General features: G+C 39.6%; 57 protein-coding genes and 1 pseudogene (1 of these 58 running past the window's edge). 46 read left to right on the top strand and 12 right to left on the bottom strand.

The features are described 5' to 3' along the window. From GHI45_RS08155 to GHI45_RS08135, 5 genes are all read left to right on the top strand, one after another. Positions 1–99 carry the end of an NAD kinase gene (locus GHI45_RS08155; RefSeq protein ID WP_147780249.1) on the top strand. Its footprint begins 714 nt before the window's first position, so 99 of the gene's 813 nt are visible here — the last part of the coding sequence; its start codon lies beyond the left edge, outside the window; the stop codon is at positions 97–99. A gap of 2 nt (positions 100–101) precedes the next feature. After that, positions 102–1,058 carry an RluA family pseudouridine synthase gene (locus GHI45_RS08150; protein WP_147780248.1) on the top strand — a complete coding sequence of 319 codons (957 nt, stop codon included), beginning with the start codon at positions 102–104 and terminating at the stop codon, positions 1,056–1,058. 202 nt (positions 1,059–1,260) lie between these two features. Further along, the gene (gene licT, locus GHI45_RS08145) at positions 1,261–2,103 is read left to right on the top strand and encodes a BglG family transcription antiterminator LicT (protein WP_187230103.1); all 843 of its coding nucleotides are present in this window, start codon (positions 1,261–1,263) and stop codon (positions 2,101–2,103) included. Positions 2,104–2,360: 257 nt separating this feature from the next. Next, a complete protein-coding gene (locus GHI45_RS08140) occupies positions 2,361–4,292 on the top strand; it encodes a beta-glucoside-specific PTS transporter subunit IIABC (RefSeq protein ID WP_147780246.1) in 1,932 nt (643 codons plus the stop codon). 296 nt (positions 4,293–4,588) lie between these two features. Next, complete coding sequence (locus GHI45_RS08135; protein WP_147780245.1) at positions 4,589–6,028, top strand: glycoside hydrolase family 1 protein; 1,440 nt, start codon at positions 4,589–4,591, stop codon at positions 6,026–6,028. Between the two features lie 41 nt (positions 6,029–6,069). Here GHI45_RS08135 and GHI45_RS08130 read toward each other — a convergent pair whose 3' ends face one another. Further along, positions 6,070–6,906 carry a peptidylprolyl isomerase gene (locus tag GHI45_RS08130; protein WP_147780244.1) on the bottom strand — a complete coding sequence of 279 codons (837 nt, stop codon included), beginning with the start codon at positions 6,904–6,906 and terminating at the stop codon, positions 6,070–6,072. Between the two features lie 387 nt (positions 6,907–7,293). Here GHI45_RS08130 and GHI45_RS08125 point away from each other — a divergent pair, with 387 nt between their 5' ends. From GHI45_RS08125 to GHI45_RS08060, 14 genes are all read left to right on the top strand, one after another. After that, complete coding sequence (locus GHI45_RS08125) at positions 7,294–7,932, top strand: amino acid ABC transporter permease (RefSeq protein WP_147780243.1); 639 nt, start codon at positions 7,294–7,296, stop codon at positions 7,930–7,932. Positions 7,933–7,941: 9 nt separating this feature from the next. After that, the gene (locus GHI45_RS08120) at positions 7,942–8,574 is read left to right on the top strand and encodes an amino acid ABC transporter ATP-binding protein (protein ID WP_147780242.1); all 633 of its coding nucleotides are present in this window, start codon (positions 7,942–7,944) and stop codon (positions 8,572–8,574) included. Between the two features lie 92 nt (positions 8,575–8,666). Continuing rightward, entirely contained in the window at positions 8,667–9,494 is an 828-nt protein-coding gene (locus GHI45_RS08115) for an amino acid ABC transporter substrate-binding protein (RefSeq protein ID WP_147780241.1), read from the top strand. Positions 9,495–9,618: 124 nt separating this feature from the next. After that, on the top strand, positions 9,619–10,380 hold the full coding sequence (locus tag GHI45_RS08110) for a hypothetical protein (protein WP_147780240.1): 762 nt from the start codon (positions 9,619–9,621) through the stop codon (positions 10,378–10,380). A gap of 107 nt (positions 10,381–10,487) precedes the next feature. Beyond that, entirely contained in the window at positions 10,488–11,927 is a 1,440-nt protein-coding gene (locus GHI45_RS08105) for an amino acid permease (RefSeq protein WP_147780239.1), read from the top strand. A 99-nt stretch (positions 11,928–12,026) separates the two neighbouring features. After that, the gene (locus GHI45_RS08100; RefSeq protein ID WP_147780238.1) at positions 12,027–12,728 is read left to right on the top strand and encodes an NADPH-dependent FMN reductase; all 702 of its coding nucleotides are present in this window, start codon (positions 12,027–12,029) and stop codon (positions 12,726–12,728) included. Then, the gene (locus GHI45_RS08095) at positions 12,728–13,693 is read left to right on the top strand and encodes an FAD:protein FMN transferase (protein ID WP_147780237.1); all 966 of its coding nucleotides are present in this window, start codon (positions 12,728–12,730) and stop codon (positions 13,691–13,693) included. Before GHI45_RS08100 ends, GHI45_RS08095 begins: the two co-directional genes overlap by 1 nt. Before the next feature lie 141 nt (positions 13,694–13,834). Continuing rightward, a complete protein-coding gene (locus tag GHI45_RS08090; protein ID WP_147780236.1) occupies positions 13,835–14,560 on the top strand; it encodes a nucleoside phosphorylase in 726 nt (241 codons plus the stop codon). Then, positions 14,557–16,011 (top strand): cytosine permease, encoded by a 1,455-nt coding sequence (locus tag GHI45_RS08085; protein ID WP_147780235.1) that lies wholly within the window; start codon positions 14,557–14,559, stop codon positions 16,009–16,011. The genes GHI45_RS08090 and GHI45_RS08085 overlap by 4 nt, the downstream gene beginning before the upstream one ends. Before the next feature lie 238 nt (positions 16,012–16,249). Further along, a complete protein-coding gene (gene rplK, locus GHI45_RS08080; RefSeq protein ID WP_096817526.1) occupies positions 16,250–16,675 on the top strand; it encodes a 50S ribosomal protein L11 in 426 nt (141 codons plus the stop codon). Positions 16,676–17,047: 372 nt separating this feature from the next. Next, a complete protein-coding gene (gene rplA / locus GHI45_RS08075; protein ID WP_147780234.1) occupies positions 17,048–17,737 on the top strand; it encodes a 50S ribosomal protein L1 in 690 nt (229 codons plus the stop codon). A 211-nt stretch (positions 17,738–17,948) separates the two neighbouring features. Next, positions 17,949–19,283, top strand: coding sequence for an aspartate aminotransferase family protein (locus GHI45_RS08070; protein WP_147780233.1), 1,335 nt, complete (start codon positions 17,949–17,951; stop codon positions 19,281–19,283). 22 nt (positions 19,284–19,305) lie between these two features. Then, positions 19,306–20,727 carry an APC family permease gene (locus GHI45_RS08065; RefSeq protein WP_147780232.1) on the top strand — a complete coding sequence of 474 codons (1,422 nt, stop codon included), beginning with the start codon at positions 19,306–19,308 and terminating at the stop codon, positions 20,725–20,727. A gap of 47 nt (positions 20,728–20,774) precedes the next feature. After that, complete coding sequence (locus GHI45_RS08060; RefSeq protein ID WP_147780231.1) at positions 20,775–21,125, top strand: hypothetical protein; 351 nt, start codon at positions 20,775–20,777, stop codon at positions 21,123–21,125. A 41-nt stretch (positions 21,126–21,166) separates the two neighbouring features. On the opposite strand, the gene GHI45_RS08055 is transcribed toward GHI45_RS08060, so the two are convergent. Together GHI45_RS08055 and GHI45_RS08050 are read right to left on the bottom strand one after the other, a co-directional pair. Further along, complete coding sequence (locus GHI45_RS08055; RefSeq protein ID WP_147780230.1) at positions 21,167–21,391, bottom strand: hypothetical protein; 225 nt, start codon at positions 21,389–21,391, stop codon at positions 21,167–21,169. A gap of 21 nt (positions 21,392–21,412) precedes the next feature. Further along, positions 21,413–21,814 carry an HIT family protein gene (locus GHI45_RS08050; RefSeq protein WP_147780264.1) on the bottom strand — a complete coding sequence of 134 codons (402 nt, stop codon included), beginning with the start codon at positions 21,812–21,814 and terminating at the stop codon, positions 21,413–21,415. Between the two features lie 145 nt (positions 21,815–21,959). Here GHI45_RS08050 and GHI45_RS08045 point away from each other — a divergent pair, with 145 nt between their 5' ends. Together GHI45_RS08045 and GHI45_RS08040 are read left to right on the top strand one after the other, a co-directional pair. Continuing rightward, complete coding sequence (locus GHI45_RS08045; RefSeq protein WP_147780229.1) at positions 21,960–22,715, top strand: ABC transporter ATP-binding protein; 756 nt, start codon at positions 21,960–21,962, stop codon at positions 22,713–22,715. Next, positions 22,708–23,724 carry an ABC transporter permease gene (locus tag GHI45_RS08040; protein ID WP_147780228.1) on the top strand — a complete coding sequence of 339 codons (1,017 nt, stop codon included), beginning with the start codon at positions 22,708–22,710 and terminating at the stop codon, positions 23,722–23,724. The genes GHI45_RS08045 and GHI45_RS08040 overlap by 8 nt, the downstream gene beginning before the upstream one ends. Before the next feature lie 22 nt (positions 23,725–23,746). On the opposite strand, the gene GHI45_RS08035 is transcribed toward GHI45_RS08040, so the two are convergent. Both GHI45_RS08035 and GHI45_RS08030 read right to left on the bottom strand, forming a co-directional pair. Beyond that, a complete protein-coding gene (locus GHI45_RS08035) occupies positions 23,747–24,226 on the bottom strand; it encodes a hypothetical protein (protein ID WP_147780227.1) in 480 nt (159 codons plus the stop codon). A gap of 108 nt (positions 24,227–24,334) precedes the next feature. After that, positions 24,335–24,970, bottom strand: coding sequence for a copper homeostasis protein CutC (locus GHI45_RS08030; protein WP_147780226.1), 636 nt, complete (start codon positions 24,968–24,970; stop codon positions 24,335–24,337). Between the two features lie 50 nt (positions 24,971–25,020). Between GHI45_RS08030 and GHI45_RS08025 the strand changes: the two genes are divergently transcribed. Beyond that, positions 25,021–25,842, top strand: coding sequence for a putative RNA methyltransferase (locus GHI45_RS08025; protein WP_147780225.1), 822 nt, complete (start codon positions 25,021–25,023; stop codon positions 25,840–25,842). Positions 25,843–25,867: 25 nt separating this feature from the next. On the opposite strand, the gene GHI45_RS08020 is transcribed toward GHI45_RS08025, so the two are convergent. Further along, entirely contained in the window at positions 25,868–26,149 is a 282-nt protein-coding gene (locus GHI45_RS08020; protein ID WP_147780224.1) for a DUF3270 family protein, read from the bottom strand. Between the two features lie 220 nt (positions 26,150–26,369). Here GHI45_RS08020 and GHI45_RS08015 point away from each other — a divergent pair, with 220 nt between their 5' ends. From GHI45_RS08015 to GHI45_RS08000, 4 genes are all read left to right on the top strand, one after another. Further along, complete coding sequence (locus tag GHI45_RS08015; protein ID WP_147780223.1) at positions 26,370–27,299, top strand: peptidase U32 family protein; 930 nt, start codon at positions 26,370–26,372, stop codon at positions 27,297–27,299. Between the two features lie 218 nt (positions 27,300–27,517). Next, on the top strand, positions 27,518–28,816 hold the full coding sequence (locus GHI45_RS08010) for a U32 family peptidase (RefSeq protein ID WP_147780222.1): 1,299 nt from the start codon (positions 27,518–27,520) through the stop codon (positions 28,814–28,816). A gap of 94 nt (positions 28,817–28,910) precedes the next feature. Then, a complete protein-coding gene (locus GHI45_RS08005) occupies positions 28,911–29,627 on the top strand; it encodes an adenylyltransferase/cytidyltransferase family protein (RefSeq protein WP_147780221.1) in 717 nt (238 codons plus the stop codon). A 117-nt stretch (positions 29,628–29,744) separates the two neighbouring features. After that, entirely contained in the window at positions 29,745–30,281 is a 537-nt protein-coding gene (locus tag GHI45_RS08000) for an HdeD family acid-resistance protein (protein WP_187230104.1), read from the top strand. A gap of 11 nt (positions 30,282–30,292) precedes the next feature. Here GHI45_RS08000 and GHI45_RS07995 read toward each other — a convergent pair whose 3' ends face one another. Next, positions 30,293–30,667 (bottom strand): MerR family transcriptional regulator, encoded by a 375-nt coding sequence (locus tag GHI45_RS07995; protein WP_147780219.1) that lies wholly within the window; start codon positions 30,665–30,667, stop codon positions 30,293–30,295. Between the two features lie 71 nt (positions 30,668–30,738). Here GHI45_RS07995 and GHI45_RS11430 point away from each other — a divergent pair. Further along, a pseudogene (locus tag GHI45_RS11430) lies at positions 30,739–30,840 on the top strand (carboxymuconolactone decarboxylase family protein); the annotation flags it as partial. Between the two features lie 26 nt (positions 30,841–30,866). Here the strand turns inward: GHI45_RS11430 and recF are convergent. Together recF and GHI45_RS07985 are read right to left on the bottom strand one after the other, a co-directional pair. Then, positions 30,867–31,943: a DNA replication/repair protein RecF gene (gene recF, locus GHI45_RS07990; RefSeq protein WP_147780218.1), complete on the bottom strand. Its 1,077-nt coding sequence runs from the start codon at positions 31,941–31,943 to the stop codon at positions 30,867–30,869. Between the two features lie 13 nt (positions 31,944–31,956). Next, positions 31,957–32,319, bottom strand: a complete 363-nt coding sequence (locus GHI45_RS07985; protein WP_147780217.1) for an RNA-binding S4 domain-containing protein — start codon at positions 32,317–32,319, stop codon at positions 31,957–31,959. 380 nt (positions 32,320–32,699) lie between these two features. On the opposite strand from GHI45_RS07985, the gene yfmF reads away from it, so the two are divergent. From yfmF to GHI45_RS07940, 9 genes are all read left to right on the top strand, one after another. Continuing rightward, on the top strand, positions 32,700–33,977 hold the full coding sequence (gene yfmF / locus GHI45_RS07980; RefSeq protein ID WP_147780216.1) for an EF-P 5-aminopentanol modification-associated protein YfmF: 1,278 nt from the start codon (positions 32,700–32,702) through the stop codon (positions 33,975–33,977). 7 nt (positions 33,978–33,984) lie between these two features. Beyond that, positions 33,985–35,268, top strand: coding sequence for an EF-P 5-aminopentanol modification-associated protein YfmH (yfmH, locus tag GHI45_RS07975; RefSeq protein ID WP_147780215.1), 1,284 nt, complete (start codon positions 33,985–33,987; stop codon positions 35,266–35,268). A gap of 77 nt (positions 35,269–35,345) precedes the next feature. Continuing rightward, positions 35,346–36,284: a RodZ family helix-turn-helix domain-containing protein gene (locus GHI45_RS07970; RefSeq protein WP_147780214.1), complete on the top strand. Its 939-nt coding sequence runs from the start codon at positions 35,346–35,348 to the stop codon at positions 36,282–36,284. A 73-nt stretch (positions 36,285–36,357) separates the two neighbouring features. Further along, positions 36,358–36,906, top strand: coding sequence for a CDP-diacylglycerol--glycerol-3-phosphate 3-phosphatidyltransferase (pgsA, locus tag GHI45_RS07965; RefSeq protein ID WP_147780213.1), 549 nt, complete (start codon positions 36,358–36,360; stop codon positions 36,904–36,906). A 366-nt stretch (positions 36,907–37,272) separates the two neighbouring features. Next, positions 37,273–38,565, top strand: a complete 1,293-nt coding sequence (gene hisS / locus GHI45_RS07960) for a histidine--tRNA ligase (protein ID WP_147780212.1) — start codon at positions 37,273–37,275, stop codon at positions 38,563–38,565. 20 nt (positions 38,566–38,585) lie between these two features. Beyond that, the gene (aspS, locus tag GHI45_RS07955) at positions 38,586–40,355 is read left to right on the top strand and encodes an aspartate--tRNA ligase (protein WP_147780211.1); all 1,770 of its coding nucleotides are present in this window, start codon (positions 38,586–38,588) and stop codon (positions 40,353–40,355) included. Then, positions 40,339–41,268 carry a YitT family protein gene (locus GHI45_RS07950; protein WP_187230105.1) on the top strand — a complete coding sequence of 310 codons (930 nt, stop codon included), beginning with the start codon at positions 40,339–40,341 and terminating at the stop codon, positions 41,266–41,268. Before aspS ends, GHI45_RS07950 begins: the two co-directional genes overlap by 17 nt. Positions 41,269–41,510: 242 nt before the next feature. Beyond that, complete coding sequence (locus tag GHI45_RS07945; RefSeq protein WP_147780210.1) at positions 41,511–42,383, top strand: YitT family protein; 873 nt, start codon at positions 41,511–41,513, stop codon at positions 42,381–42,383. Positions 42,384–42,488: 105 nt separating this feature from the next. Continuing rightward, entirely contained in the window at positions 42,489–42,749 is a 261-nt protein-coding gene (locus GHI45_RS07940; RefSeq protein ID WP_147780209.1) for a hypothetical protein, read from the top strand. 30 nt (positions 42,750–42,779) lie between these two features. Here GHI45_RS07940 and dusB read toward each other — a convergent pair whose 3' ends face one another. Beyond that, complete coding sequence (gene dusB / locus GHI45_RS07935; protein WP_147780208.1) at positions 42,780–43,787, bottom strand: tRNA dihydrouridine synthase DusB; 1,008 nt, start codon at positions 43,785–43,787, stop codon at positions 42,780–42,782. Between the two features lie 297 nt (positions 43,788–44,084). Then, on the bottom strand, positions 44,085–44,954 hold the full coding sequence (gene hslO / locus GHI45_RS07930) for an Hsp33 family molecular chaperone HslO (RefSeq protein WP_147780207.1): 870 nt from the start codon (positions 44,952–44,954) through the stop codon (positions 44,085–44,087). A 351-nt stretch (positions 44,955–45,305) separates the two neighbouring features. On the opposite strand from hslO, the gene GHI45_RS07925 reads away from it, so the two are divergent. The 9 genes from GHI45_RS07925 (at position 45,306) to GHI45_RS07885 (ending at position 55,891) form a co-directional block, all read left to right on the top strand. Further along, entirely contained in the window at positions 45,306–46,595 is a 1,290-nt protein-coding gene (locus tag GHI45_RS07925) for an adenylosuccinate synthase (RefSeq protein WP_147780262.1), read from the top strand. Between the two features lie 365 nt (positions 46,596–46,960). Continuing rightward, a complete protein-coding gene (gene pheS / locus GHI45_RS07920; RefSeq protein ID WP_147780206.1) occupies positions 46,961–47,998 on the top strand; it encodes a phenylalanine--tRNA ligase subunit alpha in 1,038 nt (345 codons plus the stop codon). Between the two features lie 134 nt (positions 47,999–48,132). Further along, positions 48,133–50,526: a phenylalanine--tRNA ligase subunit beta gene (gene pheT / locus GHI45_RS07915; RefSeq protein ID WP_147780205.1), complete on the top strand. Its 2,394-nt coding sequence runs from the start codon at positions 48,133–48,135 to the stop codon at positions 50,524–50,526. A gap of 163 nt (positions 50,527–50,689) precedes the next feature. Next, the gene (locus GHI45_RS07910; RefSeq protein ID WP_228386054.1) at positions 50,690–51,748 is read left to right on the top strand and encodes a 3D domain-containing protein; all 1,059 of its coding nucleotides are present in this window, start codon (positions 50,690–50,692) and stop codon (positions 51,746–51,748) included. A 58-nt stretch (positions 51,749–51,806) separates the two neighbouring features. Beyond that, positions 51,807–52,688: a ribosome small subunit-dependent GTPase A gene (gene rsgA, locus GHI45_RS07905; protein ID WP_147780204.1), complete on the top strand. Its 882-nt coding sequence runs from the start codon at positions 51,807–51,809 to the stop codon at positions 52,686–52,688. Next, positions 52,660–52,878, top strand: a complete 219-nt coding sequence (locus tag GHI45_RS07900) for a hypothetical protein (protein WP_147780203.1) — start codon at positions 52,660–52,662, stop codon at positions 52,876–52,878. The genes rsgA and GHI45_RS07900 overlap by 29 nt, the downstream gene beginning before the upstream one ends. A 27-nt stretch (positions 52,879–52,905) precedes the next feature. Next, positions 52,906–53,559, top strand: coding sequence for a ribulose-phosphate 3-epimerase (gene rpe / locus GHI45_RS07895; protein ID WP_147780260.1), 654 nt, complete (start codon positions 52,906–52,908; stop codon positions 53,557–53,559). 34 nt (positions 53,560–53,593) lie between these two features. Continuing rightward, positions 53,594–54,922: a DNA recombination protein RmuC gene (gene rmuC, locus GHI45_RS07890; RefSeq protein ID WP_147780202.1), complete on the top strand. Its 1,329-nt coding sequence runs from the start codon at positions 53,594–53,596 to the stop codon at positions 54,920–54,922. A 27-nt stretch (positions 54,923–54,949) separates the two neighbouring features. Continuing rightward, complete coding sequence (locus GHI45_RS07885; RefSeq protein WP_147780201.1) at positions 54,950–55,891, top strand: 3'-5' exoribonuclease YhaM family protein; 942 nt, start codon at positions 54,950–54,952, stop codon at positions 55,889–55,891. A 53-nt stretch (positions 55,892–55,944) separates the two neighbouring features. Here GHI45_RS07885 and GHI45_RS07880 read toward each other — a convergent pair whose 3' ends face one another. Beyond that, entirely contained in the window at positions 55,945–56,343 is a 399-nt protein-coding gene (locus tag GHI45_RS07880) for a GtrA family protein (protein ID WP_153497425.1), read from the bottom strand. 252 nt (positions 56,344–56,595) lie between these two features. Between GHI45_RS07880 and GHI45_RS07875 the strand changes: the two genes are divergently transcribed. Then, positions 56,596–57,465, top strand: a complete 870-nt coding sequence (locus GHI45_RS07875; RefSeq protein WP_147780199.1) for an aldose 1-epimerase family protein — start codon at positions 56,596–56,598, stop codon at positions 57,463–57,465. Positions 57,466–57,671 lie beyond the last annotated feature (206 nt).

Here is a 57,671-nt window from a genome sequence, read left to right as displayed (position 1 = left end):
GAATATAGTATGGACGGTGCCACGATTGCTTTTGCTAACTGTGCCCATACGCCTTTCTGGGAGCGGGTTAAAACATCATTTATTGGAGAAGTGGAGTAGTCGTGCAGTTTTCTTTTACAAATGAAATTGACCGTAGTATGGTCAAAGGCTTGCTCAAGAGACATGGCGTTTCAAAACGCTTGCTCTCAAATATCAAGTTTGATGGTGGACAGATTTTAGTCAATGGCAGTGAGCAAAATGCCATTTTTCGACTTGCCGTAGGCGATATTGTAACAATCGTCGTTCCAGATGAGCCAGACAATGAGTTTTTGCTTCCAGAAAATTTACCATTGGAGATTGTCTTTGAAGATGACCATTATTTAGTGGTGAATAAGCCGGCTGGAATGCCATCCATTACAGGTGCGGTACATCCAAACGGTGCCATGTCCAATGCAGTTAAAGGCTACATCACAAGGCAGGCCTATGCCAATCAAGCAGTGCATATTATCACGCGACTTGACCGTGATACCAGTGGCTTGATGTTTTTTGCTAAACATCGCTATGCACATGCCTTGATGAACATGGGGTCTAAATATCGTGAAAGCCTGCAAAAACGGTATTTTGCCATTGTTGACGCAAAACAGGTTTTGTCAGAGCTGACAGAATTTGAAAAAGAAGCGGTCAGTGAAAATTTACGGCAGGCCGGACAGCCATTGCCAGCCAATGGTCAGATTGATTTACGGATTGGTCGCTTCGATGGCTCGATTATCCAACGCCAAGTCCGATTTGATGAGGGCAGTAAATCTGCAAGTACAAGTTTTGTGCGTATTGATGAGCAAAATGATTATGCTCTGCTTGACATTGAACTCCATACGGGGCGCACACATCAAATTCGGGTGCATTTCTCACATTTGGGATTTCCGTTGATCGGCGATGACTTGTATGGTGGCAATCACGAGGTCATGAGCCGACAAGCACTTCATTGTCATCACTTGCAATTTTTACACCCTTTTACAGATAAAATGGTAGATATTGAGCTGGATATGCCAGAAGATATGAAACAATTATTAAAAAAATAAACCCCTGTCAGAGCTGACAGAGGTTTTTTTTAAAAAACATATGTTTGCGCTTGCAAAAAATAAAAATGATGGTATAATGGAGTCAAAATAAGGATTGTGACGGGTGAAGCTGGCGAGACCGAAATGAACGAATGCTCTAGCAATGGATTGCTAAGGTATGCTTTTGTTTCGGTCTTTTCTTTTGTCCAAGAAAGGAGCAACAATGCAAATTGTCAAGGTATTTAATAATAATGCCTTATTGGTCACATCGAATGAAGAAGAAAAATTCGTGATGGGAAAAGGAATCGGGTTTAAGAAAAAAGCTGGCGATTCTGTTGATGAAAATGAAATTGAGAAAGAGTTTGCCTTTCAGCGAAAAAGCATGCGTGATTCTTTGCTTGATATTTATGAACAACTTCCGCCAGAAGAAATCGACTTGGTGGCAAGTTTGATAAAAGAGGCAGAAGAAAAATTTAATCAAACTTATTTTTTAAGTTTGTATGTGTCACTCGCTGACCATATTCACTTTGCTCTTGAACGTGCAAGAGAAGGTTTGAAAATTAAAAATCCTCTAGTCTGGGAAGTTCGTAAATTTTATCCAGAAGAATTTAATCTGAGTAAAAAGTACATCTTGCTTATAAATGAACATTTGCAGCTCGATTTAGATGAGGATGAGGCAGCGGCCCTTGCCTTGCATTTTGTGAACGCAAGACAAGAAAATGGAATTTATCGGAACACTTATGAAATCACACATATCATTGATGACATTCTAAAAATTGTAAGAGTTCATTATCATGTCAGCTTTGACGAAAATGCACTGAGCTTTCAGCGGGTGATTACGCACTTACATTATTTGGGACAACGCCTCATCTCAGGAGATGGAACAGTTAAAATGATGGATCCTTTTCTCTACGAGCAGGTTAAAAATAAGTATCCGGAAGCAAGTCGATGTGTGGATAAAATCGTTACTTATCTTGATCAACAACGTGGCTATAAGTTAGATACAGATGAAATTGCTTATCTAACGCTACATATTCAACGGTTGGTCTTTGAATTTGAAAATTAATACTGTTTAACTTCTAAAAAACATAGAAGTTGCTTCGCTGTCGATGCTCGCTAAACGAACAAGTTCGTTAGTCGCAGTCGCAAAGTTTGCGTTTTACGCACAAAACATTTGTCGGTTTGCTTAGCGACTAAAGTCGCAAGAGCAAAACGCAAACCACTTCTTGCACTAGCGCAAGGCAGTATATCTGCAGTTAATCTACTAACCGACTTAAAAGTCGTTTAGAGGTTAACTAGTATAAGCCAAAAAAGGAGAAAAAAATGGCAAAGAATTATGATGCACTGGCTAAGGATATCCTTGACCATGTTGGCGGACGAGAAAATGTAATTGACCTCGTTCATTGTATTACACGGTTACGCTTCCGTCTTAAAGACGAAGGACTTGCTGATGATAACTATTTGAAACAACGCGAAGGTGTGGTAACGGTCGTCAAGTCTGGCGGACAGTATCAAGTCGTGATTGGCAATGAAGTTCCAGATGTCTTTGACGCAGTCAATCGGGTTGGAAACTTAGCAGGTGCAACGACAACAGAAACGGTTAACGAAGCACCGAAAGGAAGTTTGTTCAATCGCTTTATTCAGTTGATGTCTGGTTTGTTCCAACCTATCTTAGGCCCACTGGCTGCAGCAGGGATGTTAAAAGGATTAGCCGCCTTGCTTGCAGCGTCTGGCTTTGCAACGACATCAGGAACCTATCTTTTAATCCAAGCTGCTGGAGATGGACTTTTCCAATTTTTGCCATTTTTCTTGGCTTATACTGCAGCAAAAAAATTCAACATCAATAAATTTACGGCAATGGCGATTGCAGGAGCGATGCTTTATCCTTCTCTTATCAATCCAACAACGGGACATCCTCTCTACACCCTCTTTTCTGGAACCATGTTTGCTAGCCCAATCTACTATACATTTTTCGGCATTCCTGTGATTATTCAGTCTTATTATTCAACAGTTGTTCCAATTATCATCGCGGTTTACTTTGCGTCTAAGATTGAACACTGGTTGAAACGGGTTGTGCCAGATGTTATTAAATTATTTATTGTTCCATTCGGTACGATTTTGATTGCCGTTCCTGTCTCGATTTTGATTATTGGCCCTGTAATGACATGGGCAGCGACTGGTGTTGGAAATGGTTTGATTTCCATCCAACATTTTGCGCCTTGGCTCGCAGGTGCCTTAATCGGTGGGTTCTGGCAAGTACTCGTTATGTTCGGCCTTCATTGGGGCTTAATTCCAATCGCAATCAACAATATTATGACACTTGGTCATGATCCGATTATTGCAGCCGCATTTACGCCTAGTTTTGCACAAATCGGTGCCTTGTTGGCAGTCATGATCCGGACAAAAGAATCAAAAGTTAAACAAATTTCTATTCCAGCTTTTATCTCGGGCTTGTTTGGTGTGACTGAACCAAGTATTTATGGTGTGACCTTGCCCATGAAAACGCCATTTATCATGAGTTGTATTGCTGCAGGTATTGCATCAGGTATTGCAGGCTTCCTTCAGTTTAAGGTTTATGTCATGGGCGGGCTTGGAATTTTCGGATTTTTGAGTCTTTTCACTGCAAAATCAGGATTGGGAAATCTGTATGTTGGTATTTTTGCAACAGTTCTTGCCTTTGTTCTTGGCTTTGCTTTGACCATGTTTGTCAAAATTCCTAAACTTTATGAAACAGAAGCCATGGCAGAAGAAAATACACCCCTTCAGGTTCATGAAAGTGTAACGACACCAGCTGAAAAGCTTAACATCAAAGAAATCATTGCATCACCATTTGCTGGAAAGCTTTTACCACTTAGCGAAACGCCAGATCCTGTCTTTGCATCAGGAACGTTTGGCAAAGGAATTGCGATTGAACCAGCGTCAGGAGAATTATTGGCGCCAACAAATGGTATCATTCAATTTGTATTTCCAACGAAACATGCCATCGGTATGCTGACGGAAAATGGAACAGAAATTCTCATTCATATTGGTATGGATACAGTTCAATTAGAAGGAGAAGGCTTCACAGCGCTCGTAAATGAGGGCGATGAAGTTGTTGCAGGGCAGAAATTGATGATGGTTGACCTTGAGTTTATCAAACAAAAAGGTTTTTCAACCGTAACACCTATCGTTGTAACAAGCGAATGTGAAGATACCTTACCTACTGGCGAGCATGAAGTGAATGCCGGTGATTATCTTATGACGATTTTGAGATAACAATAATTTAAAATGAAAAAAGTTTAATACTGTTTAACTTCTAAAAATACCATTTAGAAGTTAAAGTTTGCGTGGTACGCAAACCACTTCTTGCGTACCACGCAAGGCAGTATATTTACAGCCAATGCCTTTATTGTTTGAACTTTAGTTCAATACAGATAAAGGACAAATGGTTTATACCTTTATCGTTGAGCTTTAGCTCTTTACTAATAAAGGACAAATGTTTTATGGACAGCGTAGTAATCTACTAAAAGTTAGCACTTTTAGAGGTTAACTAGTATAAAAAGGAGAAGCAGATGACAGTATTTCCAAAAGGATTTTTGTGGGGAGGTGCCACAGCAGCCAACCAACTCGAAGGTGGCTATGACAGAGACAAAAAAGGCTTATCAGTCGCAGATGTGATGCCCGGAGGTAAACAAAGAATGGGCGTTCTAGCTAGCGATGACTTTGAATGGAAATTAGATAATGAACACTATCATTACCCTAATCATCGTGGGATTGAACACTATGATCACTTTGAAGAAGACATTAAATTATTTGCTGAAATGGGCTTCAAGTGCTACCGTTTCTCAGTTGCTTGGTCACGCATTTTTCCAAGAGGAGATGAAAAACTTCCCAATGAAGCTGGGCTCGCCTTTTACGAAAAACTGATTGACACTTGTTTAGCCTATCAGATTGAACCAGTCATTACGATTTCTCATTATGAAATGCCCTTGGTTTTAGCAGATGAATATGGTGGGTGGAAAAATCGACAACTCATTCAATTTTATGAGAATTATGCTTCGGTTCTTTTGACTCGATTTTATAAGAAAGTTAAGTATTGGATGACATTTAATGAAATCAATTCGGCCTTTCATTTTCCTGCATTGAGTCAAGGCTTGGTTAAAAGCAATGGAGCGAATGATTTTAAAAATATTGCACAAGCCTGGCATAATCAATTTGTAGCAAGCAGTAAAGCAGTGAAAATTGCTCACGAATTGGATTCGGAATTAAAAATCGGCTGTATGATTATCTATGCAACGACTTATAGTATTGACGCTGATCCAATCAATCAAGCTGCAACCATGATTCAAAATCAAGAATTTAATTATTATTGTGCAGATGTTCAGGTGCGTGGCCAATATCCTGCATACACTGAACGCATGTTGAGTAGTCATGGGACTTCATTTAATGCCTTAGACATTACTGAAGAGGATCTGGCTTTATTGAAGGCTTACCCAGTAGATTACGTTGGTTTTAGCTACTATATGTCATCAGCGATAAATGTCACGTCAGATGATTTAGATGAAGTAGCAGGAAATTTATTGGGCGGTGTGCGTAATCCATTTTTGAAGGCAAGTGATTGGGGCTGGCAAATTGACCCTGAAGGCTTACGAATTGCTTTAAATGATCTTTATAATCGATATCAAAAACCAGTCTTCATCGTTGAAAATGGGCTTGGCGCTATTGATCAATTTGACGGTGGTCAAATCAAAGATAGCTATCGAATTGATTATTTACGTGAACACATTAAAGCAATGGCTGAGGCAATCGAAGATGGCGTTGACTTGATGGGCTATACGCCTTGGGGCTGTATTGATTTGGTCAGTGCATCAACGGGCGAAATGAGCAAACGTTATGGCTTCATTTATGTTGATTTAGACGATGATGGAAACGGAAGTTTGGAACGATCACGCAAAGATTCTTTTTATTGGTACAAAAAAGTCATTCAGTCCAATGGAATTGATTTGGATTAAAAAAATAAACCCTGTCAGAGCTGACAGAGGTTTATTTATTGTTAGAATTTCCAATCTTTAACGATTTTAACGTTTGTAATTTTGACTGGTGAAACAGGTGATGATTCTTCACCGCTTGAATTTGCTGTTACTTTTGCAGAGGCAATCTTATCGACGATGTCCATACCTGAAATGACTTGTCCAAAGACTGTGTATGAACCGTCAAGACTTGGGTAGCCGCCTTTTTTGTAGGCATCAGCAATTTTTGCTGGACGAAGATAATTGGTCAGTTGACTTGACATATCTTGGCTGCCTTGAACGATAAAGAATTGTGAACTACTTGAGCTTGCTGCACCTGTATTGGCAAGTGAAAGCGCACCGCGAATATTGTAAAGTTGGTCAGAAATTTCAGTATCAAATGATTTTCCGCCATTGACAGAGCTGACAACTTTGCTGCCTGTTCCTTTATTTGAAGGATCACCAGCTTGAATCATGAAGTCATTGATGACGCGGAAGAATTCATTATCTTTATAATAACCTTCTTTAGCAAGGGCTAAGAAATTTTCAACAGCATTTGGTGCAAGTTTAGGGAAAAGCTTGATGTTGATATTGCCTGCTGTTGTTTCAAGTTGAACTTCGGCTTCGTCAGAAGATACCGTCGTTGATAGCTGTGGCAAGCTCACTTTGTCAAGTTTCGCTTGTGTGGTTTGAGTGCCTGCAATATCAGTGCCTTCACCGGCAGTGCTAGAGCTGACACTTGTGCTTGTGCTAGATGAACTTGTATCTGTTGTGCTTGAATGAGAAGGTTTATTTGCAAAATAAATCAAGACAGCTACGATGATGACAAGAATCACACCTCCAACAATGAGGAGGATATTTTTATTGTTTTTCGTTTCCATAAGCACATTTTAACACAAAAAGTCTGATTTATGAATTTTTATTCTATTTTTTCAAGGTTTTTTCTTGCATAATGTTTTTAAATAAGCTATAATTATAAAAAATAAAAAATTCAAGGAGGAATCACAATGTATCAAACAACTTTTACTACAATTCATCATCATCATCATAGATAAAAGTTGTGTCATACAGTGGTATAGATACAACTTTTGAGTACGCTCAAGTATCTATGCCGGTGATTTCATAAAAGACCGGTTGTAAAGACAGCCGGTCTTTTTATTTGCTTGTACTCTCCTTTGTTAGTAAAAAAAATCACTTGCAAACAAAGGATTTTTATATCATTTACAATGTCTGAATATTCTAATATTTTAATCAAAGAAAGGTAAAATATGTCCTATATTATTAGTATCCTGCCACAATTAGCTCAAGGCTTTGTTGTGACACTTCAAGTTTTCTTCATTACACTTCTCTTTTCAATTCCTTTAGGAATTATTATCGCTTATCTCCTTCGTCTTCCTGTCTTGAAATGGATTTTTAATCTTTATATCTGGATTATGCGTGGCACACCGCTTTTGCTTCAAATCATCACGATTTACTTTGGCCTTCCTGTCATAGGCATTACCATACAAAATCGGCTTTTGTCTGTCTTGATTGCATTTATTTTAAACTATGCTGCCTATTTTGCAGAAATCTTCCGAGGTGGGATTGCTGCCATTCCTAAAGGACAATATGAAGCAGCAAAAGTACTGAAATTGAGCAAATGGCAAACGAGTCGATTGATTATTTTACCTCAAGTGGTCAAGATTGTTCTGCCTAGTGTAATGAATGAGGTCATCAATCTGGTTAAGGATAGCTCGCTTGTCTATGTGGTCGGTATCATGGACGTTACGCTTGCTGCGCAAACGGCAATGACGCGTGACATTACGATGGTTCCAATTTATATTGCTGGTTTATTCTATCTGATGTTCAATGGTCTCTTGACTATTCTTGCCAAAATAACTGAAAAACGATTTAACATTTACAAATAAGGAGCGCTCATGCTAGAAATTAAAAATTTAAATAAAAAATTTGGCGATAAGGTTATCTTTGACCAATTTAATTACACATTCAATGACAATGAGGTAACGGCGATTTTGGGACCATCCGGAGGCGGTAAGACGACACTTTTACGGATGCTTGCAGGACTTGAAAAGATTGACAAGGCAACGATTATCTTCAATGGAAAAGTTTTTGAATTGGAGAATGAATTTTTTGACCAAAATATCCTAGGTTTTGTTTTTCAGGATTTTCAACTTTTTCCACATAAAACGGTTCTGGAAAATTTGATTTTAAGTCCCGTTCAGAGTCAAAAAGTCAGCAAGAAGAATGCCATCCAAAAAGCGAATGAATTGCTTGCCCGAATTGATTTGGCTGATTTTGGTAATGTTTATCCCTTTTCCTTGTCGGGTGGACAAAAGCAACGGGTTGCCTTGGCAAGAGCCATGATGATTGATCCAGAAATCATCGGATACGATGAACCAACGAGTGCCTTAGACTCAGAGTTGCGTGATCAAGTGGCGGATTTGATTTTGGAAAATCGCGCATTTGGAACAACGCAAATCGTGGTTACGCACGATCCTGAATTTGCTCAAAAAATTGCTGACCAAATCTTAAAAGTCAACCCCAAATAATTGTTAATAAAAAAATAAAGCATGGCAGGACTTATCCACATACAAAGGATGTGGAACTTGCTTAAACAATCAATGAAAGTTAGGAAAATATCATGAAAAAATTTACAAAATTATTTTTAGCACTTGTCGCTGGTCTCCTTTTAGTGACATTAACCGCCTGTGGAAGCAGCTCAACAAAGACGGACGACACTTGGAAACAGGTGGAAAAATCGAAAACCATTACGATTGGTTTTGACAATACTTTTGTCCCAATGGGCTTCAAGGATAAGGATGGGACAAACAAAGGTTTTGATATTGATTTGGCAGACGCGGTCTTCAAATCATATGGTATCAAAGTCAAATGGCAACCAATCACTTGGTCATTGAAAGAACAAGAATTGAAAAATGGCAATATTGATTTGATTTGGAATGGCTATTCAAAAACGCCTGAGCGTGAAAAATTGGTTACATTTTCTGATACTTATATGGACGGTGGAACGATTTTATTGACGAAAAAATCTAGCAATATCACGACAGTTGCGGATATGAAAGGCAAAACAGTCGGCGTTCAATCAGGTTCTTCACAATATCAATCTTTTAATGACCAACCTGAAATCTTGAAAAATATGGTTTCTGGCAACAGTATTTCACAATATTCAACTTTTGAACAAGGACTTTTAGATGTGAAAAATGGTCGCATTGACGCTCTTTTGGTCGATGCTGTTTATGCAAATTATTACTTGAAACAAGCCAATGAAACCAATGATTTTAATAGCATCAAGATAAACTATGAAGACTCACCAATGGCTGTCGGCGCTCGCAAAGGGGATACAGAGTTGATTGACAAGGTCAATGCAGGCATCAAAAAATTAGTTGATAATGGCGAATTTGCCAAAATTTCTGACAAATGGTTTGGAAAAGACGTTTATCCAACAAAATAAGGGGACATCTAAAAACTACTTTTTTCGAGATTCGAGTCGATTTTATAAAAATCTAGGAAAATCGGCCAAATTTCGGAAGAACTGAGTTTTTAGAGGTGCCCTAAGTGCGTAAAGGAGGCTGTCAGTGCTGACAAAAGATTTGAAAATGACTTATTATCGGCCAGCAGGTAATGATATCATGCTTGTGGAAGGACTTGTGGAAAAGTTTTCGGAAAGAAAAGCAATCAATGATGAACTCTTAACAGTTTATCCCCGACTTGAACAAGTAGGTTTTGTCTCGACAACAGGTCAGCCACAACTTTTGATGGCTGGTGGCGAATTTTGTGGCAATGCTAGCCGTTGTGCAGCCGTGTATTATCTTGCTGGTTTGGATGGCCGTCTTGATTTACGTGTTTGTGATGGTCAAAAAATCATCACAGTTGGGATTGAACATGGGCAAGCTTGGTCAGAAATTCTCCTTTTAAATCCGATTGTTAAAGCAAATGTTCGTCCGCTTTCGGATACTGCATTTTGCGTTGACATGGACGGCATTACTCACTACGTCTTTGAAGAAAAAGTGAGCAATGTCAAAGAAGAAGCGCAAGCTAGGTTAGACCAATGGGCTGATCAGTCTCAAAATTGTGTGGGCATTATCTTTGTCAGCACTGACGACAAAGGAGAGACAGCCATTCAACCTGTGGTTTATGTGCGTTCGATTGACACTTTATTTTATGAGACGGCGTGTGGATCAGGAACAGTTGCTGTCGCACTTGTTCAGTATTTTAAAAGTGGACAAGCTGTCAACATGAAGCTGAAACAGCCATCGGGCCAATGGATAAGTGCAAACGTTGATGAAAATGGGGCTAAAATCATCGGAAATGTAGATAAGCTGATACAAACTGTATAAAAATGTAATTTCCAGCCAGTTATTTCTTCCAGATTGCTTGTTTTGTGATAAAATATAAATCGAATAAAAATACAAACAGCCGAGCTGTTAGTTAATAGAGGAACATTTTGGAAGAAAACAATCAAGTTAAAAGAAATTTGAAGCAGCGACACATTACCATGATTGCGCTTGGAGGGACGATAGGGACAGGTTTGTTCTTGACCTCAGGTGCGACCATTAGTCAGGCGGGGCCTTTTGGTTCGGTCTTGGCTTACATTTTCATCGGGATTATGGTTTATTTTGTCATGACGAGTCTTGGAGAAATGGCGACTTATCTGCCGACTTCAGGTTCTTTCTCGGATTATGGCAGTCGCTATGTTTACCCTGCCTTCGGTTTTGCTTTAGGTTGGAACTATTGGCTTAACGGAGCCATTACGATTGCGGTCGATTTGACTACAGCAGGTATGATTACGCAATTTTGGTTTCCGCATATTCATGCATGGATATTCTCGGGCATTGCGACAATATTGATTTTCGTCATCAATGTTTTGGCCGTCAAAGCATTTGGCGAAACGGAGTATTGGCTGTCAACCATTAAGGTTATCACCATTGTCATTTTCTTGATTGTTGGTGTAGCGACCATCTGGGCGTCTCTGACAGGTCACAATGGAAATATTGATGTGGTTAAAAATTTGACGGCAGGCAACCACGGATTTATCGGTGGTGTTACTGGTTTTGTTGGTGTTCTGTTGATTGCTGGCTTTAGTTTCCAAGGGACTGAATTGCTTGGCGTGACGGCAGGTGAATCTGAAAATCCTGAAAAATCAATTCCGAAAGCGATGAATTCGATTTTCTGGCGCATTCTCCTGTTCTATATTTTCACAATTATTGTCATTGCTGCTATCATCAATTACAAAGACCCACGTTTGCTCAATCCAAATTCGACTGCTGTCATGAGTCCATTTACCATTGTCTTTAAGAATATCGGCTTTGCGCTTGCTGCTTCAGTTATGAATGCTGTTATTTTGACTTCGGTTGTCAGCTCTGCCAACTCAGTCATGTATGCTTCAACCCGAATTTTATATTCACTGGGGCAAGACCACGGGGCTCCAAAAGTTTTTGGTCGAACTGCAAAAAATGGTATTCCTGTTGTCGCACTTTTGGCAACATCAATCATTTGTTTTATTACATTTTTGACGGGAATTTTCGGAACACAAATCTATTTGTTCTTGGTTGACTTGTCATCGTTGACAGGTTTCCTCGCTTGGCTTGGTATCTCAATCAGCCACGTGCGTTTCCGTCGTGCTTATGTGGCACAGGGCAAGGATTTGAACGATTTGCCATACAAGGCTAAACTTTTCCCATTTGGCCCACTGCTTGCCATTTTAATGACAGCAGCCATTATGATCAACTTGGATCCGCAACAACTCTTTAGCCCACAATGGGGACAAGCGCTCGCAACTTATGCAGCTTTGCCCATGTTCATTTTGCTTTATTTTGGTTACAAATGGACGCATAATACGAAAATAATTCCACTTGAAGAAGTTGATTTGAGTAGAGAAAAATAAAAAATGAGCAAAGGCTCATTTTTTATTTGCAAGAAATGTAAAATAAGATTGACAAAAATGAGGGAATAGCCTAAAATTGAAAATAATTGGAGGACGTTTATGAAGTTAGTGGCTATCGTTGGAACAAATGCAAGTTTTTCCTATAATCGAAAATTACTTTGGTATATGAAGAGAGAATTTAAGGGCTTGGCTCAAATTGACATCGTTGAAGTTGCTGATTTGCCCATGTTTTCAGAAGATGCACCTGTCATTCCTGACCAAATTGCCCAAATCTCCGAGCAGATTGCAGAGGCGGACGGGCTTATTTTTAGTACTCCCGAATACGACCATTCGATTACGGCAGCTCTGAAATCTTTGATTGAATGGCTGTCATGGGGCGAAAGTCACGTTTTGACAGGAAAGCCAACCATGCTAGTAGGCGCCTCTCTAGGAAATCTGGGAACCGTTTTTGCACAGGAAAATTTACGCCAAATTTTAAATTCGCCAGGGATTGATGCCGTGGTTTTGGCAGGAAATCAATTTTTGCTAGGCCGTGCAGGGCAGGCTTTCTCAGACCGTGGGGATTTGCTTGACACTAAGACGATTACTTGGCTGACACACTGCTTTGAAAACTTTATGAAATTTGTGCGACTGGTTCAACCTGTCAGCACTGACGAAGCTGAAACAGCAGATTTTCAAGCGATTGATAAGGCCAATGAAAATTGGTGGCTTGAAGATAGTAACATGGGGCAACTGATGGACGATGATGCGGATACGGGGAGTACCGAAGACCTTGATGATGGAACGAGTATGTTTGCCTAATGAAAATGAATGAAAATAAAGCAGCTTATAGGCTTACGAAAAAATACACCGCCATGGGAACGCCAATCGAATTAACGATTTTTGGGAGCACTGATGAAAAAATACTTGACGGTGCATTTGACTTGATTTTATATTTTGAAGATTTATTTACAGTCAATCGCATGTCGTCAGAACTGATGGATGTCAATCATGCCGCGGGAATAGCACCAGTAGCGGTTTCTGAACCCGTTTTTCGATTGACAGAAATTGCCATCGAAAATAGCCTTGCAAATTTTGGATTTAATGCGACCATTGGGCCACTCGTAAAACTGTGGCGGATTGGTTTTGCTGATGCACGTTTGCCTCGCACAGATGAAATTGATGAAAAAAGAGCGCTCATTCGACCAGAAGATGTGGTTTTAGATGCAGATAATTTCAGCATCTTTTTGAAGAAAAAGCTGATGGAACTTGATTTGGGAGCCATCGCCAAAGGTTATATTGCAGATAGGATAAAAGACTATTGGCAGGCTTATGGCATTGCATCGGGGATTGTAAATCTCGGCGGAAATCTTTTATTGATTGGGCAGGCGCCCCATCATGCTGATAAGAAATGGCGTGTGGGTGTTCGTAATCCCTTTGAAAAATCAGGAAAAGCTGTCTTGTCAGTACTGACAACGGCTAAATCTTTTGTCACTTCGGGTATTTCTGAGCGTAATTTTGAACAAGATGGCAAAGTTTATCATCATATCATTGATCCGAAAACAGGTTATCCACATGATAATAGCATTGCTAGTGTAACCGTATTGACTGACCAGTCCATGCGCGGTGAGTTGGAGTCCACCCGCTTGTTTTTTGCAGATGCTACGCCAGCAAATTATCCCTATGCAGCCATTGTTATTCACAAAGATTATTCTGTGGAATTGATAAATCTTCCAGCATGGCAAATCCATATTAAAGATGACCGATTTTATTTGAAAAAGGATTAACCTTTTTCATTTTTTTATTTTTGACAAATTCATAGATTTGATATAAAATAATCTGTACGCTAAAGAAAACGGTTTCTTTTTAGTTAACTTTGGCCATTTATATCACGATTTTGCAACTGCAAAATAGAAATGAGTCCTAAAATGGAAGAACAACAAGCTCATATTCAGCTTACAAGTGCTGATGTGACTGATGACGCCATTATTGTTGGAGATCCAGCACGCATTGATCGGATCACACGACAACTTGATGATTTTGTCGAACTAAAGTACAACCGAGAATTTCGTTCTGTAAAAGGAAGTTACAAGGGAAAAACAATCCTCATTCTTTCTACGGGTGTAGGCGCACCATCTACTGCCATTGCGATTGAAGAATTGCATCATATCGGTGTAAAACGAATTATTCGCGTTGGTTCAGCGGGTGCTTTGCAAGCTGACATCCAACTGGGTGCTATTTTAATTGGAGAGGGTGCTGTCAGAGATGACGGACTTTCCAAAAATTATGTTCCTGAACAATATCCAGCTACTCCAGCTTCAGATTTACTGTCAAAAGCAAGACGACTGGCACCAGATGCTGTCTTTGGCATTATTCGTTCACATGATGGTTTTTATATGGACGGCAATGAACAAACACAGGCTTACTGGTCTAAAATGGGGATTATTGGTGAGGATATGGAGTCAGGTGCTTTGATGACTGTTGGTCGTTTACGTGGCATGGCTACCTTATCCATTTTAAATAATATAGTACTTTACGAAAGCGATTTACAAGCAGGTGTCAATGATTTACAGGCACATGCTCAAGTTGTCGAAGCAGGTGAAAAACGAACCATCAGACTTGCACTTGATTTATTAAGTTGGGAAGAAAAATGAAGAATAAAAACGCAGAAACGCAAGGCTCAGCCTTGAATATTGAACAAAATGGAATTAACGTCATTGACGAGTCTGAACGCAAAGGAAGTCCAAAATCACTCTTTTGGCCTTGGTTTGCTGCAAATATCGCAGTACTCTCGGTCTCTTATGGTGCTTGGACACTTGAAATGGGCATCAATGCCCAACAAGCCATTATCGCAACGACACTCGGAATTATTGTCGCCTTTCTTCTCGTTGGCTTTGTTTCGCTCGCAGGGAAACGTGGCTCTGCACCGACCATGATTCTGTCGCGGTCAGCTTTTGGAGTCAATGGAAATCGTGTACCCGCCGTAATTTCTTGGCTGATTTGTGTTGGTTGGGAAACAATTCTGGTGGTTTTATCCACCTTAGCGGTGGCAACTGTTTTCAAGGAGATGCATTGGGCTTCAGGAAATATGACGAAAATAATTGCCTTTTTGGTTGTTATCGCGATTATTGTCGGTGTCGCAGTTCTTGGTTTTGATGCCATTATGAATTTTCAGAAATGGTTGACCATCATTTTGGGAATTGCCACTATTGTTTACTTTATTCTATGCGCTCACTTGATTAATTTTAACTTATTGACAACGATGAAACCAGGTAATTTTGCGGGAATGATTGGAGCGGCCATCCTTGTCATTACAGGACTTGGTATGAGTTGGATCAATTCAGCGGCAGATTATTCTCGGTATATCCCTCGTAAGGCTTCCTCAAAGGGAGTTGTCGGTTGGACTACTTTTGGGGGTGCATTGACACCAGTGATTTTAGTCATTTTTGGTATTTTACTCGTGGCTTCACAAAAAGGCAATGTGACTTCAGCCTTTGCGACAAATATTTCAGCTGATCCAATAGGAACTCTAGCAAGCGTTTTGCCTACTTGGTATCTTTTGCCATTCACACTTGTTTCTGTAATTTCATTGGTATCAGGTGCGGTTTTGGATATTTATTCTTCTGGACTGGCGCTTTTGGCTATTGGGCTTCCAGTTAAACGTTGGGTTGGAACCTGTCTTGACGGCATCATTATGTTTTTGGGGACAATTTATATTTTGTGGTTTGCTTCAAGTGATTTCTTCAGTTTATTTGAAGCCTTTCTTTTCGCAGTCGGCGTACCAATCGCAGGTTGGAGCGGTATTTTTCTTGCTGAATTGGTTATTCGCAAAAAAGATTACGATGAAAAAGCACTGTTTGATGCTAAGGGACGCTATGGTTCAGTGAATTGGGTATCCTTGTTGGGAATGATTGTCGCATCGATTGTTGGTTTTGGTTTCATGACCTCAACCGTGTCAGGATTTACATGGCAAGGTTATCTTTTCAATAGTTTCCTTCCAAAAGCGGTTTGGGGCTATTCAAACTTGGGTGTCTTTATTGCTTTGTTAATTGGCTTCATCGTTCCATTTTTCAATATTAAAGCGATCCGTAAACAAGAAGCATGAAAGATAAAAAAAGTGCCAATGGGTGCTTTTTTTCATAAGGCTTAAGTCATTGACAAAAACCTGAGAATACTGTAAAATAGATAAGTACGTTTTTAAAAGCGTATTGGCGTGGGAGATTTCAACGAAATCAGCATACCACATCACGTAAATCCGGATATTAAGCGAACATTGAGGCTTTTGTGTCACACAAAAAGCTGTGAGCGGCATCCGAACTAATCTATATAAGGAGAACATTAACGTGGCTAAAAAAGTAGAAAAACTCGTTAAATTGCAAATTCCTGCAGGGAAAGCTACACCAGCTCCTCCAGTTGGTCCAGCTTTGGGTCAAGCAGGTGTCAACATCATGGGATTCACAAAGGAATTCAACGCTCGTACAGCTGATCAAGCTGGTATGATCATTCCAGTTGTTATCTCAGTTTATGAAGACAAATCATTCACATTCATCACTAAAACTCCTCCAGCAGCAGTTTTGTTGAAAAAAGCAGCAGGCGTACAAAAAGGTTCTGGTACTCCAAATACTGTAAAAGTTGCATCTGTAACTAAAGCTCAAGTCAAAGAAATCGCTGAACTTAAAATGCCTGACCTTAACGCATCTTCAGTTGAAACAGCTATGGCTATGATCGAAGGTACTGCTAAATCTATGGGATTCACTGTTACTGACTAAAATTTTGCCCGAATTGCTTCGTTAGCAGAACCCTTGCGTACTTAAGTACGCGGCGGAACCTGCTGTCTCGCACTTCGAACAAAATTTCGAGATTTGTTGTTATTTGTTTAATTTAAAGCGAAATGAAACGCGGAAAAATTTTCCGATGTTTAAATTTCAGTATGTGTTCTGCCTTTTGCTCTTGCGACTTTAGTCGCTAAGCAAACGGACATGCGTAGCTGAGGAAAATTTTTCATTTAAGTGCAATGAAGCGATTGAACAGATTAAATCAATAAATTCAGAAAAAGTCACACATGCAATCCACGCATTGTGGAAGGCTTAAAGCACATTCGTGCTGAAAAAACCGATACTACCACTAGGAGAAAATTAAAAATGGCTAAAAAAAGCAAAAACTTGCGCGCAGCTTACGAAAAAGTTGACGCAACTAAACTTTACAATGTAGAAGAAGCTGTAGCACTTGCTAAAGAAACTTCATTCGCAAAATTTGATGCAACTGTTGAAGTTGCATACAACCTTAACATCGACGTTAAGAAATCAGACCAACAAATCCGTGGCGCAATGGTATTGCCAAACGGAACTGGTAAAACTTCACGCGTTCTTGTTTTCGCTCGTGGAGCAAAAGCTGAAGAAGCAACTGCAGCTGGTGCTGATTTCGTAGGTGCTGACGAACTCGTTGCTAAAATCAACGGTGGTTGGTTGGACTTCGATGTTGTTATCGCAACACCTGATATGATGGCAATCGTTGGTCGTCTTGGACGTGTCCTCGGACCACGTAACTTGATGCCAAACCCTAAAACTGGTACAGTTACTATGGACGTAACTAAAGCAGTTTCAGAATCAAAAGCTGGTAAAGTAAACTACCGTGCTGACAAAGCTGGTAACGTACTTGTTCCAATCGGTAAAGTTTCATTCGAAAATGAAAAATTGGTTGAAAACCTTAAAGCTTTGCACACTGTTATTGCTGCTGCTAAACCAGCTGCTGCTAAAGGTACATACATCACAAACCTTTCTGTTACAACAACAATGGGTCCTGGTGTAAAAGTTGACGTAACAACTTTCTAATCATGTATTAAATAAAAGGAGCTTCGGCTCTTTTTTATTTTCAAAAAATCTCCTCGTCAGCGCTGACAAAACTCAAAACTTCAAATGAAAGCCCTTAAGTATTCTGTATATGATTATATTATATTTATTTTCAAAAATCGTGTGAAATATTTTGACAATTCGTAAAAAAAAGAATAAACTTATGAAATGAAGTTTTGAAGAAAGGAGTAACATGAAAAGTAGTCAAGAAATTCTTGGGCGCGAAGCAGAAAGCATTCCTGTCAGTTCTCGCATCAAATATTTTGACATGGTGATTGATCACGGCAAAGGTGCTTTGCTGTACGATGTGGAGGGGAGAGCCTACATTGATTTCTTGGCAAGCGCCTCGTCAGCCAATACAGGACATTGTCATCCACGTGTGGTTAAAGCCATTCAGGAGCAGGCAGAAAAGCTGATTCACTTCACGCCGGCCTATTATGCCAATGAGGTAACGTCGTCATTGCTGACAAGGTTGGCTGATTTGGCACCTGGCGATTTTCCAAAGAAGGTCGCGGTTGGAACTTCAGGTTCTGATGCCAATGATGCCATGATCAAGTTTTCCAGAGGTTATACGGGGCGTCCCTATATCATCTGCTTTACAGGTGCTTATCACGGTTCTACTTATGGATCAATTACCTTGTCAAATGTCAGCTTGAACATGTCACGTAAGATTGGTCCATTATTGCCCAACATCGTCAAATTGCCTTTTCCAGATACGCACAAGATGTTGAAAAATGAAACGGAAGCGGAATTTGTCGAACGGCTGTGGTCGGCCTTTATGGAAGTTTTTGAAACCTGGCTTCCCGTTGAAGAAGTAGCTGGTGTGATAATTGAACCTATTCAGGGGGATGGTGGCATTATCGCTGCGCCTAAGGCTTATTTGGAAAGACTCTATGCGTTTACACGAGCGCATGGCATTGTCTTTGCGGTAGATGAAATCAATCAAGGCTTCGGCCGTTCTGGAAAAATGTGGTCAATTGATCATTTCGGGATTGAACCAGATCTGCTGACCATCGGGAAATCAGTGGCTTCAGGTATGCCATTTTCGGCATTGATTGGCCGTCAGGAAATCATGGACAGCTTGGAGGCGCCAGCACACGTTTTTACAACCGCAGGCAATCCAGTATGTGCGGCAGCAGCTCATGCCACACTTGATGTCATTGCTGACGAAAAATTGGTTGACCGTTCTTATCGGTTGGGAAAAGTCGCAGCAGCCTTTTTCGAAAAAATGCAGGCCCAATATGACTTCATTGGACAAGTCAGAATGTACGGCCTTGACGGTGGCATCGATATTGTCAATTCTGACGGAAAAGCAGACGAGCCTGCCACCACAAAAATCATTTATGAACTCTTTAAAAGGGGTGTCATCATGATTAGCCTGAGAGGAAATATCCTTCGTTTTCAGCCACCACTTGTCATTACTGACACACAGCTGAATGAAGGCTTGCAAAAAGTCCAAGAAGCTTTCGAAGCTTATAAAAATAATGAAATTGAACTACCAGACGATGGCAACAAAATCGGTTGGTAAATGAAAAATTGGAGGAACAAATATGAGTTTTACAAAACGTGCGAGTTTTGAAACCTACAGTCAAAAAGACAAAAAACTGAAGCAGACACTTGGTGTACGTGACTTCCTAGCACTTGGTGTTGGAACAATCATTTCAACATCAATCTTCACATTGCCAGGGGTTGTTGCAGCAGATTATGCTGGCCCTGCGGTTGTTTTCTCATTCTTGATTGCAGCTGTTGTTGCAGGACTTGTGGCTTTTGCTTATGCTGAAATGTCAACGGTCATGCCTTTTGCAGGTTCTGCTTATTCGTGGATTTCGGTCTTATTTGGTGAAGGATTTGGTTGGGTTGCTGGTTGGGCTTTACTAGCAGAATATTTTATTGCCGTTGCCTTTGTTGGTTCAGGTTTCTCAGCAACTTTCCAAGAATTGCTGCGTGAGCTTCACATTACATTGCCCGCAGCTCTTGCACACCCAATGGGAACTGACGGTGGGGTTGTGGATTTAATTTCTTTACTTGTCATTGTCGTATCTGCCCTCGTCGTTTGGCGAGGCGCGTCTGATGCCGGAATGGTTGGTCAAATTCTTGTTGTCTTAAAAGTAGCCGCTATTATTACCTTTATTGTTGTTGGTTTGACTGTTGTTAAAGGACAAAATTATGTGCCATTCATTCCTGCTCACAATCCTAAAACAGGATTTGGTGGCTTTTCAGGAATTCTATCAGGGGTTTCAATGATTTTCCTTGCTTATATCGGTTTTGACTCTATCGCAGCCAACGCCGCAGAAGCAAAAAATCCAAAACGTACCATGCCTATCGGAATTTTGGGATCACTCGTGATTGCCGTTGTTCTTTTCTCAGCAGTCACTCTTGTTTTGGTCGGAATGCACCCTTACTCAGAATATGCAGGCAATGCAGCACCTGTATCTTGGGCTTTGGCTGAAGCTGGTTTTGCAAAGCTTTCTGTTGTTGTCTCTGTCGTAGCTGATGCCGGAATGTTTGTAGCCCTTTTGGGAATGATTTTGGCTGGTTCACGCCTCCTTTATGCTTTTGGTCGTGACGGAATGTTGCCATCTGCACTTGGAAAATTGGACAAACGTGGTTTACCATCAAATGGTCTATTCACAGTAACAATTGTCGCCGTTGTTGTTGGGGCCTTCTTCCCATTTGCCTTCCTTGCACAGTTGATTTCTGCAGGAACGTTGGTTGCCTTTATCTTTGTTTCACTTGGTATGTTTGCACTTCGCCCACGCGAAGGAAAAGATTTGCCAGATGCAACTTACAAAATGCCATTTTATCCAGTGCTTCCAGCACTTGGTGCAATCGGTTCAGTCTTTGTATTTGAAAAATTGGACGACATGGCGAAACTGTATGCTTTCATCTGGTTCATTGTAGGAATTATCATTTACAATGTGTATGGAAGTAAAAGAGCAAATCGTGAAGAAAAAGCAACAAAAACAAAATAAATCTTGAAATCTATTGATTACTTGGGCTGAAGATGATAAAATAAGGCATGCTTATATTTCTTTGGATCTTCATGACAGCCGTTTTTGGCATTGTCTATCTCTTCCAACTCATTCATCTGAATTTGATTGGTTTAGAATTGATTGCACTCCTGATTTTATACATCAGTTTTCGTCAAAGTAAACAAAATGCTTATCGTCCGATTTGGGGAATGGACATTGTCATGGCTTTTGTCATGAGCATTCTCTATTATTCTCACCGAACTTTTACCTATATCAGTCCAAATGATACAGAAAAATTGATTTTGGTCATTATGAGTTTTGTTCTCTCCCAAATCTTTGGAATGTTTTGGGGAAGGCAATTTTATAAGCACCAACATCAACAAGAAAATAAAAAATAAACGCTGTCAGAGCTGACAGCGTTTTTTGATGACCAAATGGTTTATTTGGTCGTTTCTTTTTTTATATTTTCGAGAAGTTCATTGATTTTATCAATGCGAGGTTGTGCAGAATACTGGAATTCTTCAACCTTTTTTTGAATGGCGGCTTTGGTTTTTTCAGCTTCAATCAGCTCCGTTTGAACACGGTCAACATTTGTCTTAACTGCGTCCACATTGTCGGCTAATTCGACGACTAAATCTTTGATGTCTTTAAAAAAATCAGTCATGTTTCTCCTCCAAAAACTTCATTATTTTTGATTGATTTGGTCAGCAACGGCTTGCAAATCATAATCGTGTTCTGTAAATTTACCCACAAAACCGTCATTTTCGGCATAGCGCGGAATAAGATGCACATGCGTATGGAAAACGGATTGGCCAGCAATTTCTTCGTTATTTTGAAGGACATTCATTCCTTTAGCGTCCATGTTTTTAACGATTTTGTTGGCAATCTGTGGGATTTTAGAAAAGAGAAGGGCAGCTTCATCTGGTGACATGGCAAGCAAATTGCGACTGTGCTGCTTTGGAACTACCAAGGTGTGTCCTTTTGTCGTCTGTGTCAAGTCAAGAAAGGCAAGCACGTCATCGTCTTCATAGACTTTTGTACTTGGAATTTCACCAGCAATAATTTTGCAAAAAATACAGTTTTCCATCATTTTACCTCAATATTTCCATTTTAACTGAAAGGAGAAGAATGCAAGCAGGAAAATTAGACCTGTTGTTCCTCTGAAAAAAGCAGCTTTCTTTGTTTTCTGCTATAATTATTATAACAAATTTGTAGAAAATTGGAGAATAAGTATGACCTTGAAAATAACAAATCTTACAGGAGGTTATTTTGGCAATCCTGTCTTGAAAGATGTCAATTTTGATATTGCAGATGGTGAGTTGGTTGGACTGATTGGATTAAATGGGGCTGGTAAGTCCACGACCATTCAGGAAATCATTGGTTTGTTAACTCCTTATTCTGGTACCATCGAGCTGGACGGTTTGACTTTGCAACAGGACTTGGAAGGGTATCGCAAAAAGATTGGCTTCATTCCTGAAACACCCAGTCTATATGAAGAACTGACCTTGCGGGAACACATTGAACTTACAGCTTTAGCCTATGCTATTCCTCAAGAAATTGCGATGAAACGTGCAGAAAAATTATTGACGACTTTCCGCTTAAACGATAAATTAGACTGGTTCCCTGTTAATTTTTCAAAAGGGATGAAGCAGAAGGTCATGATTATTTGTGCTTTTTTGATTGAACCTTCCCTTTATATCATCGATGAACCATTTATGGGATTAGACCCACTTGCCATCCAAGATTTGATTGATTTGATGTTGGAAATGAAAGCTGGCGGAAGTTCTATCTTGATGAGTACGCATATCTTGTCAACGGCTGAAAAATTCTGCGATAAATTCGTCGTTTTGAACGATGGACAAGTCATTGCTGCAGGTACGATTGACGACTTACGCTCTCAATTTGGTAAGCCGGGAGCAACGCTTGATGAGATTTACCTTGGTTTGACAGGACGTGAGACTGCAAAAGTAGGTGCGTCCAATGAATAAAATCTTTAAGAAACGGCGGGCGGAGTTTCATGAGCAAAATATAAAATACCTTCGCTACGTCTTTAACGACCATTTTACCTTGTTTTTACTGATTTTGATTGGTGCATTAACGGTACAATATGCCCAATTTTTACAAAATCATTCGCTCAGTTTGCTTGAAAAATGGGCTGTGATTATCGTTTTGAGTCTTCTTGCTTTGATACCAGGACGGTTAGCGACTTTTCTTGAAGAAGCTGACAAGGTTTTCCTGTTGGTGCGCGAACAAGAGGTCAAGGGATTACTTTCAAAGGCTTTAGGACGTTCATTGATTTTACCAGCAGTCATCGCTATTGTTTTGCTTGTGATTGCAAATCCTTTGCTCGAATTGTCAGTCGTTTGGCTTTTGCTTTGGTTTATCGTATTGATGCTTTTAAAGGCCTTCCTCTTTTTCATTCAACTCAAAAAATGGCAACGGACAAATGTTCTCTCTTGGGCTGAAATGATCAAGTATGAGGAAAACCGTAAGGTTTCAATTTTACGATTTTTTGCCTTGTTTACAAATGTTAAAGGATTGAAGGCGCACAGTCATCGGCGTAAATATTTGGACTTTTTGTTGCCAAAAACACGTCGAACTTACGAATATGCATTGTCGCGTAGCTTTTTGAGATCCGGTGATTATCTAGGCTTAACGTTGAGAATTTTACTTTTGTCTCTTTTGGCTTTGATTTTCATTAAAAATGCCATTGTTGCCGTCATCTTGGTTTGTGTCTTGAATGCCCTCTTGGTTTTTCAACTACTTGCCTTGCGTGAGGCGGTTGATTATCAATTGTTCACACGGATTTATCCTGTCAATAAAGCGTCAAAGGCAACTGCAGTGCAACGCATTCTCTTTCGCGTTATCGTCATGCTGACGGTAGTGGAAGTTGTTGTTGGTGTGATTTTCATTCGTCCTGTCTATGATGTTGCTGCTATTTTACTTATCAATTTCTTATTGGCTAAGTTTTATGTGAAAAGCAGATTAAAAAAATAAGCCTAATGGCTTATTTTTTGTTTTATTCAACCACGAAACCGGTGGTTACATTGTACATGACTTTTGAGCCGTTCAATGTTCCGTGAACATCGTAACTGCCGTCCTTATCTTGTTGAACCAAATCAACTTTGAAGCCTGCGTATTTGGCTACGACTGCGGCAGTTGCTTTGTCGGCATTGGCTCCCGTGATGGTTGTGTCATTTGGATTGGCACCACGGTCTTGCATAGCACCTGAAGGTTGACCTTGACCATTGCCTTGAGGTGCTGCGTTAGTGCTTGAGTTTGCTGCATTTGATGTAGCTGAAGTAGATGAGGTAGCGGCTGCTGAAGTCGCTGCTTGTGTCGTTGCGGTAGGTGTTGCAGCATTGGCAACGAGTGTTGCGCCACCGGCCAATAAGCCGATTGAGAGTGTGCTTGCTACGAGGATTGATTTTATTGTCATAATATTTTCTTCTTTCATTTCATCAAGTATGCTTGATGTTGAAATGATTATAGAATACATGGCTTAAGTGTTTCTTGACTCAGGCTCAAGCTGGGCTTAAAGGCGAAAAATCAGTCTAAAGCCCTAGAAAATAAAAAAAACCATCGTTTGATGGCTTTTATGTGCTTATTATTTGATGATTTTTGTTCCGTGCACAAAGTTTGTTCCTGTCAGCTCTGACAAGTTTTCGTAATTGTCAAAAGTGACGCCGCCACCGATGATAATCTTGATTTTTCCTGCTGCATAAGCGACAAGAGATTGGATTTTATCGTGCGCAAGGGCTTGATCAAGTGCAGCTCCGTGCATCAAAATTTTATCAACACCAAGTTCTACTAGCTGATCAATGGCTTCGGTTTGTTGGTCAGCGGCGATGGCGTCGAAGGCCATGTGGAAAGTGACAGGAATGCCTTGTGAGGCTACCATCAATGTTTCAATGAGATCAATATCAATCGTATTTTCTGCAGTCAAGGCACCGAAAACAAGGTTCTGTGCGCCAGCCTCAACAGCTTTTAAGACATCATTTTCCATGATTTTTGCCTCGTAAGAGTTGTAAACAAAATTGCCACCGCGTGGTCGGATCATTACTGCAAGAATTGTTTTGCTGTCATTTTGCTCAATAAATTCATTGGCTTGTTGAATGACAGCATAAGAGGGTGTCGTTCCTCCAACTGCCAAATTGTCACAAAGTTCAATTCTTTCAACGCCAGCTTGGACAGCTCTTGGGATTTCTGTAAAATTTTCGACACAAAGTTCACGAATAATCATGGATTTACTTCCTTCTTTTCTTTTTACTCATTTTATTATAACATAGGGGTATGCTTAAAAAAATTGAAAAATCTGCAGGTTTTTTAAAAAATCATGAAGAAAATCTGCGTTGTCCATTGTGCCATGAGGCTTTTACGCTTTCTGGTTATGCTTTGATTTGCCAAAATCGTCATACTTTTAATATCAATAAAAAAGGCTTTGTAAACTTTTTACAACAAAAACCTGACACCGAACACTATACAAGAAAGATGTTTGACCCACGTCGTCGCTTGATTGAGGCGGGAATGTACACGTCAGTGCTGACAGAAATCGAAAAGTTTACACTCAAGGGCAGCCTACTTGACGTCGGCACTGGTGAAGGAACTTTTCTCAATCTCTTGCATTATGAGGGCGATAAATACGGCTTTGACATTGCAAAAGACGGCATTGAGATGGCAACTGAGCTTGATATCAACGGTTTTTTGAGTTTGTCAGACCTGACAAATTTGCCTTTTGCGGACGGAAGTTTTTCTACAATCTTGAACATTTTTACACCGTCAAATTATCGAGAATTCAAACGTGTCATGGCTGACAAGGCACGCGTGTTGAAAATTGTTCCTGACCAATTTTATCTGAAAGAACTGCGGGAGATTTACGGCATTCCTTTAGATTATGACAATTCGGCAGTTGTGGAACGTTTCAAACAAGAATTTGAACAGACGGAGCAAATTGAAATTCACGAGGTGTTTAATATTCCGGAAGAACTCCGTGAAGATTTCTTAGAAATGAGTCCATTGGAATGGTCAGTTTCTGAAGAAATTAAAAAAACAGCCCATCAAAATCCACCTCACACGGCGACTGTTCATGTTCAACTGTTGATTGGTCAAAAATAAAAGCCAGCAAGAATGCTGACTTTTTTTATTTCAATAAGTATTTGATGCCTTTTGAAATTCCCTTTTTACAAACAAAGAAAATCACAAGTGACAAAACGAAAGCGATTGGAACAGCTAAAATTGCCGTTACAACAGAGATAAAAGCATATGTCGTAATCGCCAACAAAACTGAAAAAAGAGCGATATTGACGAAGAATGTCAATTCAGAAACGCGTTTTTCTAAATCTGTTTTTCCTTTAAATTGTGTTTCAGAATAATCGTAGTAGGTTTGCTTCTCATAAAAATCTTTTAAATCTCTTAATTCCATGGCTTTTTTCTTAACTTTCCTATATTATGTATTTTATTATAGTATAAAAGCGAGTCGTTTACAATTCATAAAGATGTCTTGGGTTACTTTCAGGTTACTTTTGTGTAAAAAAACGAATTTGCTGAGAGATGAAATAGAAAAATAAAGATGATATAATGGTTTGCAAGATAAAAAGAGGCTTTTTTGCTCTTTTTAATCATAAAAGAAAGAAAATTTTACCATGATTAAAATTATAGCAACTGCTGAAAGTGTTGAACAAGCAAAAGCATTGATTGCTGCTGGAGTCGATAATATCACTATTGGGGACGCCGATTTTGCGTTGCATGTCCCAACCGCACTTTCTTACGAGGATATTCGTGAAATAACGCACTTGGCACACGATGCTCATAAAACTGTAACAGTCGCCGTCAATGCCCTCATGCACGTTGAAATGATGGCGCAAATCAAACCCTATCTGGACTTTTTGCAGGAAATTTCGGTTGACCAAATCTCAGTCGGTGATGCAGGCGTCGTCTTTGTCTTGCAGCGGGATGGCTACAAGTTACCTTACATTTACGATGCCTCAACCCTTGTCACCTCTGCCCGTCAGGTCAATTTTTGGGCGAGTCAAGGAGCAGTTGGTGCTGTTTTGGCACGTGAATTGCCTAAAGCAGAGCTTGAAGCATTGACCAATCATCTGGATGTGCCAGTAGAATTTTTGGTCTATGGTGCAACGGTCATTCATCATAGTAAGCGTCCACTTTTGCAAAATTATTTTAATTTCATCCAAGCTGACAGTGAAAAAGAAGGTAAAAATCGTCAGGCCAATCATTTTATTTCAGAGCCAAAACATGACGAAACACACTACAGCATTTTTGAGGACAAGCACGGCACCCATATTTTTGCCAATGATGACATCAATATGATGACTGAACTTGCAGACCTCGTCCAAATGGGCTTTACAAATTGGAAATTGGACGGTATTTTTACACGCGGCACGGACTTTGTTGCCATTGTCAAACGCTTTATCGAAGCTAAAGAACTGATTGAAGCAGGGACATTTGACATTCAGCAAGCAACGCGTCTTGACCAAGCTGTTCGAGAATTACACCCTGCAGGGCGTACTCTCTCTCACGGTTTCTATGATTTGGACCCTAAAAAGATTAAGTAAAAACTGCCTGCTTTTGCAGGCTTTTTTTGTAAATTAAAACACAATGTCAAATGTGTTTGTCACAGTAAAAATTGGGAAAAACATCACAAATCCTGTAAAATGAAGGCATAAAAAGTTTTGGTCGTTAAATTCAGTGCATGGGGATTTAATCGGAGAATCTAGACGGATTCTGGCCCTTTCAAAATACTTACTATCTTGAAAATAGAAGGAATAAGAAAATGCAAAATAATAAGACAGCTCCAGAGGTTCTTGCACCTGCTGGGACTTTAGAAAAGCTCAAAGTTGCTATCAAGTATGGGGCAGACGCTGTGTATATTGGTGGACAAGCTTATGGGTTGCGTTCGCGTGCTGGAAATTTCTCATTTGAAGAAATGGCAGAGGGCGTTGCTTTCGCAAAGGCACATGATGCAAAAGTCTATGTGGCAGCCAATATGGTAACGCATGAAGGAAATGAAGACGGTGCAGGCGAGTGGTTTAGAACCTTGCGTGACATCGGAATTTCAGCTGTCATTGTTTCAGACCCTGCCCTGATTGCGATTTGTGCTGCAGAAGCACCCGGACTTGCCATTCATTTGTCAACACAGGCTTCTGCAACCAACTATGAAACACTCGAATTTTGGCGTCAACTGGGACTGGAGCGGGTTGTTTTGGCACGAGAAGTGTCCATGGAAGAGCTGGCAGAAATCCGCCGACATACTAGCGTCGAAATCGAAGCTTTTGTTCATGGTGCCATGTGTATTTCTTATTCTGGTCGCTGTGTTTTGTCAAATTATATGAGCATGCGAGATGCCAACCGTGGCGGTTGTTCACAATCTTGCCGCTGGAAATACGACTTATACGATATGCCATTTGGACAAGAACGCAAGTCTATCAAAGGCGAAATTCCTGAAGAATTTTCTATGTCAGCAGTTGATATGAGCATGATTGACCATATTCCTGATATGATTGAAAATGGTGTGAATTCCCTCAAAATCGAAGGCCGAATGAAATCCATTCACTATGTGTCAACAGTTGCGATGACTTATAAAAAGGCAATCAATGCCTATTTGGAAAGTCCAGAAACCTTTGAAGCAGTCAAGCAAGATTTGGTTGATGAATTGTGGAAAGTAGCCCAACGTGAACTTGATACAGGTTTTTATTACGGCATTCCTGATGAAAATAAACAATTATTTGGTGCACGTCGGAAAATTCCAGAGTACAAATTTGTTGGCGAAGTTGTTGATTTTGATGCTGAGCAGATGGTGGCAACCATTCGTCAGCGCAATGTGATTACGGAAGGCGACAGCATTGAGTTTTATGGCCCAGGCTTCCGCCACGTAGAGACTACCATTAAAAATCTACGTTTGGCTGGGAATGATGAACATGTGGATCGGGCACCAAATCCAATGGAATTGTTGCATATTGATGTTCCATTTGCCGTTGAAAAGGGCGATATGATTCGCAAAAATGGAGCAGGACTCATCAATCTTTACAATGAAACAACAGGCACATCAAAAACGATTCGTGCCAATGCATAGGATAAATCTGTCGTCCTTTAGATAGGGAAGGCAGATTTTTTTTGTGCTTTGTGATTAAATAGAAGTAATAATAAAATAAGAAAAGAAGAAAAAAATGAAAAAAATTGGCGTATATTTTGGCACATTTGCCCCAATGCACAAGGGACACTTGCAACAAGTTTATCAAGCAGCTTTTGAAAACGATGAACTATTGCTTGTCGTATCAGGATATGACAGTGATCGTGGGTCAAAGATTGGCTTGGGGTTGGAGAAGCGTTTGTCCGCGCTGACCGCTTATTTCTCAGATGAATCTCATATTCATGTTAGAAAATTAGACGAAAATGATTTGCCAGCCATGCCTAACGGCTGGAATGAATGGACACATCGCTTGTTGTCATTACTGACAGAGCTTGCGACTGATGAGGTTTTTCAGGCGACATTTTATGTTGGAGAAGCAGAATATTTGGTTGAACTTGAGAAACGCTTTCCGACTGATCAAAATACTTATCTGACTAAAATTGCTGACCGAAGTAACATTCCAATTTCGGCAACAGAAATCCGCAGTCAGCCTCACAAATATTGGGATGCTATTTTGCCGACTTATCAGTCTTATTTTCAGGAGTCTATCAAAATCAATACCACCAATGCAGCACTCATGCGCCGCTTGAACAAATCTTTTGCAAGAGTCGGACTTTCTTTTGCCAGTAGTGACCAGACAGGAGGAGATGGCGTTTTGCAACTGAAACACCTCAGCCCGTTAGCTGACTACTATGAAGCGATTGATTGGCTTAATGCGCATTACCAACTTCAATTTCTCCGTTTAAAAAAATAGCTTGTCAGTGATGACAGGTTTTTTTATGGACTTCTTTAAAATAAAGCTCGGTTACTGCTAAAAGATATGTTATACTATAGATACAAAATAGTCATTTTGGAGAAAGGAAGTAACATTATGTTGACAGAAGAATTTTTAAATAAAATTAAACAAATCACGGGACTAAGTGGTATCGTGATGGTGCTGTTGGGACTGCTGATTGTCTTTTTCCCAGGACGTACCGCATTGATGGCCGCTGCTTTGGTTGGTTGTGGCTTTATCGTGAGTGGACTTTTCCACATTTATTCAATTTTTAGTTTGAAAAATGAAAAAGGGACAATTAAAGCACTCTATCTCCTTTTGGGAATCCTTTATCTTATCGTCGGATTTTTTGCTTTGGTAAATTTATTTGCAGCAACGGCCTCGCTTTTCATGATTATTGGCTTGATTGTCGGCTTCACATGGTTGACAGAAGGATTTATTCAGTTGATGTCAGCAAGCCAGTTTGAGTCGAAATCTTGGATTATCTTTTCAGCTTTAATCTCGATTGTTGCAGGAATTATTTTCCTGATGTCTCCTCTGATGAGCGCGGTTGTGCTATGGAACTTCTTGGGATGGACTTTCCTTCTTTTCGGAGCTTTCAAGTTAGTTCAGTATTTTGGAAATAAAATATAAAAAAGAAAACCTCAGTCCGACTGAGGTTTTTGTAATGCTTCATAATAATTGTGCTTTTTTTGCAAAATGAAATCCAAATGGCCGTTTAGTTCAGCAATTTGGGCACGTAAAATGCGCTCTTGCTCAACCAAAATCGAAATCCGTTGGATAATGGTGCGGTCTCCTTGGTCACGTAGGGCAGAATATTCCTGTATCTTGGAAAGTGTCATGCCAGTTGCTTTGGCACGTTTGATAAATTGCACCCAATCCAAATCTTTTTCTGTGTATTCGCGATGTTGACTAGACGGATTTCGAGAAGGCTTCAGTAAGCCTAAGCTTTCATAATAGCGCAAAGTCGAAATTGAAAAGCCAGTTTGTGCTGCAAATTCAGATATTTTGATGTTCATTTTTCCTTGACCTCGAGTGTACTTTAAGTTGTAAGATGATTATATCAAAAGAAAGATTAAAAATAGATTAAGAAGAAATCGTAGAATGTTTTATCCATTGTCTTTCTTATGTCGGATTTCCAAAAGTTCTAAATGCAATCTCTGTTTTAAAGAGGGTAGTAGCCGATTTGTAGCTGTCAGTGCTGACAAAAAAAGCAGATTAGTCTGCTTTTTTTATTTTTCCTTGTTCGACATTGAAAATACTCAGATTATCAGGCATATTCTTGAGATGGTCGAGCGTTGTAGTCGTCATAAAAGTTTGAGTTTTTCCAAGACTGGTCTTGATCAAATCTAACTGTCGGCTGTTATCCAGCTCACTCATGACATCATCAAGAAGTAAAATTGGATACTCCCCAGTCTCCTCAAAAATCAAATCAATTTCCGCTAGTTTAATGGATAATGCTACGGTACGTTGCTGGCCTTGACTTCCAAAGTCGGCCACGTTCATGCCGTTGATGATAAACTGCAAATCATCTCGGTGTGGGCCGATACTGGTTTGGTGACGGAAAATATCTAAAGAATGGCGCTCTGTCAGCTCTGATAAAAAATCTTGTTTGACATGCCGTTGATAAATAATTTGTAATTCTTCCTGGTCGTGTGTTAGCTGGGCATGCACTTTTTTTGCAAAGTCATTCAATTTTGCAATGAATTTTTCCCGTTCATCCATCATTTTATTGCCATGATTGACCAACTGCTCGTCTAAAACAGCGAGGAAATTTTTGTCAATTTTGTCAGTATCGAATTTGAGATAAGCATTTCGCTCTTTCAAAGCACGATTGTAACTGCTGCTTTCGTAAAGATAGACGGGACGGATTTGTCCCAATTCCATGTCCATAAAACGACGTCTGACAGTAGGCGCACCTTTAATTAACTCTAAATTCTCAGGGGCGAACATGATCAAGTTAAGCTTGCCGATATAATCCGCCAGTCGATTTTCTTTCAGGTGGTTGGCTTTGGCAATCCGTCCTTTTGTGGACAAGATGACTTCGAGTGGTACAGTGCCACCATTTTTTTCGACCAGTCCAGCCACTTTCATTTCATTTTGTTGCCAACGAATGAGTTCTTTATCGTGATTGGTACGATGCGAACGTGTCAGAGCAAGGAAATAAATGGCCTCAAGAATATTGGTTTTGCCTTGCGCATTTTGACCTAAAAAAATGTTGAGTTGTGGGTGGAAGTCAAGCGAAAGTTGCTCGTAATTTCTAAAATTAGTTAATTGAAGTTCTTTTAATTTCATTCAGATGGCCAAATCAATGGCGTCCAGGGAATTTTGGTCGGCTCTTTTTAGCAGGTTTCGCTACTTTGTTTTCAGCATTCATTTGTTTAACAAGTGCTTTAACACGAGCTTCCTCGGCTTTGTCTTCTTCGTGTTGAGCGATTTCGTCAGCAGAAGCAGCCACAAATTGGACAGAAACACCGAAAACAGGGATTTCTAAAAGATCACCTGCACGTAATTTTTTTCCGCGTCGATTTTCGGGTTGGTGGTTGTAGAAAATTTCACCATCATTGGCAGCCAAAAAGAGCTTTGCTTGACCGCCAGTAGCAATCAAACCAAGTTCCTTGAGGGCTTGCCCCAGAGTGATAAATTCTTCGTATAAAGTATAATTTTTCATAATCCAATTTTAACATAAAAATTAGAGAAAGGTACACGAATTTTTCATATATTTTGGTATAATAGGACTTACTACCAAAGTAGCATTAAAAATGGCGTACTATGTCTTTAAGACGATATAAGGACACCTCTAATACTGTTTAACTTCTAAAATTATCATTTAGAAGTTAAAGTTTGCGTGAACGCAAACCGCTTCTTGCGCTTAAAAGATTTGTCCGTTTGCTTAGTTGCTAAAGCAACAAGAGCAAAAGGCTCGCGCAAGGCAGTATATTTGCAGTTAATCTACTAAAAGTTAGCACTTTTAGAGGTTAACTAGTATAAAAATGTCTTTCGATCAGTAATTATTTAACGATAGCTCACCTATGAAAGTGAAATGAAAATTTGACAACTCACAAATTTGCTGAAGGCTTAACACTTCATGTCATCAAAGAAACAAAATTTAAAACTGTAAAAATCATTGTTCGTTTTCGTGAACGGTTGACGGAAACTCATTTGGGAAAACGTGTTTTGATTTCCAATATGTTGGAAACAACAAATCAAGTTTATCAAACAGGAACCGCGTTTTCAAGACAACTTTCCGAAATGTATGGCGCTTCATTTACCACTGGAGTCGCCAAAAAAGGCAATCAGCACTTATTGACCATCAATATGAATGTGGTCAATCCAAAGTTTGTTGATACAGATACGGTCAGTCAAGCGATTGATTTTATCAAGACGGCCTTATTTCAACCAGATGTCAGTGCTGACGGCTTCAATCCAGAAGTTTTCAAGCGTGAACAGACCAATCTCATTCATTATTTGGAATCCATGAATGACGATCGCTCGTATTTTGCCAGTCGTAAATTGGCAAGCCTTTTTTTCACAGATGAAGCGCAGGCACTTCCAAGTATTTCAACAGTTGATTTGCTCAAGGATGAAACGCCAGAAGCGGTCTATGCCTACTATAATGAAATGCTCAAAACCAATGCCATTGATATTTTCGTACTTGGTGATGTTGATGAAGAAGCAATTTGTGCAGCTTTTGAAACATTCCCACTTGAAGGACGCAAAATTTCAAGCGATGTGATTTACCAGCAAAAACAGATAGAAGAACCCGTAGAAATAACAGAAGAAAAAGAAGTGGCACAATCCATTTTGCAACTTGCCTTTTATCTTCCAGTGACTTATGGAGATAAGGATTATCTGGCTTTGCAGGTCATGAACGGCTTATTTGGTGGTTTCTCACATTCAAAACTTTTTGCGAATGTGCGTGAAAAGGAAAGTTTGGCCTATTCGATTTCGTCAACTTTTGATTCCTTTTCAGGTTTCTTTAAAATTGCCGCAGGGATTGATGCTCAAAATTACGAAAAAGCAAAAGCGCTTATATTTGAACAGCTTGAAGCAATGAAAACGGGCGATTTTACAGAAGAAGCAATCGCGCAAACCAAAACCATGCTACGCAATACCTACTTAATTGGTCAAGATTCAGCATCAAATAATGTCGAATTGGCCTATGTTAAGGCACTGCTACCAACACGTTACATGACACAAGAGCAATTTTTGACTGGACTTGAAGCAGTAACGAAGGCAGATATTGAAGCCCTTGCACAAGAAATCATCTACCAGGTACAATACTTTATGAAAGGCAGTAGCCTTCAACTTGAAGCACAAGAAGACTAAGAGAAAAATGAAAGAACACAAGTATATTAAAGCTGGTGAAACACTTTACGAATCTATTTTAGACAATGGACTAAAAGTCTATTATTTACCAAAAACGGATTATAACAGAACTTACGGCTTATTCACGACCAATTTTGGGTCATTAGATACCAGTTTTATTGCCAGAGGCGAGAGCCAAATGTCCACTTTTCCAGAAGGTATTGCTCACTTTTTAGAGCATAAACTTTTTGAAAAAGAAGACGGAGATGTCATGTATAAATTCGGTGCTTTAGGCGCACAGACCAATGCATTTACAAGTTTTTCAAAGACCTCTTACCTTTTTTCTACACGAGAAAACAGCTATTCCTGTGTCGAATTATTGCTTGATTTTGTACAAATTCCTTATTTTACAAAAGAAAATGTTGAAAAAGAGCAAGGAATTATTCAGCAAGAAATTCAGATGTATCAAGACGATAGCGATTGGCGCTTATTTGCAGGTTTATTGGCAAACATGTATCCTGATACACCGCTGGCGGCAGATATCGCAGGGACTCCTGAAACCATCAATGCCATCACAACAGAAGAACTTTATCGGAATTATGAAACCTTTTACCATCCATCAAACATGAGTTTGTTTTTGACTGGCCCATTTGATGTTGAAAAAATGGACGCTTTTGTAAAAGCAAATCAAAGCAAAAAGACATTTGCTAAAAATGAAGCCATCAAACGAGCAGTAGTTCCAGTGACGCAACCCAAAGTCGATGAAACCATTGAGCTTGAAGTAGCGATGCCAAAAATGGCTCTAGGTCTGCGTGGAGACGACGCACTTCCTGAAGATTCGAAAGCATTGATGACTTACAAAGTCGCAATTCATCTCTTGCTTGATTTGATTTTTGGTCGGACAAGTAATAGATTTGAAGCATTGTACAATGAAGGAATGATTGACGATTCATTTGGTTTTAGTTTTGATTTGGACAAGCGTTTTCATTTCGTTACTATAACTGCTGATACAAAAAATCCAAAAAAACTGAGTCAAGCTTTGCAAGAAGCGATAAAAAGTTATAAAATAGATAATGATTTCAACGAGGAGCATCTTGATTTGCTCAAAAAAGAAATGTTGGGCGAATACTACAGCTCGCTTAATTCATTGGAATATATGGCCAATCAATTTTCAAGCGAATGTTATGGCGATTATAATTTCTTTGATCTTCCTGAAATCATTGCGAGTTTAAATTTAGAGACAATTAGCCAAGCCGCCGATCAATTTATCGGGCAGATGAAAATTGTCGAATATACCGTTTTACCAAAATAAAAATACGCAAGAAGCGTAAAAACTGAACAGTAATAATAAAAAATCGATGGGTAGTATCAATATGAAAGGGGGCCGCGGTGTCAATTAAAACAATTGGACGGGTCTTAAAAGAAAGACGAACTGAGCTTGGTCTAGGATTATCAGAAGCAGAAGCATTTACAAAAATTCAGAAATTATATATCGTAGCACTAGAAACAGATGACTATAAAGCATTGCCAGGAGAATTTTATGTGAAAGCATATCTCAAGCAATACTCAGAAAAATTAGGTTTAAATACAGACAAAATTCTTGAAGCTTATGAGGAAGGAAACGGCATCACCGTTGAGGATAAGGACGATATTCAGGAGACATATCGTTTTGTAAAACCAAGCGATCGGGTGGAACCAGAAGAGGAAGAAGGGCCAAAAGATTGGCATTATTATCTTCCAATCATTGCCCTATCCGGAGCTGCCGTAGCCATTATCGCGGCTGTCATGTTGGCTGTCATTTTGAATAATCCAGAAACGCCAAATTTTACGAGTTCTGATTATACTTATTCGACCTCAACCAGTAAAAAGGCATCAAGCACACAAAGTTCAAGTTCGACAAGTGCTTCCTCTACAACTTCTTCAAGTTCAGCAGCTGCTGAAAAAATGGATGTTACAGCAACAGGTGGTTCAATGAACATCACCTTGTCTAACGTGACAGGTGCTGTTAAAGTTGTCTTTACTGATAAAACAAATGCCAGCGTTTGGACATTGGTGCGTAACTCAGACATGAGCACAGCAGGTGTGACAGTCAATGGACAAAATCCAACCGTTACAGCAACCTTGACGACTGGAGGAACACAATCAACCATTACATTGGGAAATCGAAGCAATATCGGCATGACCATCAACGGTCAAGAAGTTGATTTGACCAAGTTTACAAATACCAATGGCCCATATAATATTTACCTGACAGTTGTTGCTGCGACAGCAACAACTGCAACAAGTAGTAGTTCATCAGTTGCTTCAACAACGACAGCAAGCAGTTGATTTATTCTAGCTAAAAGTTTTTGAATGAGTAGTTATTAAAAGAGTAATTTTATAAAAGAAAAGGAAAAGTAAAATGAAACAGAAAATCCCCAATCAGTTGACAATGGCACGAATCTTCTTGATTCCAATCTTCTTAATCGTACTTTATTTGCCACAAGGTGAAAAAATTGGGCAGACGTCCGTTTCATGGATTGTTGCTGCGATTATTTTTGCAGTTGCTTCATTTACAGACTGGCTTGATGGCTATTTGGCACGGAAATGGCACGTGGTTTCAAACTTCGGTAAGTTTGCAGATCCACTGGCCGACAAAATGTTGACCATGGTTGCTTTCATCATGCTTGTCACACTTAATTTGGCTCCAGCTTGGGTTGTAGCAATCATTGTCTGTCGTGAACTTGCCGTGACAGGCCTTCGTCTGCTCTTGGTTGAACAAGGTGGTACAGTGCTTGCAGCAGCTATGCCTGGTAAAATCAAGACCTTCACACAAATGTTGTCAATCATTTTCCTTTTGATTGGAGATCCAATTTATATTGGGACAATCTTGCTTTACATTTGTTTGATTTTCACGATTTATTCAGGATATGATTATTTCAAGAATGCAAAAGTGAAATGGGAATTCTAATCCTAAGCAATAAATTGAACAAAAAACAGCTTAAAATCTTGCAATTTGCGAGAGAAGGGCTGTTTTTTCTTTTTGTCAGAGCTGACAGAAATAAAGATGACAATAAAATACGAAATTGTAAGATTCTCTCTTGATTTAATCGAAAATTTGCGTTAGAATAGTAAGTATAGAGAGCGAATGTTGGTGAAAATTCGTACAAAGTATCGTGACATAAATCGGTGGCCCCGTTATAGCCTCAAAGGCTCTGAATTCAGAGTGAAATTAGGTGGTACAGCGTATTTTTCGCCCTAAGGCTTTTAGCTTTAGGGTGGTTTTTTTTTGAAACAATCCACAGATACTTTGGCGTCCCAACAGAAAGGAAACGCAATGAAATTACAAAAACCAAAAGGAACGGCAGATATTTTGCCACAAGATTCTGCTAAATGGCAATATCTTGAAGAAATTGCTCGTGCAGTTTTTAATGATTATAACTTCAAAGAAATTCGGACACCAATGTTTGAAAGCTATGAGCTTTTCAGCCGTGCAACAGGTGAAACAAGTGATATCGTAACGAAAGAAATGTACGACTTCGAAGATAAAGGAGGCCGTCACATTGCCCTTCGTCCTGAAGGAACTGCATCAGCTGTCAGAGCTTACGTTGAAAATAAACTTTATGCACCAGAAGTTTTGAAACCTGTCAAAATGTGGTATAACGCATCAATGTTCCGTTACGAACGCCCACAATCTGGCCGTTTACGTGAATTCCATCAATTTGGTGTCGAATGTCTTGGGGTGAAAAATCCAGCTGTTGATGTAGAAATTATTGCCATGGCGGATGCTTATTTCCGTCAACTTGGGGTTTCTGGAATTTCACTTCATATCAATACTTTGGGAGACATGGAAAGTCGTAAGGCTTATCGTGAAGCTTTGATTGCTTACTTGCTTCCATTTGAAGCAGAACTTTCAGAAGACAGCCGTCGTCGCTTGCATGAAAATCCATTGCGTGTCTTGGACTCAAAAGAACCAGAAGACATCAAAGTGGTTGAAAATGCGCCTTCTATTTTGGATTATTTGAATGAAGCGTCAGAAAAATACTTTGACGATGTGAAAAACTTGTTGAACGCCTTAAATATTGATTATGTCATTGACAAGAATATGGTGCGTGGCTTGGATTATTACAATGACACGATTTTCGAATTCATTGTAACTGTTGACAGAAAAGAATTGACTGTTTGTGGTGGCGGACGTTACGACAGCCTGGTTGAATACTTTGATGGTCCTGTCACACCTGCTTTCGGCTTCGGACTTGGTGTTGAACGCTTGCTTATGGTTGCTCAAGCACAAGAAATTGATTTCATGGAAGATGAAAGCATGGATGTCTATGTTGCAGTGATGGGAGATGCAGCCAATGTTGAAGCAACAAAATTGGTTGAAAGTCTTCGTGCTCAAGCCTTTAAAGTTGAACGCGACTTTTCAAATCGTAAATTGACAGCACAATTCAAGACTGCAGAAAAATTGAACGCAGAAGTGATTATCACACTCGGAGATAACGAAGTCAAAACAGGAAACGTATCGATTAAACACAACAAGACACGTAAAGAAGTGAAGACAACTTTAGATGCGATTTATGACTCATTTGCTCCTACATTCGAAGAACTGTATGTTGAAGAAGAATTTTAATTAAGGAAAAAGAGAAAAAAATGAAACGAACAAATTACGCAGGAAATATTACAGAAGAATACTTGGGACAAACCGTAACGGTCAAAGGTTGGGTTTCTAAACGTCGTGACAAGGGTGGACTTGTTTTCATTGATTTGCGTGACCGTGAAGGCATTCTTCAAATCGTTGTCAATCAAGAAACTGCTTCAGCAGAAGTCGTTGAAACTTCAAAAGCCATTCGTTCTGAATATGTAGTTGAAATTACTGGTAAAGTCATTGAACGGGCCAGCAAAAACGACAAAATCAAAACGGGTGGTGTCGAAATCGAAGCAACATCAATCGAAGTTTTAGCAACATCTAAAACAACACCATTTGAAATCAAGGATGATGCTGAAGTTTCTGATGACACAAGAATGAAGTACCGTTATCTTGACCTTCGTCGTCCAGAAATGCTTAAAAATATCCGTTTGCGCCATGCAACGACACATGCCATTCGTCAATACATGGACGAAAATGGCTTCATTGATGTTGAAACACCATTCTTGAACAAATCAACTCCAGAAGGTGCGCGTGACTATCTTGTGCCATCTCGCGTCAACAAGGGTGAATTTTATGCACTTCCTCAATCTCCACAACTGATGAAACAACTTTTGATGACTGCTGGTCTCGACCGCTATTATCAAATCGTTAAATGTTTCCGTGATGAAGATTTACGTGGCGACCGTCAACCTGAATTTACGCAAGTCGATTTGGAAACATCATTCTTATCTGAAGAAGAAATTCAAGATTTGACAGAAGGATTGATTGCTAAAGTCATGAAAGACGTCAAAGGCATTGATGTAACGTTGCCTTTCCCACGTATGAAATATGATGATGCCATGAATTTTTACGGTTCTGACAAACCTGATACACGTTATGACATGCTCCTCCAAGACTTGTCAGATCTGACAAAAACATCAGGCTTCAAAGTCTTTGAAGATGCACCAGTTGTCAAAGCATTCGTTGCAAAAAATGCGGCATCAAATTATTCACGTAAAGCCATTGACAAATTAACCGAACAAGCCAAGCAAAATGGTGCTAAAGGGCTTGCTTGGATGAAGTTTGAAAAAGGCGAATTAACTGGCGGCGTTTCTAAGTTCCTAACTAGTATTGCGTCAGAGCTGACAGAAGCTTTAAGTCTTGAAGAAAATGACTTGATTTTGTTTGTTGCGGACAGCTTGAATGTTGCCAACAATGCACTTGGTGCATTGCGTCAAACATTGGCACGCGAACTTGATTTGATTGACAGTAACAAATTTAATTTCCTTTGGGTTATTGACTGGCCTTTGTTCGAATGGTCTGAAGAAGAAGGACGTTATATGTCTGCCCATCATCCATTCACATTGCCAACACTTGAAACACGTGAATTCTTGAGCGCTGATGGTAGCTTTGAAGCTTCAGATCTACAAAAAGTTCGTGCGCACGCTTACGACATTGTCTTAAATGGCTACGAACTTGGTGGCGGATCACTCCGTATCAACACACGCCAACTTCAAGAAACGATGCTTGAAGCGCTTGGCTTTACACTTGAAGCAGCAAATGAACAATTTGGCTTCTTGCTTGAAGCACTTGATTTTGGTTTCCCACCACATGGGGGCTTAGCAATCGGTCTTGACCGTTTCGTCATGTTATTAGCAGGAAAAGATAATATTCGTGAAGTCATTGCCTTCCCTAAAAACAATAAGGCAACTGATCCAATGACACAAGCACCATCTAGCGTTGCTGATAAACAGCTAGAAGAATTGAGTATTAGACTTGCAGACAAAAATTAACAGATTTCTTGGAAAAATCTTAGACCGTTTTGGACTCTATCATCTTTTGAAGTCCATCGGTGCAGAAAAACTGGCCAATAAATTTTCAGCTTCAATCGTTTATGCCGTTTTTTCTAGTTTCGCCTTGAACTTTTTCTATCAGCCTGGACACGTTTATGCGTCAGGTGCGACAGGACTTGCTCAAGTGTTATCAGCTTTGATCACACGTTTGGTCGGGCATGATGTGCTTCCGATTTCCGTGACATTGATTTTGGTCAATGTTCCCTTGATTATCTTGGCTTGGCGTGGAATAGGAAAACAATTTACCATTTACACTTTAGTAACCATTTTGATGAGTTCACTCTTTATCCACTTTATTCCAGTGACGACTTTGACCAATGAACCGGTCATCAATGCTGTTTTTGGTGGTGCTATTATGGGATTTGGTGTTGGTAATGCAATGAAATCAGGAATTTCGTCAGGTGGGACAGATATTATCAGTCTTTATATGCGAAAGAAAAACGGGCGTTCCGTAGGAACCTTGAGTTTCGTTGTGAATGGCATTATCGTTTTCATTGCTGGTGCCTTGTTTGGCTGGGAATACATGCTGTATTCAATCATTGCAATCTTCGTTAATTCTCGTGTGCAAGATGCCATCTTTACACGTCAAAAACGCGTTCAAGTCATGATTGTGACACAACATCCAGACTTGCTGGTTGAAAAATTATTTTCAACATTTAATCATGGCGTGACCATTGTCAATAACACAGAAGGTGGTTATACTCACCAGAAACAAACCGTTTTACTCTCTGTTATTACCATGTACGAATATCCAGATTTTAAAAAAATCATCGCTCAAAATGACCCACACGCTTTTGTTTCGATTTCAGAAAACGTGCGTGTTCTTGGAAAATTTGCAGAAATTGATGACTAATTTTATCCAATAAACAGGACAAACAATCTCAAGTTTCAAATGGTTTTGGAATGCCAATTTTGACACAGCCTATCATTAAAAATATTCAGATTTTATTTGGTAGTGCAGTATAGAAGCATTGCTTCAAAAATGGCACAAGATTAATAACTAAAAATTTTTAGTTATTCAAGCTTTAAAAAATTTCTCAAGATGATTGCAATTTCTATTCAATCTCTTAGATGGAAATAGGAAAAAGGAGTTTTATGAAAAGAATTAGTTTACATTTTAGAAACTTTGTAATCATCGCATTGGGGACGGCACTCTACGCCTTCGGTTTTGTCGAATTCAACATGGCCAATCACCTTGCAGAAGGCGGCGTGGCAGGGATTTCGCTGATGCTCCATTTCTTGATGAATATTGACCCATCATATACCAATATGATTTTGAACATTCCACTTTTGTTCATCGGTTATCGTTTTTTGGGAAGAAGAACCTTCTTTTATACCATTTGGGGCATTGTTTCCTTGTCTATCTGGATGTTTTGGTTCCAACGTATCCCTTTCACTTTAAATATTCATCATGATTTGTTGGTCGCAGCACTCCTAGCCGGGATTTTTGCTGGGACAGGAATTGGGCTTGTCTTTAGATATGGGGGGACAACCGGTGGTGCTGACATCATCGCGAAACTCATTCAAATCAAAAAAGGCGTTCCTGTCGGAAAAACATTCTTTATTTTCGATGCTATCGTTTTGACTTTGTCACTGTCATACATCAACCTTGAGCAGATGATGTACACCTTGATTGCTAGCTTTGTCTCGGCACAAGTGGTTGGTATCGTTCAATCTGGTGGTTATACGGTCAAGGGAATGCTGATTGTGACTGACAAACATAAAGAAGTTTCAGACATGATTATTCATGAATTTGGACGTAGCGCTACATTTTTACATGGCGAAGGGGCTTATTCAGGCAATCAAAAAGAAGTCATCTATGTGGTGCTTAATCCAAGTGAAATTCAAGACTTGCGTCAGGCACTTGCAGTTGTTGATAATAATGCTTTTGCATCGATTATCAATGTTCATGAAGTCATCGGCGATTTCTCTTATCCGAAAAGTCGCTTTAGAGGACCAAAAAAATAACCCTAGGGTTATTTTTTTTTAGAAAAATCTTGTAAAAAGTCAGCAAAAAAGATAAAATTAAGTTATAATGTAAGCGAGAACAATGCGATTGCACAAGGAGGAATCATGCGTACAACAAAAGCGACAGAAGAAATCGAAAAAGCGATTATTCACCTCAAAAAAGCAAAACGTGAAATCAGCAACTACACGTTTGATTATAATATGCAAAACTTGGTTCAGCTTGACCGAACCATCAAACAACTGGAATCAATTCGGACAGCGGTCAATTCAAACGGCAATCAAGTCGAAGGCGTAAAATCCGTCGATCAGCTTGAACGTGAGCGTTTGACACGAACGAAAGCAGACTTGTCAGCTCTGACAAGATAATAAAAAAACTGACCAGGGGTCAGTTTTTTTCTATACTGGATAATTGGCAACAAATTCGTCAATGATTGAAACGATTTGAGCTTGAGATTCAGCTTCATTGATGGCAAGTTTGACCTTGCTGGCACGTTTGGCACCTTTGAGGTAATAAGCCGCATGTTGACGGAATTCACGAGAAGCAATATTATCTCCCTTGAGGTCAACAAGACGTGATAAATGAAGTTTTGCGATTTCCATCTTTTCTGGAACTGGTGGTTCAGGAAGCAACTCACCAGTGCGCAGGAAATGTTCGGTGCGGTGCAGAATCCAAGGATTTCCAAGTGCAGCACGTCCCATCATGACGCCAGAAACACCAGTTTGGTCAATCATTCGCATCGCGTCTTCAGGTGTTTTGACATCGCCATTCCCGATAACAGGAATATTGACAGCTTCTGTTAATTTTGAAAGCCAATGCCAATTTTCTTGGGCATTTCCTGTGTATTGCTGTGCTTTTGTCCGACAGTGCATGGCAACGGCAGCGCCACCAGCAGCTTCGATTGCTTTGGCATTTTCGACACAGAAGAGATGGTCATCGTCCCAACCCAAACGGATTTTGACAGTCAAGGGTTTTGAGATGGCTTTGCTGACATTTGAAACGACATCATAAACTTTGTCAGGGTCAAGCAAGAGGCGTGAACCAGCTTCATTTTTCGTTACTTTTGGTACGGGACAACCCATATTGATGTCGATGATATCTGCTACTGTATTAGCTTCGACAAATTTTGCTGCTTCGACAAGTGTATCTACTTCACCACCAAAAATTTGCATTGAAAGTGGATGTGGAACTCCCTCGAAGTCCATCATGCTCAATGTTTTTTCATTGCGGTGTTCAATTCCTTTATCAGAAATCATTTCTGTTACAACGAGTCCAGCACCAAATTCTTTGGCTGTTTTCAAAAAGGCTTTATTATTGATCCCTGCCATTGGCGCAAGTACGATTTTATTTTGAATTTCGATGTCACCGATTTTCCACGGCGCATTGTATTTTTTGTCCATAGTCATAAGCTCTATTCTATCATTTTTTTTTGCCAAATGGCTGCTGTCAGAACTGACAAAACTGTTGAAATAAAAAAAATCAGGATAAATCCTGATTTTCATCATCAAAGGTCTTTATTTGTTTACGAAATGCTTTAACCTAAGCAAGATAATTGATTAAATTTCGAGCATTTTTATCTCTATGTGTCCATTATAGCATACAGATGAACAAATGGGATAAATAAAGTCAGAAAAATTTGGCTTAAATAGCAAAAATGAAAAAAAATTTGCCTTGAGTTAGTTTTTTTAACTTGAAATAATGACTCAATTCAAAATCAAATCGTTCAATTCTGACTCAGAGAATTCATATTTGCGACCGCAAAATTGGCAGACCACTTCAGCGCCGTGATCTTCTTCGATGATTTCAGTAATGGTTTGATTTCCGAGAGATTTAATGCCATTTCTAAAACGATCTTTTGAACAATCGCATTCGAAAGCGAGTCCAGTTTCGGAAAGCTTGGTAAATTCCATGCCAGCATAAATGGATTGCAACATGACATCTAACGCATTTTCATCTTCCAACATGGTTGAGATAGATGGCATTGCTTTGATGTTTTGTTCCATCAGACTGATTTCTTCTTCCGTTGCATCAGGCAAAGCTTGGAGCATAAATCCACCGGCAACTTTGACCGTATCTTCGTTTTCATTCAACAAAACATTGAGACCGACAGAAGCAGGAGTTTGTTCTGAACTCAAGAAATACCAAGCCAAATCTTCGCCGATTTCGCCAGTAATCAAGTCCACTTTTCCAGAATAAGGCTGTTTCAATCCCATATCTTTGATGACAACTAAAAAGCCATTGCCCACAAAAGGAGCGACCAAAACTTCGCCAGTTGACGCTTTTTTATAGTCTAAGTCCTTGTTTTGAACGTAGCCTTTTACGTTACCATGACTATCAGCGACAGCCACAATGGCACCCAAAGCACCATCTCCAAGCACCTTGACCGTGATTTTTTCATCGCCTTTTTCGTTTGCCCCCAAAATCTGAGCTGCAATCAAGGTTCTACCTAAGGCAACAGTTGAAGTTGGCCAAGTCTGATGACGTTCTTGTGCGGTGCGAACAGTTTCTGTAGCATCCAAAACGAAAGCACGAAAATGTCCTTTTTTTGAAATTGATTTAATGATTTTATCCATGCCTCTATTTTACCATTTTTTAGCCTGAAAAAAGACATCAACATCGTAAAAAAGCGAGAAATAAATACTGAACTTGTGAGCTTCACTCACTTATTTAGAATGTTCCATATTTCCGAACAATTAAGGGCATTAGTTAGAATAATCCAGGAAATCACTTATCAATGGCGCAGAGATTTGGTAAAATGAAAATAGTGCGATAGGAGCTTTCTTGCCGAAAATGCCAGCTGTCAGCACTGACAAGACTAGAAAAAGAGCAGTTTTCAATCATTGTATGAAAAAGGAAAACAGCCGATTATTTGAACTTGTCAGTCAGGTCAGAGCGTGCAAATAGAAAAAGAAAAGAGAAGTATCATGCCGTCAGTAGTAGTTGTTGGAACGCAATGGGGAGACGAAGGAAAAGGTAAAATTACTGATTTTCTGAGTTCAAATGCTGAAGTAATCGCCCGCTATCAGGGAGGCGATAATGCCGGTCATACGGTCGTTATTGAAGGAAAGAAATATAAACTTCACTTGATTCCATCAGGTATTTTCTTCCCAGAAAAAACTTCAGTCATTGGTAATGGTGTTGTGGTTAATCCAAAATCACTCATTGAAGAACTTGATTACTTGCATGAAAATGGCGTTACGACTGAAAATCTTCGGATTTCAGATCGGGCGCATGTCATCTTGCCTTATCACAAAAAACTCGACTTTTTGCAAGAAGAAGCAAAAGGCGACAATAAAATCGGAACAACAATTAAAGGAATTGGCCCAGCCTACATGGACAAAGCAGCGCGTGTCGGAATTCGTATGGCTGATTTACTGGATAGAGAAATTTTTGAAGAACGTTTGCGGAGCAATCTGGAAGCGAAAAATCGTGAATTCGTTAAAATGTATGACTCAGAACCATTGGAATTCTCAGATATTTTTGAGGAATACTACGAATACGGTCAAGAACTGAAACAATATGTGTGTGATACATCGGTTATTCTTAACGAAGCACTCGACAATGGCCAACGTGTCTTGTTTGAAGGTGCGCAAGGTGTCATGCTTGATATTGACCAAGGAACTTATCCATTTGTAACCTCATCAAATCCAGTTGCTGGTGGTGTTACCATTGGTTCAGGAGTTGGCCCAAGTAAAATCAACACGGTTGTAGGTGTCTGCAAAGCCTACACTTCACGTGTTGGTGATGGCCCATTCCCAACAGAACTTTTTGATGAAGTCGGCAATCAAATCCGAGAAGTCGGACACGAATATGGAACGACAACAGGACGTCCACGTCGTGTTGGCTGGTTTGACTCAGTTGTTATGCGTCACTCAAAACGTGTGTCAGGGCTGACAAATCTCAGCTTGAACTCGATTGATGTCTTGTCAGGACTTGAAACAGTTAAAATCTGTGTCGCTTACGAAAAATCAAATGGCGAACGCATTGAATATTATCCAGCAAGTCTCAAAGAACTTGCGGATTGCAAACCAATTTATGAAGAAATGCCAGGCTGGTCAGAAGACATCACAGGTATGCGTACCCTTGAAGAACTTCCAGAAGCTGCCCGTAACTACGTTCGCCGTGTCGGCGAACTCGTTGGAGTCCGCATTTCAACATTCTCAGTTGGCCCAGGACGCGAACAAACCAACGTTTTGGAAAGTGTTTGGGGTTAATAAACACTTCGAAAAGAAAAATAATTACGAATAAACGAAAAGGTGGAGGTTGCTCCGCCTTTTTTATATGAATAATTTGACAAAAGCCTAAAAAGTGATAAAATTAGAAGTAGCATGTGAGAAGAGTAGGTTTCTGCTTGTCAAAAGGGAGTTGCAATCACCGACTGAGAGTTGCAATAGACAAAAAATTCTGAAGTTCACCTCACATAAAATTAAATAATCAACTTAAATTAAGTAATAAAATAGGATGGTACCGCGGTTTTTTCGCTCCTTTTGGAGTAGAAAAATCGGGGTATTTTTATTTTCTTTCTTGCGATTGAGCAGGGAGAAATGAAAGACAGGCCCCCTAGAAAAGAAAGGTAATTATGTCTTTACAAGAAAAAATTGAAGAATTGCGCGCACGTGCAATTACCGCTTTGAAAGAAGCAACAGATGAAAAAGCATTGAATGACTTACGTACAACAATGCTCGGTAAAAAAGGTGAATTGACTGAAATTCTTAAAGGTATGAAGGATTTGTCAAACGAAGAACGTCCAGTAATTGGTGGACTTGCCAACAGTTTCCGTGACCGTTTTGGAGAAGCTTTTGAAGCTAAAAAAGCGGAACTTGAAACAATGATGATGAACGCTGCTTTGGAAAGTGAAACCATCGACGTGACATTGCCTGGAACAGAAATGAAAAAAGGGACACGTCATATTTTGACACAAACTCAAGAAGAAATTGAAGAAATTTTCCTTGGTATGGGTTATGAGGTCGTAGATGGTTTTGAAGTTGAAACAGACCATTACAACTTTGAACGCATGAACCTGCCTAAAGATCACCCTGCGCGTGATATGCAAGACACTTTCTACATTAATAGCGAAACTTTGCTTCGCACACATACCAGCCCAATGCAAGCACGGACAATGGATGCACATGATTTCAAAAAAGGTGGTCTTCGTATGATTGCACCAGGTCGTGTCTATCGTCGTGATACAGACGATGCAACGCACAGTCACCAATTCCACCAAATCGAAGGATTAGTGGTTGATAAAAATATTACAATGGCTGACCTTAAAGGAACACTTGATTTGGTCATGAAAAAAATGTTTGGTGCTGATCGTGAACTCCGCTGGCGTCCAAGCTATTTCCCATTTACTGAACCTTCTGTTGAAGTTGATATTTCATGCTTCAAATGTGGTGGTAAAGGATGTAACGTCTGCAAGCATACAGGTTGGATTGAAATTCTTGGTGCAGGAATGGTTCACCCGAACGTTCTTGAAATGTCAGGTCTTGACAGCACTGTTTATTCAGGATTTGCCTTTGGACTTGGACAAGAACGTATCGCCATGTTGAGATATGGGATTAACGATATTCGTGGCTTTTATCAAGGCGATGTGCGTTTCTTGGAACAGTTCTCTTGATCGTTTAACCGCGATAGTGAGGCATTTATTGCTTCTGAAAGAAAAGAGAGAAAAAACGAAACGGAATGAAACATTTTGCTTCATGTGATGTGTTCTCTTCCAATTCTTTTTATGATAAAAAGGAAAAATAAAAAATGTTAGTAAGTTATAAATGGTTAAAAGAACTTGTTCCAGAACTGACAGCAACTGCTGCCGATTTGGAATATAAAATGTCAACGACTGGGATTGAAGTCGAAGGTGTAACAAATGCAGCCGAAGGCTTGTCAAAATTGGTCGTTGGTGAAATTGTCTCAAGTGAAGATATTCCTGAGACACATTTGCACATTACGAAAGTCAACGTTGGAGACAGCGAACCTTTGCAAATCGTTTGTGGTGCAGACAATGTTCGTGTTGGCATGAAAACAATCACTGCTCTTGTTGGTGCACGTATCGCTGATAATTACAAAATCAAAAAAGGTAAAATTCGTGGTGTTGAGAGCCTCGGAATGCTTTGCGCACTCGATGAACTTGGCATTGATGAAAAAATCAATCCAATGAAACATGAAGACGGAATTTTTGAAATGCCAGCTGATGCAGTCGTTGGAGAGTCAATCTTCCCATATCTTGACATGGACGACGACATCATTGAATTGTCAATCACACCAAACCGTGCAGATGCTTTGTCAATGCGCGGTGCTGCACATGAAGTGGGAGCCATTTACGGCTTGCCAGTCAATTTTCCTACAAAAGCACTGACCGAAATCGAAAAAGCAACAGCAGACAAGATTTCAGTCACTGTCAGTACTGACAAAGTGCCAACATACAAAATTCGTGTCATCGAAGGCGTGAAAATTGCACCAAGTCCACTTTGGTTGCAAACACGCTTGATGAATGCGGGCGTGCGTCCAATCAACAACGTAGTTGACGTGACGAATTTTATCTTGATGTATTATGGACAACCCTTGCATAGTTTTGATTTTGACAAATTTGGGTCAAGCGAAATTCTTGTTCGTCAAGCTGAAAATGGTGAAAAATTGACAACTTTAGATGGTGTTGAACGTGAATTGACTTCTGATGACATTGCCATCACTGCTAACGGAAAACCAGTTGCTCTTGCAGGAATTATGGGTGGCTTGGACAGCGAAATCACAAATGAAACAACAACAGTTGCCCTTGAGGCTGCGATTTTTGAAGGCATTTCAATCCGTAAAACGTCTCAAAAATTTGCTCTTCGTAGTGAAGCGTCAAGTCGCTTTGAAAAAGGGATCAATGAAGGAACTGTGACTGAAGCCCTTGATTTTGCGGCTGCAATGATTGCAGAACTCGCAGGAGGACAAGTGCTCAAAGGTGTGGTTGAAAGCAATGATTACAAACCTCAACCAGTAGTCACAAGTATCAGCTTGAGCCGTGTTAATGCTGCTTTGGGAACAGAATTGAGTCTTGAAGTGGTTGAAAAAATATTTAAACAACTTGGCTTTACTGTCAGCGTTGACGGTGAGCTGTTCACTGTTGAAATTCCATCTCGTCGTTGGGACATCAGCATTGAAGCAGATTTGGTAGAAGAAGTGGCACGTATCTACGGTTATGACAATTTGCCAAGTACACTTCCTGCTGGAGCTGAAGCGGGTGAACTGACAGCCATGCAAAAATTCCGTCGTCAAGTTCGTACGAATTTTGAAGCTTCTGGCTTATCAGAAGTGATTGGTTATAGTTTGACAACACCAGAAAAAGCAGTTGAGTTTGTTGAAGGAGATTGGAAAACAACGTCTCTCATGATGCCAATGACTGAAGACCGCTCAACTTTGCGTGTCAACATGATCTCAGGACTTCTTGACATCATTAATTACAACAAGAACCGTAAAAATACGGATCTTGCCATTTACGAAATCGCCAATATTTTCTTGACTGAAGAAGACATTCGCCCACGTGAATTGCCAGCCTGTGCCTTTGCCATTACTGGAAATGTTGTTTCAAAATCATACGCAAACGCAGCTGTTCCTGTTGATTTCTACCATGCCAAAGCAGTCGTTGAAAACTTGCTTGCGACTTATTCAAATGTTCGCTTTGAAGCATACAATGGCATCAAAGAAATGCACCCAGGTCGGACAGCTAAGATTGTCATTGGTGACACTACAGTCGGTTTTGTTGGACAGGTTCACCCAGCGACAGCCAAAGCTTATGATATCAAAGAAACTTATGTTGGAACGCTTGATATGGCACGCTTGCTTGAGCTTGCACCTGCGCAAACAGTATTTACTGACATTCCAAAAGTCCAAGCTGTAACTCGCGACATTGCGCTCTTGATTGACGCAGATAAGACGCATGCCCAAATCGTAGATACAATCGAAAGCAGCAAGGTTAAGACTTTGACTAAAGTTGAATTGTTCGACATCTATGAAGGAATCAACTTACCTGCAGGAAAGAAATCAATGGCATATAGCTTGACATTCCAACCGCTTGAAAATACGATGACAGACGAAGAAATCACAGCTGCCATGAATAAAATTTCAAAACATTTGGTCGAAGCACTCGATGTCGAAATTCGTTAATAGACAAAATAAAATGAGTATTCAATTGAAAAAAATGAATATTCATTTTTTATTTCGAAAAATCAGTAATTTTTACGTAATATTTTTCATGATAATGTTAACTTAAATGAAGCTTTATATGTTAAAATAGTGTAATATGAAGAATATGAAATCGATAACGTTCATGAAAAAATCAATTGTGGTTGCGTGTACTGCGATGATGACTTTTGGGCTGTCAGTAATGACAAAAGCAGAGACGACCCAATCAAGTGTAAATCAGCAGATTACGAGCTTTCAGCAGCAATTAAATTTTGAACTATCTCAGGTTAATTCACTTTATGAAAAGGCGAGCCAATCTCAAGAGGAAGTGACAAAAAGTAAAGCTGATATTCAAAAGCTGGTAGCTAAGATTGCTCAATCTGAAAAGGATCAAGCCAGTCTTGAAACAACAATTGGTCACCAAATGCGCGATTTGCAATCCAGCGGTGGGTTCACACAATCTTATATTGACATTTTTCTTTCGTCAAATAACTTGACGACTTTGATTCAACGCTTGACTAATTTTAATATCGTCGCTTCAGCAGAAGCTGCGCAAGTCAACGAACTTAAAAAGACGCAGGATTCTTTAAAGTCAATGAAGTCTGAACTTGAACAGACCACAGCAAAAATGGAAGCCAGCCAAAAAAGTTACCAAGCAGAAGTAAAAAATATGCAAAGCAATATCAGTGATTTGCAAACAAAAATTGCTTCTAATAAACAACTTTTAGTCGAAATGCAGGCAAAAGCAGCAGCCGAACAAAAGGCGCGTGAAGCTAAGTTAGCGGAACAAGCTAAATTGGCAGAAGCCGCGGCTCAAGCAGCTAAGAAATCAGCAAGTGTAACCAGTACGTCGAGCGCTCAAGGCACGACATCAACCAATTCGTCAACGTCAACGCAGACTCAAACGACGCCAACGACAACAAGTGGAAAGACCTTAAGTGTTTTTGCGACGGCTTATTCTTGGCAAAATGTCGGAACAACAACTGCAATGGGGATTGATTTAAGAACCAATCCGATGTGTGTGGCGGTTGATCCAAGCGTTATTCCGCTAGGTTCACTCTTAGAAGTTCCTGGTTATGGGATAGCTATTGCTGGTGATACTGGTGGTGCCATCATTGGAAATCATATTGATGTGCATTTTCCTACGGTCGCTCAAGCAACCGCTTGGGGTGTCAAAAACCTGACCATCAAAATTTTGAGTTAATTTCAGTAAAAAACAGATAAAGGCTTACAGTTAAGCCTTTTTTTGGTATAATTGAGACATGATTAAAAATGGACGTATTGTAAAATCTCTCGCGGGTTTTTATTATGTAGAAGCCGACGGACTTGTTTATCAAACAAGAGCCCGCGGCAATTTTAGAAAAAAAGGAATGAAGCCTGTCGTTGGTGATTTTGTCAGTTTTTCGGCTGAAGAAAATTCTGAAGGTTACGTGCTTGAGATGGAAAGTCGTAAAAACCAGTTGATTAGACCAGCCATTGCGAATATTGATCAAGCGGTCGTTGTGATGAGTACGGTTAGTCCGAACTTTAGCCTCAATTTATTGGATCGTTTTTTAGCATTTTTGGAAAATAAAAGCATCACACCCTTGATTTATATTTCAAAACTTGATTTATTGGACGACCTGCAAGAAATGACAACTTTCAAAGAAAATTATGAGAAAATTGGCTATGAAATTTTCTTTGATACAGATAGTCTCATCAAGGCACTCAAAGGAAAAGTAACAGTCTTTATGGGGCAAACGGGGGTCGGAAAAACGACCCTGCTCAACAAAATTGCACCAGAAATGGATTTGGAAACAGGCGAAACATCTGAAAAATTGGGTCGTGGACGTCATACGACCCGTCATGTCGAATTTTTCCATGTTGCTGAAGGCCTTATCGCAGATACACCAGGTTTTTCAAGCCTTGATTATGAGATTGATAATCTTCCTGACTTGAACAATGCTTTTCCAGAAATTGCCAAAATGAGTCATGGTTGCAAGTTCCGAGAATGCACGCATACCCACGAGCCTGAATGCGATGTGAAAGTAGCAGTCGAAAATCAAGAGATTTTGCAGAGTCGTTATGACAATTATCTGCAACTCTTGTCAGAAATCAACAAGACGAGGGAAACTTATGCCAAAAAAAGAAAAAAACAAGTTTAAAGACAACATCATTCTAAAAGAAATGAGCTTTTTTGTGCTTGTTTTGTTTTGGATCCTTCTGATTTTCTTTAAGAAACAGCTGCCAACAGCAGTACAAATCATTCTCTTTATTGTCCTTGTTTTATTGACAATTTTTGGATTGATTTGGCTCAACAAAGCCTTTTTCGGAATTACAAAAGATAAAGAATAAATTATATTTAACGGAGAAACACTAATGATGGATTATAAAATTGCACCGTCGATTTTATCGGCGGATTTCGGTCATTTTACACGCGATGTTAAACGCCTCGAACAAGCAGGCGCAGAAGTTGTCCATATTGACATAATGGACGGACATTTTGTGGATAATTTGACCTTTGGAGCAGGTGTAGTTGCTGCTTTGAGACCAGAAACAAATCTCTTTTTTGACTGTCACATGATGGTTGAACATCCTGAAAAATACATTACTGAATTTGCAAAAGCGGGTGCAGATAGCATGTCGGTTCATGTCGAATCAACGCCTCATCTTCACGGAACCCTTCAACAAATCAAAAATGCTGGCATGAAAGCGAGCGTTGTTATCAATCCGGGGACATCTGTGGAATTGATTAAACCCGTGCTTTCGATGGTCGATATGGTTCTTGTCATGACAGTTAACCCAGGCTTTGGTGGTCAAAAATTCATTCCTGAAACGATGGAAAAAGTAGCGGAACTCAGTGCCATTCGTGAAGCTAAAAACTTGAACTTTGAAATCGAAGTTGATGGTGGTATCACTGACGAAACCATTAGTTTGGCCAAAGCAGCAGGAGCTAATGTTTTTGTCGCAGGAAGTTTTGTCTTCAAAGGAAATGTAGAGGACAACATTAAAAAATTGAAGGATCAGTTGAACTAAACGGATCAATCACTCATCAACAAAGAGGTAAAATGTGGAAATAATAATGATCATTTTGCTTATTCTCATTTTAATATTAGGATTAGCAAATTTTTTCAAGAAAACGGGTCAGCAAGGCACGACAAATCAGCTCAATCATTTGAGCCAAAACTTGTCAGAATTGCGACAGGATATGAACCAACAACTTGGTCAAAATCGACAGGAAATGTCAGGTAATCTGCGTTCTGTCAGCAATGATGTCAATCAAAATCTGTCAGTACTGACAGAAAATATCAATGGAAAATTTGACCATCAGTTCAAAGATTTACAAGAATCAAACGAGAAAAAATTATCACAGATTTCATCAGGACTGACAGAAACAACTGAAAAATTGACTGAAAATCTGTCTCTTTTGACAGAATCAATCACATCAAAATTTGACCATAAATTCAAAGATTTGCAAGAAAGTAATGATAAAAAACTGACTCAAATCCAAGAAACAGTGGACGAAAAACTTCAAGAAACCTTGAACAAACGAATTTCACAAAGTTTTGAACAAGTGACACTTCACTTGAAAAACGTTGAAGAAGGCCTTGGAGAGATGCGAAATTTGGCAAGCGACGTGGACAGTCTTCAAAAAGTAATGACAGGTGTCAAAACACGTGGGATTGTCGGTGAAATCCAGCTCGGGCGTATTTTGGAGCAAATCTTTACAGCCAGTCAATACCGTGAACAAGTCAATATTCAAGGCAATAATGCTGTCGATTATGCCGTTGTCATGCCAGGGAAAATCGAGGGCGGCGAAGTGTTGCTGCCAATTGACTCAAAATTCCCAATGGAAGACTATCAGCGCTTACAGACTGCGCTTGAAGGTAATGACAGCAAAGAGATTGAAAGCTCACGAAAAGCCTTGTTCTCTGCGGTTAAATCACAAGCCAAGTCAATTTCAGAAAAATATATCGCGCCACCAAAAACAACAGATTTTGCAGTCATGTTTTTACCAACAGAAGGTTTGTTCATGGAAGTGGTCAACAATCCAGACCTTTATGAACAAATTTCACGCGACTATAAAGTTAATGTAACTGGTCCAACAACGATGACAGCAGTGCTTAACAGTCTTCAAATGGGATTTAAAACACTTCAGATTGAACAAAAATCTTCAGAAGTTTACGAATTACTCGGTGCAGTCAAGACCGAATTTGCTAAATTCGAGAAATCATTGAAGAAGGTACACGAACGATTGCAACAATCTGAAAAAGAAATTAACACATTGATCACCACACGAACAAACGTGATGAGCCGTCAATTAAGAAATATTGATAGTATTGATGATCAAGCAAGCCAAAGCCTTCTAGGTTTTTATGAAGAAGACGAAAACGACTAATCGGGCAAATTGCCCCGGAGGGATATCATGACGCTGATTCAAAATTTACAACTCAACCAAACATTCGAAGGCTATTACCTGATCAAATCCGTTGAACTTCGACAGACGCGAGCAGGAAAAGAATATCTTGCCTTGAGTTTTCAAGACCGTTCAGGCACAATAAATGGAAATGTTTGGGATGCTAATCCAAAAGCAGTTGAACAATTTAGAGCGGGCCGTGTTGTTTTTATGAAGGCTCAAAAAGAGTTGTACAATGGCATGCCACAAGTAAACAAAATTCAAATGCGATTGGCCAATGACAGTGAACCGCACCAACCTAAAGATTTCAAAGCCAAATCACCAGTTAGTGAAACGGAGTTGCGTGAGTATGTTCAATCCATCGTCTTTCGCATTGAAAATCCAGTATGGAACAGAGTGGTTCGAGCCATTCTGAAAAAATTCGACCAAGAATTTTATGTTTATCCAGCGGCTAAGACCAATCACCATGCCTTTGAAGGCGGGCTTGCTTATCATACGACAACCATGTTAAGACTTGCTGAACAAGTTTGCGAAGTCTATCCGCAGCTCAATCAAAGCCTGATGTTCGCAGGATGTCTCTTGCATGACATGGCAAAATGTATTGAATTTTCAGGCGTTGAAAATACCACATACACCTTGCGAGGCAACCTTCTGGGACACATTGTATTGATTGATGAGGAAGTTAGCAAAGTGGCACAAGAACTCGATTTTGACGATGATAACGAAGACCTCATCTTGCTCCGCCATTGCCTTCTCAGTCATCATGGAGAACTCGAGTACGGCAGTCCAGTACGTCCACAAGTGATGGAAGCAGAAATGATCCACCAAATCGACATGATGGACGCTACAATGATGATGATGTCCACAGCAATCAACAGCCTAGAGCCAGGAGAATTCAGCCCACGCATCTGGCCCCTCGGCAACCGAAATTTCTATAAACCAAGAATGTAAAAAGCATTGATGAAATCAATGCTTTTTTTTATTTATAACAATCAAACCAATCATCAAACCTTTTTAAATAAGAGTTTACTAAGGAAATAATTGATGACGAGTGAGACGCTGTGAGCGATGACTTTACTGATTGTTGAGCCGCTTTGAATGACTGAAATAAAGAGCCAAAGAAGAACCAGTTCAATGAAAAATGAGAAAAGTCGTGTGAGTGTATATGAGAAAAGTTCTGTGAAAACATGTGTAGATGTTGATTTGAAAACGAGAATTCTGTTTACAACAAATGAAAAGAGAACGGTAATGACCCAGTCAATGAAATTGGCAAGTTGGTAATTCATGCCCAGCTTGGACTTTAAAATGTAAAAAATGAAAACATTTACGGCAACGGTGACAACGCCCCAGATGAAATACAATTCGACTTGATTTCTTTCTCTAGCTACGGATTTACTGACCAAAACTCCAGCCCCACTTATTTCTAATTATTCCTTTATTATAAAAATTGTAACAAAAATAATAGATTGTGTCAAAATTTTGAATAATTATTTTTTTAAAAATATAATATAAGATTTATTATATTAAAATGTGAAAAATAAGGTCTTTTTACTGAAATTGAACAAATCAGCCTTACCATTTTTTAGAATAAAATAAAGGGTTCATGAGCTAAAAATGATATAATAATGATAAATGGTATTTGAAGGAGCTTGATAATGAAAGTAACATTAGAAAATGAATTATTAACGGTTGCTGTCGATAGTTTTGGAGCGGAAATGCATTCCATTCTTAAAGCTGACACAGAGTATTTATGGCAAGCAGATAAGGCTTACTGGGCACGTCATGCACCAGTCCTATTTCCGATTGTTGGAAAATTGAAAAATGGGCAGTATCAGTTGGAAGGAAAAACCTATCAAATGGGCGGTCACGGTTTTGCGCGTGACAATGAATTTAAGCTTGTCAGTTCTGACAAACAAAAGGTTATTTTTGAACTGGTGGCTTCAGATGAAAGTTTGAAACATTATCCATTTCGTTTTACTTTCCTCGTTTCCTATGAATTAAATGAAAATCAGATTAAAGTTCGCTATGAATTAAAGAATGAAGATGAGAAAACAATGGCATTTGGCGTGGGTGCTCATCCAGCCTTCAATGTGCCTTTGAAAAATGGAAGCTTTGAAGATTATAAACTGACCATTTCGCCAGCGGAAAAACGGACTTTTATTCCACTTGATCCACCAACGGGTACTTTGAAATTAAGCCAAAAAGTTGAAAAAGAAGTGAGTGAATTTGCATTAAATCGGGAATTGTTTAACGAAGATGCCTTGGTTTTCACGTCGTCTGATGAAATGAAAATCAGTTTGACCAATCAAATTGATGATGCTGGCGTTACAGTATCATGGAAAAATATGCCTTATTTTGGACTTTGGAGTCCTTATCCTGCTGAAGCACCTTTTGTTTGTATCGAACCTTGGTGCGGCATTGCTGACGACGAGGCGACTGATGGAGAGCTTAGCACGAAATTTGGAATTAACACGCTAGAGCCAGCCGCTGAATTCGCTTGCGAATACACGATTGCAATTCACTAATTTGAAAAAGAAGTCTGTCAGCACTGACCGTTCAATTTTTTGAATGATTGAGCTGACAGCTTTTTTTAAGTTTATTTAGAAAATGGTAAATTGTAAAATTAGTTTAGCCACCTTGAAGTAAGCAAAACGCATCTGAATTTCTTATACTTGAATTGGGAAACACAAGTAGGAAGAGGATTCAGATGCAAGACCATTATAACACACGA

Source organism: Lactococcus sp. dk101 (genome assembly GCF_009601055.1).
Lineage (GTDB): Bacteria > Bacillota > Bacilli > Lactobacillales > Streptococcaceae > Lactococcus.
This window is presented reverse-complemented; position numbering and strand designations above follow the sequence as displayed.

What these genes read in the sequence shown, in the direction of transcription:
- licT (WP_187230103.1), top strand. Translation starts at nt 1,261, where the DNA reads ATGCAAATTGTCAAGGTATTTAATAATAATGCCTTATTGGTCACATCG.
- GHI45_RS08140 (WP_147780246.1), top strand. Translation starts at nt 2,361, where the DNA reads ATGGCAAAGAATTATGATGCACTGGCTAAGGATATCCTTGACCATGTT.
- GHI45_RS08135 (WP_147780245.1), top strand. Translation starts at nt 4,589, where the DNA reads ATGACAGTATTTCCAAAAGGATTTTTGTGGGGAGGTGCCACAGCAGCC.
- GHI45_RS08130 (WP_147780244.1), bottom strand. Translation starts at nt 6,906, where the DNA reads ATGGAAACGAAAAACAATAAAAATATCCTCCTCATTGTTGGAGGTGTG.
- GHI45_RS08125 (WP_147780243.1), top strand. Translation starts at nt 7,294, where the DNA reads ATGTCCTATATTATTAGTATCCTGCCACAATTAGCTCAAGGCTTTGTT.
- GHI45_RS08120 (WP_147780242.1), top strand. Translation starts at nt 7,942, where the DNA reads ATGCTAGAAATTAAAAATTTAAATAAAAAATTTGGCGATAAGGTTATC.
- GHI45_RS08115 (WP_147780241.1), top strand. Translation starts at nt 8,667, where the DNA reads ATGAAAAAATTTACAAAATTATTTTTAGCACTTGTCGCTGGTCTCCTT.
- GHI45_RS08100 (WP_147780238.1), top strand. Translation starts at nt 12,027, where the DNA reads ATGAAGTTAGTGGCTATCGTTGGAACAAATGCAAGTTTTTCCTATAAT.
- GHI45_RS08095 (WP_147780237.1), top strand. Translation starts at nt 12,728, where the DNA reads ATGAAAATGAATGAAAATAAAGCAGCTTATAGGCTTACGAAAAAATAC.
- GHI45_RS08090 (WP_147780236.1), top strand. Translation starts at nt 13,835, where the DNA reads ATGGAAGAACAACAAGCTCATATTCAGCTTACAAGTGCTGATGTGACT.
- GHI45_RS08085 (WP_147780235.1), top strand. Translation starts at nt 14,557, where the DNA reads ATGAAGAATAAAAACGCAGAAACGCAAGGCTCAGCCTTGAATATTGAA.
- rplA (WP_147780234.1), top strand. Translation starts at nt 17,048, where the DNA reads ATGGCTAAAAAAAGCAAAAACTTGCGCGCAGCTTACGAAAAAGTTGAC.
- GHI45_RS08070 (WP_147780233.1), top strand. Translation starts at nt 17,949, where the DNA reads ATGAAAAGTAGTCAAGAAATTCTTGGGCGCGAAGCAGAAAGCATTCCT.
- GHI45_RS08065 (WP_147780232.1), top strand. Translation starts at nt 19,306, where the DNA reads ATGAGTTTTACAAAACGTGCGAGTTTTGAAACCTACAGTCAAAAAGAC.
- GHI45_RS08060 (WP_147780231.1), top strand. Translation starts at nt 20,775, where the DNA reads ATGCTTATATTTCTTTGGATCTTCATGACAGCCGTTTTTGGCATTGTC.
- GHI45_RS08055 (WP_147780230.1), bottom strand. Translation starts at nt 21,391, where the DNA reads ATGACTGATTTTTTTAAAGACATCAAAGATTTAGTCGTCGAATTAGCC.
- GHI45_RS08050 (WP_147780264.1), bottom strand. Translation starts at nt 21,814, where the DNA reads ATGGAAAACTGTATTTTTTGCAAAATTATTGCTGGTGAAATTCCAAGT.
- GHI45_RS08045 (WP_147780229.1), top strand. Translation starts at nt 21,960, where the DNA reads ATGACCTTGAAAATAACAAATCTTACAGGAGGTTATTTTGGCAATCCT.
- GHI45_RS08040 (WP_147780228.1), top strand. Translation starts at nt 22,708, where the DNA reads ATGAATAAAATCTTTAAGAAACGGCGGGCGGAGTTTCATGAGCAAAAT.
- GHI45_RS08035 (WP_147780227.1), bottom strand. Translation starts at nt 24,226, where the DNA reads ATGTATTCTATAATCATTTCAACATCAAGCATACTTGATGAAATGAAA.
- GHI45_RS08030 (WP_147780226.1), bottom strand. Translation starts at nt 24,970, where the DNA reads ATGATTATTCGTGAACTTTGTGTCGAAAATTTTACAGAAATCCCAAGA.
- GHI45_RS08025 (WP_147780225.1), top strand. Translation starts at nt 25,021, where the DNA reads ATGCTTAAAAAAATTGAAAAATCTGCAGGTTTTTTAAAAAATCATGAA.
- GHI45_RS08020 (WP_147780224.1), bottom strand. Translation starts at nt 26,149, where the DNA reads ATGGAATTAAGAGATTTAAAAGATTTTTATGAGAAGCAAACCTACTAC.
- GHI45_RS08015 (WP_147780223.1), top strand. Translation starts at nt 26,370, where the DNA reads ATGATTAAAATTATAGCAACTGCTGAAAGTGTTGAACAAGCAAAAGCA.
- GHI45_RS08010 (WP_147780222.1), top strand. Translation starts at nt 27,518, where the DNA reads ATGCAAAATAATAAGACAGCTCCAGAGGTTCTTGCACCTGCTGGGACT.
- GHI45_RS08005 (WP_147780221.1), top strand. Translation starts at nt 28,911, where the DNA reads ATGAAAAAAATTGGCGTATATTTTGGCACATTTGCCCCAATGCACAAG.
- GHI45_RS08000 (WP_187230104.1), top strand. Translation starts at nt 29,745, where the DNA reads ATGTTGACAGAAGAATTTTTAAATAAAATTAAACAAATCACGGGACTA.
- GHI45_RS07995 (WP_147780219.1), bottom strand. Translation starts at nt 30,667, where the DNA reads ATGAACATCAAAATATCTGAATTTGCAGCACAAACTGGCTTTTCAATT.
- recF (WP_147780218.1), bottom strand. Translation starts at nt 31,943, where the DNA reads ATGAAATTAAAAGAACTTCAATTAACTAATTTTAGAAATTACGAGCAA.
- GHI45_RS07985 (WP_147780217.1), bottom strand. Translation starts at nt 32,319, where the DNA reads ATGAAAAATTATACTTTATACGAAGAATTTATCACTCTGGGGCAAGCC.
- yfmH (WP_147780215.1), top strand. Translation starts at nt 33,985, where the DNA reads ATGAAAGAACACAAGTATATTAAAGCTGGTGAAACACTTTACGAATCT.
- pgsA (WP_147780213.1), top strand. Translation starts at nt 36,358, where the DNA reads ATGAAACAGAAAATCCCCAATCAGTTGACAATGGCACGAATCTTCTTG.
- hisS (WP_147780212.1), top strand. Translation starts at nt 37,273, where the DNA reads ATGAAATTACAAAAACCAAAAGGAACGGCAGATATTTTGCCACAAGAT.
- aspS (WP_147780211.1), top strand. Translation starts at nt 38,586, where the DNA reads ATGAAACGAACAAATTACGCAGGAAATATTACAGAAGAATACTTGGGA.
- GHI45_RS07945 (WP_147780210.1), top strand. Translation starts at nt 41,511, where the DNA reads ATGAAAAGAATTAGTTTACATTTTAGAAACTTTGTAATCATCGCATTG.
- GHI45_RS07940 (WP_147780209.1), top strand. Translation starts at nt 42,489, where the DNA reads ATGCGTACAACAAAAGCGACAGAAGAAATCGAAAAAGCGATTATTCAC.
- dusB (WP_147780208.1), bottom strand. Translation starts at nt 43,787, where the DNA reads ATGACTATGGACAAAAAATACAATGCGCCGTGGAAAATCGGTGACATC.
- hslO (WP_147780207.1), bottom strand. Translation starts at nt 44,954, where the DNA reads ATGGATAAAATCATTAAATCAATTTCAAAAAAAGGACATTTTCGTGCT.
- GHI45_RS07925 (WP_147780262.1), top strand. Translation starts at nt 45,306, where the DNA reads ATGCCGTCAGTAGTAGTTGTTGGAACGCAATGGGGAGACGAAGGAAAA.
- pheS (WP_147780206.1), top strand. Translation starts at nt 46,961, where the DNA reads ATGTCTTTACAAGAAAAAATTGAAGAATTGCGCGCACGTGCAATTACC.
- pheT (WP_147780205.1), top strand. Translation starts at nt 48,133, where the DNA reads ATGTTAGTAAGTTATAAATGGTTAAAAGAACTTGTTCCAGAACTGACA.
- GHI45_RS07910 (WP_228386054.1), top strand. Translation starts at nt 50,690, where the DNA reads ATGAAAAAATCAATTGTGGTTGCGTGTACTGCGATGATGACTTTTGGG.
- rsgA (WP_147780204.1), top strand. Translation starts at nt 51,807, where the DNA reads ATGATTAAAAATGGACGTATTGTAAAATCTCTCGCGGGTTTTTATTAT.
- GHI45_RS07900 (WP_147780203.1), top strand. Translation starts at nt 52,660, where the DNA reads ATGCCAAAAAAAGAAAAAAACAAGTTTAAAGACAACATCATTCTAAAA.
- rpe (WP_147780260.1), top strand. Translation starts at nt 52,906, where the DNA reads ATGGATTATAAAATTGCACCGTCGATTTTATCGGCGGATTTCGGTCAT.
- GHI45_RS07885 (WP_147780201.1), top strand. Translation starts at nt 54,950, where the DNA reads ATGACGCTGATTCAAAATTTACAACTCAACCAAACATTCGAAGGCTAT.
- GHI45_RS07875 (WP_147780199.1), top strand. Translation starts at nt 56,596, where the DNA reads ATGAAAGTAACATTAGAAAATGAATTATTAACGGTTGCTGTCGATAGT.